We start from the raw sequence: 57671 nt of genomic DNA, 5'->3' as shown, positions 1-57671 counted from the left end.
TACACTAGAAAGGCGTCAGCCCTTACGTGAACTGCCGTCGCCGCATAGGTTGAACAAAGCCTAAATAGGGCAAATGATCACGCCGTGTTCAGCCCCAGTGGGCCGGGCAGGCGGTAGATCAGGCGATTCAATCTAGAAGGGCGGTTACGGCATGGGTCTGCCTGTATACCGGATCGAGTTAAAGGATTCGGCGATGAAAAAGCTGGAGAGCAACATATGGTCCGATTCTTTTGTCAGTGGAACGATGAGTATGGATGGCCGGAGGACGCCGGTTCGCATTCGTTACCGCGGGGGCCATACCCGTGAATATCCGAAAAAATCCTATGAGATTCGGACGGCCAAGGCGACGTACCACTTTAACGCGGAACACGATGATCCGTCCCTGATGAGAAACGCCCTTTCATTTCATTATTTTAATGTGCTTGGCGTCCCCAGCCCCTCGACGAAACACTGCGTGCTTTATATGAATGGAAAGAAGGAAGGGGTGTATTTAAGAATCGAGGCGGTGAAGTCCGCTTTTTTCCACAAAAGGGGGCTCCATGCACGAAGCATCATCTATGCGGTCAATGATAATGCTGACTTTGCAATGCAGGAGAAAAATGCGAAGTCGAGCAGGTTGCTGTCAGGATACGCTTTCATTAAAGGCGGCGAAACGGACAGGAACCGCCTCAGCGACTTCATCCGCAGCATTAACCGGAAAAAAGGGACCGAGCTAAGCGATTATCTTCGGCAGCGACTGGATATGGACAATTACTTGCGCTGGTTATGCGGGGCTGTGCTGACGGGAAATTACGACGGGTTCCTCCAGAACTATACGATATTCGAATCCGGCAAACGCAGTAAGTATGGAATGATCCCTTGGGATTATGAGGGAACATGGGGGAGAAACTGCTATGGTAAAGCTGTGAAATCCGACCTGGTCAGAATTAAGGGATACAACGTGCTGACTGGAAAAGTGCTGGCTTACAAGGCGAACAGACAGAAGTATAAGCGAATCCTTGAGCGGGCGCTGGAATCTACCTTTACCGTGTCCCGCCTGATGCCTGTGGTCAGGAAAATGCACAGCGCTATTGCTCAGGATATCTATGATGACCCTAAATATAAGTGGGATGTCGGTATATTTGATACGGAACCGGATGTCATCAGGGAATATATTGAAGACCGGCGCCGGGATATCAAGAATGAAATGGAGCAGCTTTGAGCGAGCCGTGGCTCCCCCGGCTACATAACACAAGCCCTGGCACGCTTACACGTACCAGGGCTTGCTTCCTAGGGAATGCCCCCGCATCAGATCATTTTCTGATGTAAATGATTTAAATAGCGCCAGCGCGTGATCCAATAATAGACGACCTGGATCGCCAGGAACGTGGCGAAGATGGCCAGCGTATGCGAAGCGACGGAGAAGTCGACCAGCTGCTGCAGGGCCAGAAAGGCGACGCTGCTGTGGATGACCGCCACCAGCATCGGCAGGAAGAACATCAGCAGCAGCTGTCTGGAGACGGTTCGCCCCAATTCCCTCCGGCTTAGGCCCACCTTGGAGATCATCCGGTACTGCTCTTCGTCCCGGGCCAGGTCGGCATAGAGCCGGAAGTAGATGAAGCTCGCAGCAAAGGTGAAGAACACGATCCCGACGAGCCCGCTGACGATCAGCAGCAGGCCGTTTAACTGCCGGGACTCGACCCAGTCGATGACGAGCGCCTGGAAGTTGTAATTCATATTTCCCGACTCATCGACGTCATTATTAATGGTGTCGCGGAGCTCCTGCGCGATACGCAGCGTGTGGTGCCAGTCCGGAACGACAAACTGCACAGAGACGATCTTGAGCAGATTGCCGGCGTTCACCTTCGCATAGTCTGCGTCGGACACGACATACACGTTGGTGGTATTGGGTACGACGATATGCGGCAGCGCTTTGAGCAGATGCAGGGTCATTTCCGAGCCTTCCTTCGTCAGGGTCAGGCTGTCCTGGGTTAATCCATCCAGCTTGAACTCGCCGGTTTGCGTGACCGTCGAGGGCGTTGCGAGTGCTTCCCCTTCACGAAGCGTCTCCTGCTCGTAACCCAGGGCCTGCGCCAGACGGTTGTAATCGTCCAGCTTGATCAGCATGAACCCGTTATCCGAATAAGTCGGGATATAAGATACTTTGCGGTAGTCAAAACCCTCTCTCCGCAACGTGTCTTCAATGAGGCGGACATGCTTCTGCTCCAACGAATTTTTATGGTCCGACTCATTGTATGAATCGTACGTGAACGCATACGGATTCTTCATCGAGGCGAGCCCGGGGTCGCCAATGGCCAGCGCGGTTCCGATCCCGGTAAAAGCGGTAGCGGAAATGACCGCAACCATGAAGAACATCACGGCATTGTCCCGCAACCGGTAGATCAGCTCGGAAATCGTCAGCAGGTTCGTCCGCTTGAGGAAGATACGAGGCCGCTTCTTCATCGCTCTCATGACGTACACGCTGAGCTGGGTGAACAGAAAGTACGTGCCGACGATGACCAGGGCCACGCCGCCAAGCAGCAGAGGGAATGAGAACATCCGGCGCAGCGCGAACAGAAACACGCAGGCGTAGCCGAGCAGAATGAGCAGGGCGGATAGGACGGACAGCAGGACCGATGCCTTCGGTTCGGGCTTGGGTTTATCCTCCGCTTTGATCAGCTCGATAAGCGTGCCCTTCCGGGTCATCACCGAGGTAAAGGAAGCGACCAGCAGGAACAGAAGCAGGTACGCCCCGGCCGTCAGCAGTATGGCTTTTCCCGGCAGGTAAAAGGGCAGCCCGTCGACGATCGCCAGCATCGAGGCGGAGATGAGCAGGATCAGCTTCGAGAACACGGCCCCGACGATGATCCCGGCGATAATAGCTGCAACACCGATTGCGATATTTTCAATAAAAAGCATCCGGTTCAGCTGTTTGCGGGACATGCCGAGCAGGAGTAGAATGCCGAATTCCTTTTTGCGCAGCTTGATAAACGAAGACGCCGAGTACAGCAGGAAAAAGAACGAGAAAATGAACACGATACATTGGGACACCCGCAGCCCCATCGTGCCGAGCATGCTCAGCGTTCCGCTGGAAGACACGATGTTTCCCTTCAGGTCGGGATGAAAGAGCAACAGGGCATAAATGAAGAAAATCATGACCGAAAAGGCGCTGCTCAGAAAATGGGCGACGTACGCCCGCTTGTTCCGGAAGACGTTATTAAAGGCGAACTGGCGAAAATTCATGTCCGTTCCCTCCCAGCAGCGACAGCACGTTGATGATCTTTTGGTAGAACGCCGCGCGGTTATCCCCGTCATGGATTTCGTTGTACAGCTGGCCGTCTTTGATAAAAATGACGCGGTGACAGTAGCTCGCCGCCACCGGATCGTGGGTGACGAGCAGCATCGTGGCCCCGTCCTCCTGATTGCGCTTCTCCAGAATTTCCATCACGTCGCGCGCCGCCTTGGAGTCCAGGTTGCCTGTCGGCTCGTCGGCCAGCAGCAGCTTGGGCCGGTGGATCAGCGCCCGCGCGATCGCGGTTCGCTGGGCCTGCCCCCCGGATATCTCGTAGGTCCGCTTATCCAGGATCGGGGTAATGCCAAGTTTCTCAGCCAGAGCGGCGACCCGCTCGTTCATTTCCTGCACGCCGACACCATCCAGCGTTAACGGCAGTATAATGTTCTCCTTCACCGTCAGCGTATGAAGCAGATTGAACGACTGAAAGACGAAGCCCAGCTCCCGGCGGCGGAACAGTGCCAGCTGATCCTGGGACAGGCGGTACGGATCCTCTCCGCCGATGCGGATTTCGCCCGAGGTCGGGCGGTCGATGGTCGACACGATGTTCAGCAGGGTCGTTTTTCCGCTGCCGGACGGTCCCATGATGCCGACAAACTCGCCTTCCTGAATCGTTAAATCGATATTGGACAGAGCCTCGTAGGAAACCATGCCTTTATAAATTTTGCCTATATTTTTGGCGGATAAAATGTCCGTCATCCGAAGCACTCCTTCTCTTCAACCCGGACACCTGCCCGCGCGCGGGAGAGCGGCGGAACCGGCGGTCCGTTCAATTTCAGACCCCACAAGATCAGTGATGGCGCATCGATGTAAAGGGATGCTTTGCGGGGTTCATCTAGGTCCAGTGTAAGCGATGGAGTCCAAATCTCCTATGGATGGACCTTTCAGCAATCTTACACGGATGTAAGCTTGCGTCACCACCTGCAGGCTTGTCTTGTCCGGACGCGCGGCAAAAAGGCGCCGGAATCAGCGATTCCGCACCTGTACCTGTGAGCGCTCAAAATGGAGACAGACCGCCGTCCCTTCCCCGGGCGCCGATTCGATGCGAATGCCGTGGCCCAGCTTGTCCGCGACCTCTTTTACGAGATACAGCCCCATACCCGTCGATTCCTTGAACCTGCGGCCGTTCTCGCCCGTGTAGAAGGGACGGAAGACCCGCCCGAGGTCCGCCTTCGGAATGCCGACGCCCCGGTCCCGGATTTCCAGTGTCAAGGAATGGTCGTCTTCAGTCCTGGCGGAAACCGTAATTTTGCTGCCGGTGCCGGCGGCATATTTGATGGCGTTGGACAGCAGCTGCTCGAGCATGAACCGCATCCATTTGGCATCGGATTGCACCATAACCCCGTCGTCCACCTGAACTTCCGGATACACATGACTGCGGATAAAATACCGCTTGAGCTCATGCACCGTTTCGTTTACGGCCTGCCGGAGCCCGACGGGCTCCACGCTGAAGTCCTGCTCGAAGGTTTCGAGACGGGACACGTACAGCACCATCTCCAGGCCGCGCCGGATGCGGTCGGTTTCCTCCGATATGCTGAGCAGACGCTCATCGTCTTCACCCTGCGTAATCATTTCGATGACGGATACCGGCGTCTTCATCTGATGCACCCACTGGTTCATGAAGGTCACGTGCTCCTGCTGCTTGCGTTCCCAGGTCTGAAGCAGGTTCTGGTAATGCCGGTACTGCGTCTCCAGCAGGTGGTTGAAGGCTTGGGACACCGGTGCGGTACCGCCTGCGGCGATCGACTCGTTCAAGGCCTCAAATGGACGGGATAAGCGCATGTACAGCAGCCGCTGGCTGAAGAAACGAAAGATGAGATATCCAGCGAAAATAAACAGGCCGAGAAAAATGCCATAGAGCGCCGTGAGCGGATGGTCGTATCCGTCAAACCAGAACACAGCTACAACGGCCAGCATTTCCAGCATCGTGAAGATCAGCAGCGGAATATGATCGCGAATGAAGAGCTTCAACGTCATGCCTCATCCTCCCATGCCATATTGAGACGGTAGCCCGAGCCGCGCACCGTTTCCAGCGCCTCTCCGATGCCCAGCTCCGCCAGCCTTTTGCGGACACGGGTAATATTCACGCTCAAGGTGTTGTCGTCCACGAACGTGTCGTCCCACAGCTTCTCGAGGATCGTTTCCCGGGAGACCAGCCGCGGACTGCGTTCCAGCAGGGTTTCGATCAGAATCGTTTCCTTCCGGGTCAGGGAGATTCGCTTGTCCCCCAGCTTCAGCTCCATCCGTTCGGGATACAGGACAAGCCCGGCTTGTTCGACCGTCCGCTCGCCGCCGGCAGCGTAATCCCCGTAGACCCGCCGGAGCTGGCTGCGGATTTTGGCCATCACGATTTCGTAGTGAAACGGCTTGGTGATATAGTCGTCGCCGCCGTTCTCCAGGGCCATGACCTGGTCCATCTTTTCGTTGCGGGCTGAAATAAAAACGATCGGGCAGGTCGACACCTGACGGATCTGCCTGCACCAGTAGTAGCCGTCGAAGCTCGGCAGGTTGACATCCAGCAGCACGATATGGGGGGAGGCCGCCGTAAACTCATCCAGCACACGGTCGAAATCGTGAATCACGATGGCCTCGTCTCCATATTTTTGGATATGGGACTGAAGCAGACCGGCGATCTTCGGATCGTCCTCGACGATCAATATTTTATACATATCCGAATTCTCCTTATGAAAGCAGTACTCGTGTTCCTATAATCGTTAACTCAGTATCATTATACACGTAAACCGCTGCGGGATTCAGGCGGCCAGGGTTCTGGACGGGAAACGGGGGACAAAAAATAAGGGTCCGGAGGTCCCGTTGAAAAAATATTTTTTCGGAGCAGATAACTTTTTGCCGGCTTCCTCCGTCAGATAATACACAGTCAATATTTTCTATATCAGGAAAAGCAAAAGGAGGCGCGTTTGTGAAAAAAATTTGGTTAACGCTATTGGCCGCCGTGATGATCTTCTCGGTCGCACTCGGCGCCAATCAGGGGCAGGCAGCAGCCGCAGCCAGTCAAATCTCGATTTATATTGACGGCCAGAAGCTGTACTCCCCTCAGGCTCCCATTATGGTGAAAGGCAGGGCCATGCTCCCGATGCGAGCCATTTTTGAGGCGCTCGACGCCACGATCGACTGGAACGCGAAGACGAAAACTGTCACCGCGAAACGGGATCAAACGACGATCGTGCTGAAGATCGGCTCCACGTCCGCGATCGTCAACAACCGGACATTGTCCCTAGATGTACCCGGCCAGATCTACAAGGGCAGCACAATGGTGCCTGTCCGGTTCGTCAGCGAGGCGCTGGGTGAAAAGGTAGACTGGAATGCTTCTAACAAGACGGTAACGATCACGACATCCGGCGGACCGGTTAATGCCGTGGCCTATGTTTCGGCCCGGGTCATTTCCAAAAACGGCGACGGACGCGACGTGGAGGTCAGCTTCCCGAAAGTTTCGCCGGAGTCCGGCGTAAGCGAATACCGGGTGCTGATGGTCAAATCGGGCAATGCTTACAATTTCAATCTTGCTCAGGCGCTTTCGACCAGCAGCTACACCTCGATCCGCCCGGACGGGGATGACGTGTCGATTACCTTGTCGTCCCAGACCCGCGACGTGAACGGCGATTTGCTCCGGTCGGGGCAGTCCTACGCGGCGTTTGTTCTGACCGTGGGCAAACGCGGAAACAGCGCCCTGTCCGGTGTATCCCAGACAATCACGCTGTCTCAGGCTCCGACCCTTCCATCCGTTGGAGCGGTTTCGAACCTCAAAGTATCCGATGCGAGTGACTACGGGGACGGCCGGGACCTGTCCGTCAGCTTTACCAAGGCCCAAACCGAGAACAATATTACGAATTACCGCATCTATGTGGTCAAAACCAAGGATAAGAACAGCTTTGACTTGGCGGCTGCGAACAAGGTGTCGTCCTCAAACTTCACGGTGGTGAACAAGGCTGGAACGACCTTGTCCGGCAATCTTTCTTCTTCGGCAAGGGATACCTCCGGCGAGCTGATCCGGAATGGGGTACCTTACACGGTGTTTGTGATGTCCGTCAGCAATACCGGCAGCTACGCGTCGCAGCTGTCCGCCGCTTCATCGTCCATTACACTGGCGGCCAATGCAGTATCTGCACCGGTTATTACCCGAGTAGATGACATCAGCAATTATGGCGACGGCCGGGATTTGCGCGTGAACTTCAATAAGGTGTCCGACGAGTCCCGCATCGGTTCTTACCGGATTTTCGTCGTGAAGGACAGCAAGGCAGGCAGCTTTAGCCTCTCGGCAGCGAACAATGTTCCGAGTGCTTATTACACGCAGGTGGGCAAAACCGGTTATAACATCAGCCAGGCGCTGTCTTCCGGAGCGCGTGACGTCGACGGATCGTTGATCGCGAACGGCGTTGTATACCGCGTGTTCGTCATGGCCGTGGGAACGGGAAGCTATTCCGGCAGCAATGCGCTGTCCTCGGCGTCTTCTTCCATCGTGCTCTACGGCAACGGTAATGTCGATGCGGCAAGCAATGTGAATGTCAGCGACATTAGCGATTACGGCGATGGACGCGATCTGCGGGTTACCTTTAACCGGGCATCCGACGAGAGCCGCATTTCCAGCTACCGGATCATGGTCGTGAAGTCGAACCAGGCAGGAAACTTCAATCTGTCCTGGGCGAACTCTGTGTCCAGCTCGAATTACACGACGGTAGACAAAACCGGATATAACATTACGAAGGTGCTGTCTTCCGGAGCAAGGGACGTGGACGGCGACTATATCCGCAATGGCACCAGCTACCGGGTGTTCGTTCTGTCGATCGGTTCCGGTGGCTACTACGGCAGCAACGCGCTGTCTTCCTATTCCCCGGCGATTACGCTGGGCACCAACGGCTACGTAGGACCGGCAAGCAACGTGAGCGTATCTGACGTTTCAGACTACGGCGACGGCCGGGATCTGCTTGTGAACTTTAAACGTGCCGACGACGAAAGATATATCGGCCAATACCGGATTCTCGTCGTGAAAAACGGGGATGCCGCACGTTTTGACCTGAATGATGCCAGTGCGGTGCGCAGCTCGAACTACACGGCAGTCACGCCGAATGGTGCCAACATTAGCAAGGCCCTCGCTTCGGGAGCGCGGGATGTGGATGGGGACGCCATCCGGAACGGTATCTCCTATCGGGTATTTATTCTATCGGTAGGAACGGGTAGCTACTCCGGAACGAACGCGCTCTCCTCGTATTCGCCATCCATCACGCTATCGGGCAATGTGAAGGTCGACCCGGCAACGAATGTGAAGGCGGCGGATATCGGCGATAACGGCGATGGACGCGATCTGCAAGTGACTTTCAATCGTGCCAAGGACGAAAGCAACATTAAAGGCTACCGGATTCTCGTTGTACAGGAATCTCAGGCGCAATTTTTTGATCTATCCGATGCTGAAAAAGTGCCAAGTTCGCTCTACACGTCCGTTAGCACGACTGGCTCTAATTTGAGTGTTGTGCTGAACACTGGAGACCGGTCCGTCGATAATAATGCCATCAAAAATGATCTCAGCTATAAAGTGTTCGTTTTGTCCGTAGGGGCGAACGGTACCAATGCGCTGTCTGAACCGTCCGCGCCGATCACGCTAACCACAAAAGCTGCAAGCCCGGCAACGGATGTTAGCGCAGCGGATGTAGGGGACAGCAACAACGGCAGCGACCTGGAGGTTTCCTTTACCAAAGCGGCGGATGAGCGCAATTTGTACGAATACCGCATTTTAGTCGTGCCTGCCGATATGGCCAAAGTACTGAAAGTGTCGGAGGCATCAGATATTAACTATTTCACGAAAGCATCGAAGGGAAGCAATTATAAGCATGCCCTAAGCTCCGATGCCAAGGATATTAATGGCGAATTTATTGCGAATGGGGTCTCCTATAGAGTTTTCGTCCTGTCGGTGATGAGTCCGGACGGCAAGGGCAATGTTCTGTCGACCCCATCCGATGAAATCAAACTGCAGTCCAACCCGACGCTGGTGACCCGCGTCACAGCCTCGGATCTAAAGGATGAAGAGGTCAAAGTTACCTTTGCGAAAGCGGCGGATGAAAGCACCATCGATTATTACAAGGTGTTCGCCGTGCCGGTTGGATCGACCACGTTCATGACGGCGAAATCCGTCAAGGAGGTACCGGACAGCTTCAAGAAAGTTGATAAGGCCAATAAAGGTTCTTACGAGACGGCTTTCCAGGCGGGCGACAAAGATATCTACGGTCAGGAGCTGGATAAGAATGCTAGCTACCTGGTATACGTCCTGTCCGTGTTGAAAGGGGACCAGGCTTCCAAAAGCGTGCTTTCTTCCGAAACAGGTTTTATGTTCGTATCAACTTTTGATGAGAAGGAGACGAAGGGTTACGCCAAAAATCAGCTGGTGAGCGATCAAGGCAGCATTTATCAAGTGTTAAAGGACTCACCGCAAGGAACGCCGGGCAACTCCGGTGACTATAAACTGCTGAAGAAGGCGGAAACCAAGGCAGCCGTCTCCAGCAAAACGAAGGGCTGATACTGGGATTGGCATTAACTTGGCGATCATCGGCCCGCAAATCGCAGCTTCTGGATCATTGATTCCAGGGGCTGTTTTTATTGCTTATGTCTAATTTCCACATGAAAAATCATCCAATTATTAGGGTATTCTTACGGGATTCTTTGCCCGTACAATAAATTTACTCATCATTGGTAACCGCTTACATAAAGTGCTATGTCTTGTAGCAAATCCTCATGTCAGTCACCATCGATTTTCTCGAAAACGCTTTCGAAAGACCAGACCATTTATGATTGAGGAGGGCAATGATGTTCAAGAAGACGTTAAGCTTGGTTCTCGCCGCTTCCATCGCGCTGCCGCTGGCCGGTGCGGGGGGCCTGGTATCCGCTGACAAGGCGAACTATGGTAAAGGACCCAAGGCACCTGACCAAACGTACAGCTGGGACCGGGTCAAGGTTGTCGGCGGAGGTTTTGTTCCGGGGATTGTCTACAACCCGAGCGAAAAGGATCTGATCTACGCACGGACGGATATCGGAGGGGCCTACCGCTGGGACCCGGCCACGAAGACCTGGAAGCAGCTGCTGGATTTTGTCAGTGCAAAAGAATGGAACATGCTTGGCGTGGATACCCTTGCGACGGATCCGGTGGAAACGAACCGTTTGTACGTAGCGGCCGGAACCTACACTAACGACTGGACCGACATGAACGGCGTGCTGCTGCGCTCTACGGATAAAGGGGAGACGTGGCAGCGCACGGAGCTTCCTTTTAAACTCGGGGGCAATATGCCGGGAAGGTCGATGGGCGAGCGGTTGGCGATCGATCCGAATAATAACCGTATCCTCTACATGGGTACCCGCAGCGGTAACGGGCTGTGGCGCAGCACCGATTATGGAGTCACCTGGAGCAAAGTCGACAGCTTCAACGCCGCCGGCAACGTGAAGGACTCAACCAACGATCTGGTCGGCGTCGTGTGGGTGACGTTTGACCCGTCAACGGGAAGCAAAGGGAAAACAACCCAAACGATTTACGTCGGAGTCGCCGATACCGAGCACAGCATCTATCGAAGCACCGACGGCGGTCAAACCTGGGAACCCGTACCGGGGCAGCCTAATCAAGGATTCCTCCCGCACCATGGCGTGCTTTCGAAGAACGGCAGCCTCTACGTGACCTACACCAAGGAAGTGGGTCCGTATAACGGCGGTGAAGGCTCGGTGTGGAAATACGATACGTTAACCGGACAGTGGACCGATATTAGCCCGACCGGTGCAGGTTCGACGGACAGTCCGTACGGCGGCCTTGCCGTCGATGCGCAGCACCCGGATACGATCATGGTCGCCACGATGAACAAATGGTGGCCGGATGAATTCATCTACCGGAGTACGGACGGCGGCAAGACGTGGAAGCCGTTCTGGACGCTGGATTACGCCAAAGACCCGGTAAGGACGAACAATTATACCATTGACTACTCCCTGTCTCCGTGGCTGGATTGGGGCGAAAAAAAGAATCTGCCTGAACAGAATCCGAAGCTCGGCTGGATGATCGGCGACCTGGAGATCGATCCGTTTAATCCGGATCGGATCATGTACGGTACGGGCGCGACGCTGTACGGGTCGGAGAACGTGACTGCCTTGGACAAAGGAGAAAACGTCAATATTTCCGTCATGGCTGACGGGATCGAAGAGACGGCGGTTCTCGGCTTGATCAGCCCGCCGAGCGGGGCCCATCTGCTGAGCGCCATGGGGGATATCGGCGGCTTCCGCCACGACGATTTGACCAAGGCACCGTCCATGATTACGAATCCGTATATCGGGACAAGCACGGATATCGACTATGCCGAACTGAACCCGGACATCGTCGTCCGCGTCGGCAACAGTGACGGGGCGAACCCGAGGATGGGCGTGTCCACGGATAACGGCAAGACATGGAAGCCGGCGGCCAACGCCTGGGCGTCGGCATCCGACGATGCCACGCAGGGCGGCTATGTCGCGGTCGGTGCAGACGGCTCTTCCATCGTCTGGAGCCCGTCCAACTCGGACGCTCCGAAGCCGGTGAGCTATTCGCGCGACCTGGGCGCCACGTGGACGGCCTCGTCCGGGGTTCCGAGCGGCGCGAGAGTAGCCTCGGACCGGGTGAATCCGAATAAGTTTTACGCGATTGCGGACGGTACGTTCTATGTCAGCCAGGACGGAGGTGCCACCTTCGCCAAGGCAGCCTCGGGCCTGCCGACCAACCTGACAAGTAACTTCAAAGCTGTACCTGGCGTGGAAGGAGACATCTGGGTGGCCGCTGCCGCGGATAACAAGAACCAGGACAGCCTTTTTGGATTATGGCATTCCACGGATTCGGGACGTACGTTTACGAAGCTGGGACAGATTCAGGAAGCGGCGGCCATCGGTTTTGGCAAAGCCGCTCCCGGCCAGAAATACATGGCGCTGTATGCCCATGCCACCATCAACAATGTGGACGGCATTTACCGCTCCGATGACGCAGGCAAGACGTGGACACGCATCAATGACGACCAGCACCAGTTCGGTTCGGCCAACGCGGCGATCACTGGGGATCCGAGGGTTTACGGCCGCGTATACTTGGCGACCAACGGCCTCGGCATTGTTCTTGGCGATATCGACGGCAGCCCGGATACGGCAGCCCCGGTCATCACGGTTGACGACAAAGGCAAACCGCAAAACAACCGGAACTACGTGCTCTCCGGCCGCGTTAACGAGGCTCTACTGGATTCCACGATCAGCGTTTCCTTAAATGGCGGAAAGCCATTTACCATAAAAGTCGTGAACGGCAAGTTCAATCATAAGCTGACCTTGGCCAGCGGGAAAAACCGGATTGTGCTAGAAGCAGCCGACCTGGCAGGGAACAAGGCAAGTCTTGAGGTTACGGTCGAGTACAACGCCAAGAAGTAATTTGAAAAAGGGCGCGCAGGGATCCATCTCAAAAGAGGGACCTGCTGCCGTCCATGCGGTGAGGACTGCCCACGATCGGCATCCTGCCTTTGTGAAGCGGTTTAAATGAGGGGCCGACCAGGGACAGCAAATCCGCTGCCCGGGCGGTCCCTTTCTTTTTCAGGAACAGATTAGCGCCGTTGATAGAAATGAATTTAACCTGTATGAAGGCGCTGTTGGGCAGGGGAACGGGGCACCGGTGTCGAAACGATTCAAACAGAATGATAAAATGAAATGATAAGCCAAACGATTGGAGTGAGAAGCCGTGGCCAGCATTAAAGATATCGCCAAAAAAGCCGGCGTATCCATATCAACGGTATCCTACGCGCTGAACGGAAGCTCGAAGGTGACGGATGAGACCTGCGCCCGGATTTTGGCCATCGCCAAAGAACTGAATTATGTACCCAATGCGGCGGCACGAAGCCTGAAGAAAAAGGAGTCGAAAATTATCGGGGCCTTTCTGCCGGATTTTAGCGGCGGTTTCTACGGAGATCTGCTTCAGGGAATGAAGGGCACGCTGATTCAAAAAGGATACGATCTGGTGGTATGCAGCGGCCCCCAGTCGCACCGGCTGCTGGCCGAGAAGCTGTTTGACGGGGCGCTGATCCTCGACCACACGTTCTCGGACGAGCAGCTGCTGAACTTTGCCGAGCTTGGGCATCGGCTGGTGGTGCTGGACCGGGAGCTGAAGCATCCGAATATCAATCACGTCCTTCTTGATAACAAAGCCGGGGCCAGCCTGGCGATGGAGTATCTGATCGACCTGGGACACCGGAAAATTTACGTGGTTACCGGTCCCGAGGGCTCTTACGACTCGAAGCAGCGTATGGCTGCGGTCAGACAAACGGTCGAACGAAGCAGCGACGTGGAGTGCATTGAAATTCCCGGTGACTTTAACCGCACGGGCGGCGAGCGGGCCGGCAAACAGATTGCCGCGGAATTCGCGGGTCCGGTGGCGGTCTTTTGCCTGAATGACGAAATGGCGATCGGCATGTATGACTATATATCCGAAACGGATTTGGAGATGGGCAAGGACATCCACATCATCGGTTTCGATAATATCGAGCTGTCCGAGTACATCCGCCCAAGGCTTGCGACGATCGATTATTCCAAGAAAAAGTGGGGTTCGCTCGCATCCGAGCAGCTGATCAAAATCATTGAAGGCAAGCCGGTCGAAAATGAGCGGATTTATGTAACCTTGGTCAAGGCGGAATCGGTTAAGCCGGTCCAATCAGTCTAATCCCGCCGGACGGCGGCCGTTGAAGTATAAAGAAAGATATTCCTGCTCATCCTGAAGGTAAACCGACAGGGAGGATGCAGGAATGATCAATTTGGAGTCCAGACTCGAAAATGTGGAAGACGAATTCGTCAATATTGACAGCTACCTATGCAAACATGATTTTTCGCTGGCCGGCAACTGGGATTATAAGCACGGCTATCTGGATAAGCGCCTTGACCAGGAAAGAATGGTGTGGCTGCGGATCCCTTTTCATGTAACCAAAGGCAACCTGGACGGCGAATGCGGCGGCTGCCGGGCGACCGTTAAGCTGGGACGTCCTTTCGTATTCAAGTATGTATACAACACGGGAACTGACAAGCATGCCATGCCCCATCTGCTCGGCGCCTTATTCGACCAGTTTCAGGCACCGCTCGATCCTGACGCACATCTGGAGGACGAGTGGGTACAGCGCGCAAGAAGCGTTCTGCAGGAAGTGGAGCTGGGGTACTTACCCTAAGGATTTCGCCGTAAATTAGAGCAGCTTGGTCAAATTCGTTTGGCCGGGCTGCTTTTTGTTTTGTATAGGAAAGCGGAGCGAAAACGGCGGGGATCGCCGGAGCTTACGTGTTTCTTTTTATACAGCCATCGTTTGTTTCATAGAGTACAATAGGAGAACTACAGGGAAGAAAGGAGGTGTCAGTCAATGAAATACATGGAGACGGCGGAACTTCCGGACGAGCTGTACGAGCTGCTGGACGGCAGGGAGCTGATCACGAAGCAGCATGAGGCGATGATGCTGATGACCGTAACGGAGGAGGGCTGGCCGCATACGGCCATGATCAGTGTAGGCGAGATCGTCGCCCTGGACCGGGGGCAGGTCCGGCTGGCCATGTGGAACGGAACCGCGACGACCCGAAACATGATTCGTACGGGAAAAGCAACGCTCGTTCTGGTCTACTCCGGTAAGGCCTTTTACGTAAAGCTTGCGCTGAGACTTCTGCCGGTGCTTCCCGCAGCCAAGCATCCACGGGAGCGTTTTGAGGCGGACATCCTATCCGTCCGAGCGGATGTGGCCGCGTATGCGGACATTAGGTCCGGCATCCAGGTCGACTTTAAGGAGCCCGAAGCTGTGCTCACCCGCTGGTATGAGACGTTAGCCGAGCTGAGGTTGTAGAAAGACAGCCGAATGCCGATAAAGGTGCTTCGGCCATCCCCGGACTGGGCAGATGCCTGGTCTGAGGATGCCGCATAACGCGGTTCAGCTATCATGAGTTTACGTCGATAGGGCTTTTCTTCTGATCTTTCGTGCTTTGTTCGGAATTTATGCAACATGACTTTGAAAGCGCAATCATTCGTATATACAATAACATTACGAAATTCACACTTGGAAAAAGAGGGTGATTCGCATATGAGATCCTGGCTCCTCACGCGCTTTCCCCCGCTACACTCGATTGTCGTGCAGCTCTTCCTCTTCTTTTTCTTCGGGATGACTCTTCCTGTCCTTATAGGAGGTTTTTTGTCCTACCACAAATCGTCCTTGATCGTTGAACAGCAGGTCAGCAAGGTGGCCGCGCTAACGATCGTGCAGGTCAGCGACAAGCTGAACATGTTTTTCAAGAAACTGGATGACTCCTCGATGATGGTATTAAACAGCAAAATCGTCCACAACATTTTGGAGCAAAGGCAGGGCGACAACGCCTATGAAACGACGCTCAAGGTGAAGGACGGTAAAGATATGCTGACCTCGATTATGATCAATTCACCGGAAATTCTCGATATTTATATTTTTGATGTCAAAGGCAAAAACTCGGTGCTCAGCGCAGATTCCCTCATGTCGATCCCAAATCAGTGGGATTCCGACTGGTACAAAGCCATTTTGAAGGCGAACGGCAATACCGTATGGTTTGGACTCTCCGAAACCTCATACCTGAAAAAGACCGGGATGGGCTTCCCGGTGTTCGGTCTCGGCAGGGCCATCCGCAGCTGGGAGACCGGCGAAATTATCGGCGTCATGTTTGTCGAGGTGATGGGGAACGTGCTGATCGATGAGCTGAACCGCGTTCAATTCGGCGATACGGGATATGTCTACATCGTCAACGACCGGAATCAGTATTTCTACCATCCCGACCCGGATGAGTACGGCCAAACGTCGAAGCTGCCGCTGCCGACCCGGAAGACGCAGCTGCGCGAAGGACGGCGCAACACGCTGATGATTCCCGAGCTGCTCGACAACGACTGGCGCGTCGTCGGCGTCGTGCCGCTGGAGGAGATGACAGCTGATTCGGCCAGTATCCGGAACCTGACGGTGTTGATTACCCTCTGCTCGATCGTGCTGGCGATCGGCATGGGCTATTACGTTACACGCAGAATCGGAAATCCGCTCGTCAACTTAAGCCGCTTGATGCGCAAAGGGGAAGCCGGCGACCTGACCATTCGCAGCCGCAGCGTCGGACGCAACGAAATCGGCCAGCTTGGACGCAGCTTCAACAAGATGATCGAACAGATCGAGCTGCTCATCGAGCGGATTGCCAAGGAGGAATCTGAGAAGAAGAAGGCCGAAATCCGGGCGCTTCGGTACCAGATCAATCCGCATTTTCTGTACAACACGCTGAATTCGATCCGCTGGCTGGCCAAGCTGAACCGCACGAACGATGTCGACCAGGCCGTCACCTCGCTCGTCCAGCTGCTCGAGGTCAGTATGGGGCGCAGTGGCGTCTTTATCCAGCTAGGCGAGGAGCTGGACTTGCTGCAGAAATATATGGTCATTCAAGGGTACCGATATGACAACGCCATCACCCTGCTTATCGATTGTCCCGATGAGCTGAAGCAAATCCCGATTCCGCGCATGCTGCTGCAGCCGATCGTGGAGAACGCGGTCTTCCACGGTATCGCGCCCAAAGACGAACCGGGTACGATTGAGATCCGCGCGCGCCAAGAAGGGGAGGAGATCATCGTCAGCATCGCCGACGACGGCGTAGGTATGAGCGAAGAGCGGCTGGCCCACATCTTCGCCGACGATCGTGCCCATCATCACCGGGGGATGACCAACATCGGGCTGCGCCATGTGCACCAAACGATTCGGCTGTATTACGGCAGCGGATACGGGGTCAGCGTGACCAGCGAGCTCATGCAGGGGACAGAGGTCACGATTACTTTTTCAAATTTAAAGGGGGATCAGGATGTACAAAGTGCTGTTGGTTGATGATGAAGCCATCGCAAGAATGGGGATTCGGTCTACTTTTGAGTGGGAAGTCAACGGATTCGAGCTGGTGGGAGAAGCCTCCAACGGCCAGCGGGCGATGAAATGGGTCGAAAGCAAGGAGATCGACATTCTGATTACCGATATTGCCATGCCGGTCATGGATGGGCTTGAGCTGGCGCGCAGGACGAGGGAAATCTGTCCTTGGGTCAAGGTGCTCCTGCTCAGCTGCCACAGCGACTTCGAGTACGTCCGCGAGGGGATTCGGCTGGGTGCCTTTGACTATATTTTAAAGCCGATGCTGAGTGCGGAGTCGCTGAAAACGGTGCTGTATGAAATGCGCCACAGCCTACAGAAGGAGAAGGAGGATCACCGTATTCTGGAGCAGTACAAAGAAAAAAACAGCGCAGATCCGGCGGTTGCCGTGATGCCGCTGCCCCTCCCTGCGGATTGTCCGCCTCCGGATAAATCGCTGCACCAACGGATCGTCCAGCAGGCGGTCGAGTATATTTCGGAGCATTTCACAGAGTCGATCTCTCTGCAGCAGGTTGCCGACAAGGTGTGTGTCAGCCGCAACTACTTCAGTGAAATGTTCAAGCGGGTCACCGGACACAATTTCATCGATTACTTGATTACGCTGCGGGTGAACCGGGCTAAGGAGCTTCTGCAAAATCCAACGCTGAAGGTATATGAGGTCGCGGAGATGTCCGGCTTCAATGACACCAAGCATTTCAGCAAGCAGTTCAAAAAGGTCGTCGGACTGACGCCCGCGGAATTCCAGGGCATGCCGCGAAGATAAGGTGCTTCGCACGATATATAAGCTGAACTAAAGAATAGGATGCAGGGCAAGGGAGTAAAACGATTCCGAAGAAGCGAAGCGGTCGCATTTGGCTTTCGGATTTCTGCCTTATTAGGATCCATCAAAGAAATCCGAAAACAAGAGCGATCGTAGGAACTTTTTGCGTACTTGCCTCCATCATCCATTTGGAATAGTTCAACTTATATAGTCAAAAACACAGGAAAACATGACACGATTTCGGAAATATGTGCCGTTCAAAAGGCGAAGGGCGCCGTTTTATAATAATAACGTAAGCGTTTTCACACCAAGATGCTAATCCGATGACTACTCTTTTGAATGGGGGAGTAAAGAAATGAAGAAGCTCAGAAAGTCCTTGCTAGCGGTGGTATTGTTGGCGTCGGTTGTGCTGCAGGCATGCGGATCGGGTGGCGGCAGCGGCGATAACCAGGGAGCGGTGGCGGAAGACGGCAAAGGCAGCGGGGAGAAGGTCAAAATTAAATGGGCGACCTGGGGGAATCCCGGAGAGCTGACCCGCTTCCAGGAGTTTACGAAGGATTTCAACAAGAGGCATCCCGACATTGAGGCGGAGCTGATTCCGATCCCGGGGGAATACGACCAGAAAATTTTGACACAGCTGACGGGAGGAACCGCCCCTGACGTGTTTTATGCCGGCGATGGCTTCGTCGTGAAACTGATCGAGAATAAGAGCATCGAAGAAATGACGCCGAGAATGACGGCGGCAGACAGCAAAATCAAACCGGAAGACTACTTTGAAGGGTTGTGGGGCGCGGCCAAGCGTGACGACAAAATCTACGGCGTGCCGGTGGACTGCAATCCGATGGTGCTGTGGTATAACAAGAAAGTGCTGAACGACGCGGGAATTACGGAGATGCCGGCGGACCTTCAGGCGAAGGGTCAATGGACCTGGGACGCGTTCAAAGGCATGGTGGAGAAAATCCGCGACTCGAAAAAGTACGGTTACGTGCTGGATAACTCCTGGAACAGCTATTACAGCTGGGTAACGTCCAACGGCGGCAAAGTTTACGACGACAACGGCAAGTTCATCGGCTATGACGATCCGAAGGCGAAGGAAGCGTTCCAGTTCCTGTACGATAACGTGAAGGAGAAAAATATTACATTTGCCGGTACGCTGCCGAAGGGGCAGGGCGGTGACGCCATGTTTATGTCCAACCAAGTCGGATTCGTCGGTGCTGGACGCTGGTATCTGCCGCTGTTCAAGAAAAACTCCAGCCTGGAGTACGATGTCGTGACCTGGCCGACGAACACCGGGAACAAGATTGAACCGGCCGGAATTCCGACGGCATTCCTGGTTATGAACAGCGCATCGAAGCATAAAGACGCCGCCTATACCTTCTACTCCGAATTCCTGAGCTCCGATGGCCAGAAGTTCCGTCTGCAAGGCGGGGGTAATGCCGTTCCGTCCGTTCAAGGTGTGGATGACGTCGTTCTGGAAGGCAATCTGCCGGAGCATGCCCAGCTATTCCTCGATGCCCGTGAGGTGGGTTATTCGCTGACGCCGTTCGAGGCCGGCATCCCAGGATTGAGCACGGATATTACTTCCAAGTTCGAGGCATTGTGGCTCAAGAACGGCGAGTTGGACGCATCTCTCAAAGACATCCAGGAAATGGCCAACAAAAAAATCGACGATTATAAAAACGGCAAATAACGAAAGTCCGGAGGGAAGGAGCGCAGGGCACAGCGCAGCGTTCCTTCCCTCTTTCCATGCCGGCCGGCGGCTGGCGGCCAGCGCTTCATAAGGCGTAAATTGCAAGAGGAAGGTGGATGTTTATGCAGAATCAGACCGCCGATCGAACGGCTTCTGCGCCGGCCTTGCAGCCGGACAACAAACGGAAGACCGCTATGACGAGCAAGACATCGGATGGCATATGGGGCTATGTCTTTATTTTTCCCCAATTGGTCGGACTGCTGCTGTTCTCCTTAATTCCCCTGATTTCGGCTTTCGTGCTCAGCATGATGAAATGGGACGGGATGGGGGAGAAGCAGTTTGTCGGACTGGATAACTTCATCAATACGTTCAAGGATGAGGATTTCCGGATCGCCGTGGTTAACACGCTGTATTATACGGTGCTAACCGTGCCTACGGGTATTATTTTGGCGATGCTCATCGCGGTGGGCCTGAATCGGGTAAAAGGCAAGCTGATCTACAGACTTATTTATTTTATGCCGAACATTACGATGTCCGTGGCGGTCGCCGTCGTCTTTATGTGGCTGTTTAACGCCGATTTCGGGTTGATCAACCTTTATTTGAAGGAGTGGTTCGGGATCGACGGTCCCCGCTGGCTGACCGACACGCGGTTTGTTATGCCGTCGATCGCCATGCTCAGCGTCTGGATGGGGCTTGGCGGGAATATGGTTTTGTTCCTGGCCGGGCTGCAGGGCATATCCGCCAGCTATTACGAAGCGGCACAGATTGACGGCGCCAGCAAGTGGCAGCAGTTTGTCAATATAACCGTTCCGCTGCTGTCTCCGACGACCTTTTTCGTGACGATTATGACGATCATCGGTTCGTTTCAGGTGTTCGACCAGTCGTTCGTCATGACCTCCGGCGGGCCCGCGAAAGCGAGCTATACGATCGTGTTTCACATTTACGATTCGGCGTTCGTGGACTTTACGTTCGGGAAAAGCACGGCGACCGCAGTCATTTTGTTCATCATGATCTTGGCGCTGACGCTGTTCCAAATGAAAATGTCCAAACGCTGGGTCCATTACGAGGACTAGAATCGACCGGATAAGGAGGAGAACGCATGCAGACCAGAGGACTACGTTTGTCCACCGTCCTGCTTCATATTATATTGTTGATCGGCGCGTGCATTATGGCACTGCCGTTTGTATGGATGCTGCTCAGCTCGCTCAAGGATCTGTCCCAAGTTTTTATCGTGCCGCCCAAATGGATTCCCGATCCGTTCGTGTGGTCCAATTTCAAAACCTCGTTAACGGCTTTGCCCTTCGGAAGGGCGTATTTCAACAGCTTCTATATCAACATAATCGTCGTTGCTTCGCAGCTGTTCACCTGCTCGATGGCGGCTTACGCGTTTGCCAAGATCCGCTTTCCTTTCCGGGAGCCCCTCTTCGTCCTGTTTCTGGCGACGATGATGGTGCCGGGGCAAGTCACGATCATTCCCCTGTACTTGATGATGAAAAGCATCGGCTGGCTCGACTCGCATTTGTCGATCATTGTGCCCGCTGCGTTGTTTAACGCCTTCGGCGTGTTTCTGCTGCGCCAGTTTTTCAGAGGCATTCCGAAGGAGATGGAGGAGGCCGCCATCGTGGACGGTGCCAACCGCTGGACGATTTATGCGCGGATTATGCTGCCCCTGGTGAAACCGGCTTTGTCGGCGCTCGGCATTTTCACGTTCCTCGGCATGTGGAACAGCTTCTTCTATCCGCTCATTTTCCTGAACACTCCCGAAAAATTCACCGTTCCGATGATGCTGAACCTGTACCGCGGTATGTACTCCACGGACTGGACGCTCATGATGGCCGGCGCCTCGATTGCGCTGATTCCGGTGCTGATTGTGTATATTATCGGTCAACGGTATATCATCGAGGGCGTGACACTGTCCGGGATCAAGGGTTGACGGGTTGTGCTTATGTTTGGAGATAAGAAAGTATTAACTTCCCGGGCAAAACATCTTTATCTCGCAAGAAAAACTTCCGCTAAACGCGGTATGTCTTCTTATAAAGTACGTCGATAAACGTGTTTGTTAGCAAGTCGCCGCAGCGTGGCCAAATTTCTTTGGCCAGGCTGTTTTTCTTTGTAGATCTAAGCTGCCAAAAAGGCGGGGTGACCGAGCGCCAAGGAAATGGGGATAGCGGTATGGGGGAACGGTTGAAGGGGAGGACGATGCTTCTTGGAAATATAGGCAAGCTGCTCATTTTGCGAGGGAAATATGATACTCTATACTTTAGTTCAATCTATCTAGTGAAGAGAATTTTACGTTATCATGCCATGCATCGGAGCAGGGAACTCAGAGGGGGAACAAGATAGAACTTATGAATAAACGTTCACATACGGATGCGAAGGCAGGCGGCTCTACGGGCGCAGCTGCTTCCGGACAGGGCGCGAACCGGGTCTGGATGATTATTGTGCTGGGGGCGCTGTCGGCCTTCGGTCCGTTTTCGCTTGATATGTATTTGCCGTCTTTGCCGGAAATGGCCAAGTCGATGCACACGACGGCCTCGCTGACCCAGCTCAGCTTGACGTCCTGCCTGATCGGGCTTGCGGTAGGCCAGCTGCTGGCGGGGCCAATCAGCGATGTGAGGGGACGCCGCACGCCGCTGATGATCGGGATGGTGGTGTACGGGGTTTCGTCGCTGCTGTGCGCCTTCAGCCCGTCGATTGAGCTGCTGATTCTGCTCCGGTTTATCCAGGGCATTGCCGGCTCGGCGGGCATTGTCATTTCGAGAGCGGTCGTCCGGGACATGTACTCCGGGAGCGAGCTGACCAAGTTTTTCTCCATGCTGATGCTGGTGAATGGGGCGGCGCCGATTCTGTCGCCGATCCTGGGCGGGCAGCTGCTTCAGGTGACTTCGTGGCGCGGCGTATTTATCGTGCTGACCGCCATCGGGGTCGCCATGCTGCTGGCCGTCATGCTCGGGCTGCCGGAAACGCTGGCGCCCGGCAACCGCTCCGGCGGCGGGACGCTGGGCACGATGAAGACGTTCGGCAAGCTGCTGTGCGACGGCAAGTTCATGGGCCTGGCGCTCAGCTCAGGCTTCATATCAGCCGCCATGTTTGCCTACATTTCCGGCTCGCCGTTCGTGCTGCAGGAAATCTACGGGGTATCCCCGCAAATGTTCAGCGTGATCTTCGCCACGAACGGACTCGGGATCATTATCGCGGGGCAGATCACCGGCCGGTTGGCCGGACGCGTCAGCGAGAAAAAGCTGCTTGTGACCGGCATTACCCTGGCGACGATCGGCGGCGTGCTGCTGCTGATCCTGCTCGCCGCGGGGGCGGGCCTTGCGGCGATCCTGCCGCCGCTGTTCGTGGTCGTATCCTGCGTCGGCATCGTCGGAACCGCAGGTTCCTCGCTGGCTCTGCAGGATTACGGCCGCTCGGCAGGCAGCGCCTCGGCGCTGCTCGGGCTGCTCTCCTACATCTTCGGCGGGATCGTCAGCCCGCTCGTAGGCATCGGGGGCAGCACTTCGGCCCTGCCGATGGGCATCGTCATCGCCTGCGCGGACGTCGGCGCCGTGCTGTGCTACGTGCTGCTGGTGCGCAGGCACACGCGCGTCAGCCAAGCCGGCTCGACGGACGCCTCGGCAGGGCTGTGACGCCGGGGACGCCGTGGGTGGCCCGGCCGGAAGGCGGCCACCTGACCGCTGGGCCTGCAGCCTGCGCAGCGTAGAGGCGGCTGACGCGGTGCGAACTGAAAAAACCTTGAACGGGAACGTGCCGTTCAAGGTTTTTTTGTGTGCTTTGCAGCGGCAGTACTGCCAGGGGAAAAGGAAAAAGGGGCCACCCGCAGACAGGCGTCACGATCATCCGCTCATCCTTTGAGCCCATCTGTCAGGGATGAGCCGGTGTTTTCCCGAAAAACTGCGGCAAATATTCTTTGTTGGCCTCCAGCATCTCATCCAGCATCTTGATAGCTACTTCGACCGACGGCACAAGCGGGTGATGGGCCAGCGCTTGGATCGCCAGCCCGCGGTCACCGGTGACCGCGGCGTCGATGGCGAGCTGCTCATAGGTTTTGACGGCCTGGATCAGGCCGACGGCCATCCGCGGGATGCGCGTCACAGGCAGCGGGAGCGGCCCGTTCTTCGTTACGACGCAGTTGACCTCAATGCTGGCGTCACCGGGCAGGAACGGCAGCGTCCCGCGGTTGGCCACGTTCAGCGTCTGGATGTCATTAGTCCCGTTATAGAGCGACCGCATTAGGTTGACGGCGGCTTCGGAGTAAAAGGCGCCGCCGCGCTGTTCCAGCTGCTTCGGCTTCTCTTTCAGATGCGGGTCGCTGTACAGCTTAAACAGCTCCTCTTCGACCCGCTTCACGACCTCGGCGCGGTTGATGCCCTGATGGAAGGACTCGAGCTGCTCTTCCAGCATCGCGTCCGTCATGTAAAAATATTTTAAATAATATGAGGGCAGGGCACGCAGCGACTGCAGGAACTCGGGATTCCATTCGCGGGCCGGCACGTTCGAAGCGCTGTAGCCGGCGGTATCGGCGAGCAGTTCATCGAGTTTGTCTTCGCCCTCGACATCGACGCGGGTGACCCAGTGAAGATGATTCAGACCCACAAACTCAGCGTAGACCCGGTCAGGAGCGACCTGGTATTTGGCGGAAGTTTGCTTGATCAGGCCGATGGGCGCGTTGCATAACCCGATGCTGCGGACGTTGGAATACTTCAGGATGGCTTCGGTGACCATGCCGGCCGGGTTGGTAAAGTTAAGCAGCCAGGCGTTTGGCGCCAGCTCCTCCATATCCCGGCAAATATCGAGCAGGACCGGGATCGTCCGCAGCGCCTTCATCATGCCGCCGGGACCGGTCGTTTCCTGACCGATGACCCCGTACTTGAGCGGGATCGATTCGTCGCGTCCCCGGGCGTCCAGCATGCCTACGCGCATTTGGGTGCTGACGAAGTCGGCGCCTTCGATCGCTTTGCGGCGGTCGGTGGTCAGATGCACTTCGATCGGCAGTCCGGACTTCTCGACCATCCGTTTCGCCAGGCTGCCGACGATGTTCAGCTTCCGGAGACCTGGCTCGATATCGACGAGCCACAGCTCGCGGACCGGAAGCTCACGGTGATGCAGGATAAACCCTTCGACCAGCTCTGGCGTATATGAGGAGCCCCCGCCGATCACTGCTATTTTCAACCCCTGTTTTGAAGTCATGATCCTTCACTCCTATCGGGTAGTTTGGTGAATATGTTCAAAATCGCGGAACAGCCGCATCTGCTCATAGACCTGTTCCGGAATCGTTAAACCGTCCGCCTCCATAGCCGCCCATACGGCGCCGACGACCGGCTCGGTCGCTAGCGTCACGACCGAAGCGGCCGGTGCAACGGCACGGACGGCCTGCTCAATCGGGCTGCGGATCCATCCGCGGTCACCCCGCGTCAGCAGGCTGCCGGCAAGCACCACATCAAAGGCCTCGTTCTCCATACCGAGCCTGCGAATGACGGCAGCGGCCGATTTGCCGAGCTCTACGCCCTGGCGGTTCAAAATTTCCAGCGCCACCGCATCCTGGCCTGCAGCAGCTGCAAACAGCAGGCGTGCGGCGTCTACGGGCACGCTGCGCTGGTTATCGTAGAAATCGTCGAACATCTCGCCGACGGTATCGTAGCCCAGCAGGGACAACAGCAGTTCCGTCAGCTGCGTCGGCTGCTCGCGTCCGTCCCAGGCGCGGATGACGGAGCGGAACACCTCGATGTTCAAGGCTCCGCCTCCGCCAAAATCGCCGTACATGTAATCGAAACCGCCGCACTGCACGTGCTCGCCTTGCGGATTCCGGCCGGCGGCATTGGTGCCCGTGCCGCAGATGAGGGCGACCCCGTACGGCCGCTTCGTCCCTGCCCGGAGGCCGATGACGGTATCACAGTCGACCGAATAATCCGTGAAGCCCATATTTCGGATCATGGGATGCAGGATCCGGTAATCCGGCTCACGGTCGGCTCCCGCCAGGCCGAAGAAGGTGTGGCGGATGTCCGCAAGCTGCAGCCCGGCGTCGGTGATGGCACCAAAAGCGGCGCTCCGGATGCTCTCGGCGGCCACGGTGGCGTCAATTTGGTGATTTCCGTTGCCGCTCTGGCCTTTGCCGAGCACTTGCCCCTGTTCGTCGGTGAGCAGGGCATAGGTTTTGGTGCCTCCCCCGTCGATTCCCAAATAATAAGCCAATAGTCGTCACTCCTATATGATCAATTCATGCTTTTGCATTACATGATGATCCGGAGCTGGGTAATTAAAGTCAGGCTCGACGCCCAGGAACGGACGACTCCCGGACGATGAGCTCCGGATCGATTTTCAAGTTGGCTCCGCGCTTCATCGTACCGTCGATCCGCTTCAGCAGCATGTCGGCTGCGGCGATGCCGATCCGGTCTGCCGGCTGGCGTACCGTCGTCAGATACGGATGAAGCTGGGAGGATATGGTCTGGTCGTCATAGCCAACGACGGCTACCTGGCCGGGCACCTGAACGCCCGCTTCCATCAGCGCGTTCACCACGCCGAGGGCGATATTGTCGTCGCCGGCGAAGACCGCTTGCGGAAGCTGCCCTTCCTTCAGCCACCGTACGGCCGTTTCATAGCCGAACCCGATTTCAAAGTCTCCGTTTACGATTTCAAAGGGGGCAAGCCCCCGCTCGGACAGCGCCTGCATAAATCCGTCGCGTCTCTCCCGGGTACTTCGGAACATCTCCTGTCCGCACAAATGGGCGATGGACGTATATCCGTTATCGAGCAGATGGCTTGCTGCCGCATAGCCGCCCTTGAAGTTGTCGATCGTCACCGAGAAATTGTCGTTTTCCGGCTTCTGATTGTCGATCAGTACGTATGGAATGCCGCGTTTTTTTAATTCCACGATATAGTTGTCTTCTTCCATGGGGGAGAGCAGAATGAGCCCGTCCACCCGGTCCTCCTGAATCAGGTAATGGCTCTCGTCCGAACCGATGCCCGTCGATACCGAAATGGCCAGGTAGTAGCCGTGAAGCGCTAACACTTCGTTCAGCTCTTTGACAACGGCATCAAAGAAGGAATCCTGCAGGGTCGTTACAATCAGGCCGATGATGCCGGTTTTCCCGCGGGCAAGGCTCCGGGCGGCGGCGTTCGGGTGGTATCCCAGCTCTTTGATCGCATCGAGCACTTTCTGCCGGTTTTTTTCCCGGACGGTTTCGGCCCCGTTCAACACGCGGGATACCGTTACGACGGACAGTCCTGATTTTTTGGCAACGTCAAAAATACTTACTTTCATCTCTCATTTCTCCTTGGGCAGATTTTTCCGTACCTATAAACTTATCCCTAGTATACATGGACGGAAGTCTGTCCGCGAAGCATGGGATGGCATAAACCAGATACCGCCCCAAGAGGACGGCATCCGATCGCCGATACGTCGTAAAAAGGTATAACGAATTGAATTGAATCGGATATCTACATTATAAAATTATGGCCCGCCCCACCGAGGAGGACATTTTTACGATGGAAGGGGAAATTTCTCTATTCATGTTCCACAAACTTTCCGTTTACCGCTTGATGATCTCCTGCAGCTTCTTCTGGATCGTCGGCATGACTTCTTCTACCGTCTTGTGCCCGCTTTCGATCGGCTGCATCTCGTTAATGAACATGTCGTTGATTTGCGAGTAGTTTGTGATCAGGTGGTTATAGGACTCAAAGCCGTATTTAATGGCGCCTTCGTATACGTTCTTAATATCCTGTGGGTCGACGCCCTCAAAATGTTGGTAATAAGCCTCAGCTGCCTGCGTGTTGACCGGCGGATTGCCTCCGCTGAGCTCGATGGATTTCTCCTGCACCTCGGCGGTGACCAGATACTTGATCCATTCAAAAGCTTCCTTCGGATGCTTGGAACCTTTCAGGATCATGAGCGGATCGACGTACAGCGTGCTGCGCACCTTGTCGTTGCCGCCCCAAGGCACGGCCGCTACGCCCACTTTGAACGGAAAATCGTTGGCCCCCGCGAGATTCCACGAACCGCCGACGGACATGCCGATTTTGCCGGCGACGAAGGGATCGCCGTTCTGACCGGCGACGCTTTTGCTCCACTCGGTCGTCGGGGAGACCTTCTCTTTGAAAATCAAACCGAACAGCTTGTTATACGCCGCCATCACTTCCGGCGAATCGAAATGGGTAGCGGAAGGAACGCCGCCGTTGGTCCAGGTGTCTTCCGAATAAGGCTCGGCCCCGAAGTAGAGAGGGCGGTTATCGCGCTCAGCCCAGGTAAAGTCCACGCCGTACTGGGTTTTGGCGATGTCGTCCGAAACAACGGTCAGCTTCTTGGCGTCTTCGACCATTTTGTCGAACGTCCAGCTCTTGTCCTCATAATCGCTCGGCGGATAAGGCACCTTCGCCGCGTCGAACATATCCTTGTTGTAGAGCATCAGCGTGACATACATATTGACCGGAATGCCGTAAGTACGGTCCTTTACCTTGTAGATGCTCATCAGGTTGTCCGGAATGCCGTAATCCCCGGCCTTGAATCCGTCCTCCTGGATGATGTCCGTCATATCCAGCAGCATATCCTTGTTGTAATATTCGGCAAATCCGCCGTAGCCGTAATGGCTGGTGACGTCCGGGGACTTGCCGCCGGCGATCAGTGTCTGCAGCTTGCTGTCAAACTGCTCGTAAGGCGCTTTTTCGACCTTGACCTTAATATTCGTGTGCTTTGCTTCAAAGTCGGGAATCAGCTTCTCGACGAACGTGCGGTCTTCCGAGTCGATCGTGTAGTGGGTAATCGTCACTGTGCCGCCTTTATCGCCCCCTGCGGAGCTCTCGCCTCCGGAAACCACATCGCCCGCCGATTTGCCGCCGCTGCAGCCGGACAGCGCGGCGGCAACCAACATCAGCGTCGTCAGAAGAAGGGCAAAACCTGATCTTTTCCTGTTCTTGTTCATGAACCGATACCTCCATTGCCTTCATGTAATGGGTGCTGCTGCTGTCTGAACTTGTTGAAGTAAAAGCCGGCTTGCTAGTCCTGTGGGGAAGGTGCTTGCAGCATGCCGGTTCGACGGCGCCCCGGTGGCGCTTGAGGATGACTGCCGGGACGACGGGTCTTCCAATAGATCCGTGCATTACTTGATCCCGGTGAGCACGATGCCCTCCACGAACCGCTTCTGGGCTATAGCGAACAGCGTCACGATCGGCAGCATGGCCAGCACGGAGGCGACCATCAGCAGGTGCCACGGCGGAATCCGGAAGCGGGATGACGTCAGGGATGCCATACCGACCGGCAGCGTGAATTTCTCGGTGGAGCTCAGGTACAGCACCGGTGTCAGCAGATCGTTCCAGCTGTAGATGAAGGCGAAGATCGCTACGGTGGCGAGCGCCGGTCCCGAAAGCGGGAGGGCGATTTGGCGCCACATGCGAAACTCGCTGCAGCCATCGATGCGCCCGGCGTCAAACAGCTCTTCAGGGAGCGTCGAGAAGAATTGGCGCAGCAGGAAGATGTTGTACGCTGAGCCGAAGAACGCCGGGACGATCAGCGGCAGGAACGTGTCGATCCAGTTCAGCTTCGAGAAAAGGATGAACTGGGGAATCATGATGGCCGGGTAGGGCAGCATCATCGTGCTCAGCATGAGCAGGAACCACGTGTTGCTCCCCTTGCCGCGGTATCTGGCAAAGCCGTAGGCCGCGAGCGCCGAGGAGAGCAGCGTTCCGATGACGGTAAGAACGCCGATAATCAGGCTGTTCATGTACATCGTGCCGAAGGAGAGTGTATCGAAAATCTCCTTGTAATTGCTCCACTGCCAGCTTTCCGGCAGAAAGGTCGGCGGAAACTTCAGCATTTCCTTCTTCGACTTCAGCGACGTCGATACCATGAAGAACAGGGGCAGCAGCATCAGAAAGGTAGTAACGACCAGCGCGATAAAGCTGACAATGCCTACGGGGTCAGTGCTGCGCCGGCGCTTGGGGGCGGCGTTGTCCGCGTGCGGGCCGGCGGCCGGAAGGGTACTCATCTAGCGTTTGCCTCCTTCGTAGTGAACGTATCGGTTCGACAGCTTCATCACGAGCGCGGTAAAAAGCATGACGACGACGAGCAGCACCCAGGCCAAGGCGGAGGAATAGCCGGCGCGGTACTCTTTAAAGGCGCTGGTGTACAGGTTGTAGACATAGAACCAGGTGGAGTAGTTCGGGCCGCCCTGGGTCATGACAAAAGCCTGGGTAAACACCTGGAAGGAATCGATCATGCCCATAATGAGCTGGAACAGCAGTACAGGCGAAATCATCGGCAGGGTGACATGGAGAAAAACTTTGCAGTGTCCCGCCCCGTCCAGCTTGGCGGCTTCCACGAGACTCGCCGGGACGCCCTGCAGTCCCGCCAGAAAGAGGATCATGCCCGAGCCCGCCGTCCAGAAGGACATAATCATCAAGGCGTATAGAGCCGTGTCCGGGTTCATGAGCCAGGCCGGACCTTTGATGCCGAACCAGGAGAGCATGTAGTTGAACAGTCCGATCTGCGGGTTGAAAATCCAGTACCAGAGCAGCGACATCGCCACGCCGGATACCATGCTCGGGAAATACATCGCGGTCCGGAAAAATCCGCGCAGCGGGATCTTCTGGTTCAGCAGCAGGGCGAATCCAAGGGCCAGCAGCAGCTGGATCGGCACGCTGATGAGCGTATACCTCAGCGTAACGGTGACGGATTTCCAGAACAGATCATTGCCGAACATCTCCGCATAATTGGCCAAGCCGATAAATTGGGGCGGGTGAATGATGTCGTAGTCCGTGAAGCTGTAATAAAGCGAGGACAAGATGGGATACAGGGCAAAAACCAGAAAGCCGATGAGCCAGGGGGAAATAAACAGATACATGTACAGCGTCTGCCGCCTGCTTTCGCGATGGGTCACGGGAGCATCAACCTTTCTCACAGAGTTTATAAAAGTTTAAACGCTTTAACTTATGGGACAAATTAAACCCTAAATTTTTATAAATTATAGCGGGTTATAATCTCAAAAGTTAAAGTGCTTTAACTTTTATCTCCTGCCTTTTGCCATTATCATAGTGGATGGTCTGCAAATAATCAATACTAAATTTCAGACTTGTAAGCGTTACCTGTTATAAAAGGTTACATTCGGAAAGGGAATCTTCATGATTTCAAGCGGAAAATCGGGTTTATGCCGGTTAGCGACGTGACTTTCCGATTAAAAAAAGACATTTTTCACTTTATTAGCTGCCTAATACCACTGTCCTCCGATGTTGCACAGTGAGATGTTATGAAATATAACACTAATATAACAGAAAAATGGGCAGCCTTTCCATGATCCGGGCGGGCTGCGAGGAATCAGGGCTGTGCCGATGTTTTGGGCCGATTCCTATAGTTCGTTTATAATAATGACAAGGTTTGTCACCGACCATATTTGTTTTCGATGGTGTATACCGCCAAATCCAGTAACGGGAGTGCCGACATGTCCAAATCCAAAAGACTGCTCGACCTGATGATGACGATTAACCGGATGCGCCGCTTCAAAGTCAAGGAGCTGGCCGACGAATTCGGGGTGTCCACCCGGACGATCCTAAGGGACCTGCAGGAACTGAGCGAGCTCGGCGTCCCTTTATATTCGGAAGTGGGGCCGCATGGCGGCTACCAGGTACTGAAGGAACGGATCCTGCCCCCGATTGCCTTTACGGAGGAAGAGGCGGTGGCGATTTTTTTCGCCGTGCACGGTCTCCGGCATTATGTCCATATCCCGTTTGAGACGGAGAGCTCGTCCGCGCTCCAGAAATTCTACCACTACATGCCCGGGGATGTGCGCGACCGGATCGACCGGATGAAGAACCGGGTCGACTTTATTACCCCGTCCCGGCGGGCGGGTGCGCCCCATTTGTCCGTACTGCTGGACGGGGCCGTGAACCAGAAGGTGCTGCGGATCGTTTACGAATCCCGCGGCAGCAGCTCGATTCGGCAGATCCAGCCGATCGGCATCTATGCCAGCCAGGGACTGTGGTACTGCCCGGCGTACTGCTTCCAGCGGAAGGACTTCCGCCTGTTCCGCTGCGACCGGATTACGGATGCCGCCGAGGATACAACCGGCCTTGAAGCGGCCGATCTCAGCCATGTGCATCTTGGGAATCGGAAGTCATTTCACGGGGAGGACTCGGCGGAGCTTCGCTGCTATGTGGAGCTGACCCCGGAAGGCGTGGAACGGTGCGAGGGAGAATTATGGCTGGAGTCCAAGCTGCATATCCGCGAGGATGGGACCGGCTGGGTGGACGGGATGATTCCGGAGCATGACCTTTCGTTTTACGCCCAATTTTTTATCGGCTTGGGAACGAATGCGACTGTGAAAGAGCCTCAGGCACTGGTCGGTCTGATCCGCGAAAAACTCGCTGAGCTGCTGTCCCGGTACGAATAATGGTCATTTTTAGGGAAGTAAGGGCTTACCAAAAAAAGAATATTAAATTTTCAGTATTTTTCTGTTAAATGTCATGTATTTTCATGAAAACTGTGCTAACATACCTTTGTTTCAAAGAATACGTTTGAAAGAAAGGTGAATTCTGACTCATGACCGCAACTGTTCAAGAGCCTTCTGCACGGTCAGAAAAACGGCTCAGTCTTGTCCGCCTCACCTGGCCTATATTTCTCGAATTGTTCCTGTTCATGCTGATGGGCAGTGTCGATACATTGATGCTCAGTTCGGTTTCCGACAATGCCGTCTCCGGCGTCGGCGCCGCCAACCAAATTATTTCCATCGCCATCCTCGTGCTGGAGGTGATCGGCAGCGGGGCGGCGATCGTGGTGGCCCAGTACCTGGGCTCCAAGAAGCTTAGCGACGCGGCGCAGGTGACCGGAAATGCAATCACGCTGAACCTGGCCGTAGGGGTGCTCCTAAGCGTTATTTTTCTCGCCTTCGGCGGAATGATGCTGCGCCTGCTTAACGTCACCGGGGAAATTTACGGGTATGCCCAGTCCTACATCCAGATCGTCGGAGGCGGCATTTTCCTGCAGGCGCTCATTAACGCCCTTGCCGCAACGATTCGAACCCACGGGTTCACCAAAGAAACGATGGTCGTGTCGCTTCTGATGAACATCATTCACGTGGCAGGGAACTACGCGCTGATCTTCGGGCATTTCGGCCTTCCGGCGCTGGGCGTACAGGGGGCGGCGATCTCGACGGTATTCAGCCGCCTGGTCTGCCTGCTGATCTTCTTCTGGCTGCTGTACCGGGTCATGGAAGTGCACGTGGAATGGCGTTATTACATCCGTCTGTCGAAGAAATTTGTGCTTAAAATTTTGAATGTCGGCATTCCGTCGGCTCTGGAAAGCATCGTATACCAAATGTGCCAGCTGACCTTCACGCTGTACGTCACCTACCTTGGGGCAGAAGCGATGGCCACCCGGCAGTATGCCGTGAACATCTCGATGTACATCTATTTGTTCAGCATGGCGATCGGCATGGGCACGGCCATTATGGTCGGCCATTACGTCGGTGAAAGACGCAACCAGGACGCCTACACCCGGGTGTTCCAGAGCGTGAAGTGGGCGCTTGCCGCCACGATCGTCATCGACTTGATCATTATCCTGTTCCGCGTTCCGCTGATGGGCTTGTTTACGGACGATGCACTCATTATCAAAATGGGGGCGCAGGTCATTCTGCTCAGTATCGTGCTGGAGACCGGCCGCACCGTCAACATCGTCATCATCAACTCGCTGCGCGCTTCGGGGGACGCCAAGTTCCCGGTCTACATGGGACTGTTGTCTATGGTATGCATGTCTCTGCCGCTGGGATACTTCCTCATATTCAAGCTCCACATGGGCCTTGCCGGCGTGTGGCTTGCCATTGCCGCGGACGAATGGGCCCGTGCCGTCATCATGTATTTCCGCTGGCGGAGCCGGGCGTGGGAGAAGCATGCGCTGATCGAACCGCAGGACGGACCGGAGGCCGTGCCGGCAACAGTGCCGACGACCGGTTAACCGGGGGGTTAAGGAAGCTGGATATAACGGGAGATCGGCGCAGGCAGGTTGCGCGCTCCCGATAATCGCGATATAATGTACCTGATGCAGTTACAGCTGGTTTATCCGAGTGACTGCTTTTCTTTTGACTCTTACTGTGATGGAAAAAGTATCAGTTTACCAATCAAAGAACATCACCCGAAAAGGAGAGGTTTGCATATGAAAATCGAAGTATGGTCGGACTTTGCCTGTCCGTTCTGCTATATCGGCAAGCGCCGTTTTGAGGCTGCCCTCGAGCCGTTCGCGCACAAGGATGACGTCGAGGTTGTGTTCCGAAGTTTCGAGCTGGACCCGGGCGCACCGAAAGACAACGACAAGGACATTCACAGCATCCTGGCCTCCAAGTACGGCATGAGCTGGGAGCAAGCCAAGGCGGCCAACGACAATATGACCGAGCAGGCCAAGACGGTAGGGCTCACGTACAATTTCGATACGCTGGTCCCGACCAATACGTTTGACGCGCATCGTCTGACGCAGTGGGCCGGGGAGTTCGGCAAGAAGTATGAGATGACGGAACGGCTGTTCAAGGCGTACTTCACCGATTCGGAACATTTGGGGGACCGTGCGGTATTGGCGCGCTTGGCCGGCGAAATCGGGCTGGACGCCTCTGCGGCAGCCTCCATGCTGGAGAGCGATGCTTACACGAACGATGTCCGCAAGGACGAGGGGGATGCGGGACGGCTCGGCATCAACGGCGTGCCGTTCTTCGTCATCAACCAGAAATATGGCATTTCCGGTGCCCAGCCGACACAGGTGTTTGCCGAAGCGCTGGACAATATCTGGAAAGAGGAGCATCCGCTGACGCTGCTGGGAAACAGTGCTGACGGAGATGACCTCTCCTGCACGGACGGCTCCTGCCAGGTGCCGACGGATAAAAAGGCGTAAACACTGCGTTTGCCGCAAGTCGCCTGAAATTGAATAAAGGCTGTTAGCAGAAGAAAGGCTGCCTACAACCGGGCTTGCGAGCAATCCGGGAGGCAGCCTTTTTGGCTGTATATTTTATTAAGGATTTTTTACATGAGGATGCGGTTAGACCGGTTAATAGACCGTTTTGGTCAGCTGCTTGAACAGCTGGAAGCCGATCTCGTCCACATGCCGTTTCTGCGGCCTCATCATGGACAGCATTTTCATCGCAAAGCTGCCGTTGTTGGACAGCACGACGACCGCCGTGTTTTTTTCCATGTGAAAGCCCAGGAAGCTGCTTGAGCCGTACGTACCGCCGTTATGCCAGTGAATCCGGTCGTGGTAAATGCCGGTTTTGACCATCCATCCGAGGCTGACGTCCTCGCCGCGGCGTACGCGGTGGCGGGGCTTCTGCCCGTCGCGAAGCGCGGCCGTGATCGGGGCCGAGCCCATGCCGACGTTCGCTTTTGCAAATTGGAGCAGATCATGCGCCGTGGAACGCAAGCCTCCCGCGCCGGCGAGAACGCCCAGATCCCAATGGGGAACCGGCTTGCCGTTGGCCGTATACACCGGGAGGAGACGGGACTGCTGCTCATCGTTCAGTTCAAATAGCGTGTCCTCCATAAATAACGGACCGCAGATCTCTTCCCGCATAAGCTGTTCCAGACTCCGGCCGGTGCAGCGGCTCAAGATAAGCCCAAGCAGGCCTACGCCCAAATTGGAATACTCGAAGCTTCCGCTCGACGAAGGTCTGGTTTTCAGCAGGTCCTGCAGCAGATGCTGCTCGGTATAGTTTTGGTACGGGTTCAGTTTGTCGGTCACGGTCTGCTTGAGACCGGCCGGCAGCCGTGGGAGTCCGGAGGTATGCGTGGCGAGCTGTTCCAGCGTGATGGCGCCGACTTTGGCGTTAGAGGCGATTTCAGGTATGTATTGGCCTACGGTATCCTTGAGCTGCAGTTTGCCCTGACGCTGCAGGATACACAGAAGTGAGGTCGTAAAAACTTTCGTTACGGATGCGATTTCATAGATGGCTGATGCGTAATCGAAGCCCGGAGGTTGTCCCCAGCCGGTGTAAAAATGGTCCCCGTTCTCCAGAATGCCGATGGTGACGCTCAGCGGGTTTCTTTCCCCGTAATGCTCCTGCACCAGGTAGTTGGCCTCTTCAATGATTTCATGGTCAGGAATGATCATGCGCTTATGGCACCTCCTATCTTAATTAGACGCCATGACCCCTGTACAGGTTTCGCTAGAAGGTTTACCAATTAGAGGATTACCCCTTTTTAGCGTGCGTGACGCGCAAAATTCAGAATCAAACGGCGGTTTTTATCGAAAAAATGCAGAAAATCTCCAAAAAACTAACATTTTTGGCTGGACTGACCGATATGGGAGGTAGGGTCTTTTTTTGTTTCTACTCAAAATAAGGGAATTGGAGGGAATTTACATTGCGAATCAGATTAAAAAGGGTACTGGTCATGTCCCTGGTTATGGTGCTGTGCATGGCCTATGCCGGAACGACCTGGGCCGCCACGGCGGATTTGACCAAGCTGGTTTTGTCCAAAAATGAGCTTACCCTTGAAATCGGCGATACGGCGAAAGTAACCGCGACGGGTGTATATTCGGATAATTCAACGGCAGATTTGACGGTAAAGGCGAGCTGGAGCAGCTCGAACAACGTAGTTGCCACCATATATAACGGTACCGTAACCGCGAAGAGCGAAGGTACGACAACGGTAACAGCCGTATTCGGGGACGTATCCGAATCGGTGTCGGTGACCGTGACGAAGAAGGTCAAGGCGCTTACGAAAGATGTGCAGAGCCTGGATTTGAAGCTGGGGGACAAGCCCCAGATCAAGCTGACCGCAACCTATACAGACAACAATACAGAAGAAGTTTCCGGCAAAGCGGACTGGTCGACGGATAACGCCAGCGTGGCGACGGTCGTGAACGGAACGGTGACGCCGGTGGGTCCGGGTACGGCTACGCTGACGGCGGTGTACGGCAAGCAGACCGTAACGATTCCGGTGAGCGTAGAAGTGGTGAAGCGGCTCGATGCGGACCCTGCGCAGGTGTCCATGCTGCTGAGCGAGAAGACGCCGGTGCAAGTGACGCTGAAAGCGACCTATCCGGACGGCACGACCAAGGATAACGTTGCGGCAGACGCTGAATGGACGTCGAGCAACGAAGGCGTGGCGGACGTCATCAAGGGGCAGATTACTCCTTACGGTCCGGGAACCGCGACGATTACGGCGAAGTACGGAACGAAAACGGCAACGATTCAGGTCGATGTCGATAAGACGATCCGCCTGAAGGCGGACAAGCAGGATATTTTCCTTCATGCAGGGGACTCCACCACACAGCCGATCAAGGTTGAAGCGGTGTATCCGGACAAGGATCCGGTGGACATTACAGGAGATGCTGTATGGTCTTCCAGCGACGAGAAGGTCGCTTATGTAAACAAAGGCGTTATCGCGGCCATCGCGCCGGGTGCAGCAATCATTACCGCCAAATACGGGGACAAGAGCGTGGCCATTAATGTCGACGTTGACGTGCCGCGCCACCTCGACCTGGTCGAGAAGGTTGCACTGAGCCTGACAGGTGAGAAGACGAAGCAGCTGGACCTGATCGCTACCTATGCGAATGGGGAAACCGAGAAGGTTCAGAGCAAAGCCGTGTGGAAATCCAGCAATGAGGACGTCGTTTTTGTCAGCGGCGGGAATTTGACGGCTTTCAAAAAAGGGGAATCCAAAGTCAGCGCCACCTACGGCGGAGTGACGGTAACGACATCGGTAGCGGTCGACATGCCGCTCAGCATCTCGCTGCCGGTGAAGAAGCTGTCCCTGAAGGTGGACGCTACCTACCAGGCGAGCATCGTGCTGGATTACGGTGCGGACCGGGCGGCCGAGACGATCTCGTCCAAGGACAAGGTGGAATGGAGCACAAACAAAAAGGATATTGCCGACATCGATGAAAATGGGCTCATCACCGGCGTGGCGACAGGCACCGCGACGATTACGGCCAAGTACGAAGGCAAATCGTACACGATGACCGTGGAAATCGGATTGGTCAGCGACCTGAAAGCGTCGGATACGCTCGTGATCATGTCCGCCGGTGACAAGAAGCAGCTGACCTTGACTGCGAAGGATGCGACGGGTACGGTGGTGGACGTGACCAAGGAAGCGTCCTGGAAGTCGAGCAGCTCCACGGTTGCTGGGGTAGACAATAATGGCCTGGTATCCGGTCTGAAGAGCGGGAAAGCCAACATTACCGCTGAGTACGGCGGACAGAAAGTAACGATCCCGGTGGAAGTCGACGTCATCTCCGCCATTGAGGCGAGCGAGACCGCAGTATCGCTGAAGACGGCAGGCAAAGCCAAGGATAAAACGGCCACCGTCAAGCTGGAAGTGACGTTCAGCGACGGCAGCACCAAGGACGTGACGTCCAAGGCGGAATGGAAAACCGGAAACTATAAAGTGGCATCGGTCAACAACGGTGTCATTACCGCTGCTGCTTACGGCAAAACGACCGTGACGGCCAAGTATGCCAACAAGACGGTTCGGATTCCGGTCGAAGTGGATACGTTGAAATATTTGCAGACTGACAAGGTCAGCGTGACGCTGAACGTCGGCGACAAGCTGACGCTGGCGGCCACGGCGACCTACATGGACGGAACCGATGTGGATGTCTCCAAGCCGGCCCTTTGGAAGTCTTCCAAAATTTTGACGGCCACGGTGAAGGACGGCCAGATCACGGCTAACGGCAAAGGCAAAGCGACGATCACGGTCAGCTTCGGCGGCAAATCGACCAAGGTGGTCGTGACGGTGCAATAGAAATAATCGGATCAAAGCGATCCGAATATGAAGAATCACCCATAGTCCATGTGACTGAGGGTGATTCTTTTTTGCTTGCGCAAGCTGGGGGAGCAATGGCGATTGGGAAGCGTGATCAGCGTGACAGATGCTCGGCCAGATAGCGGCCTGTATATGAGGCCTGAACGGCCGCCACATCTTCCGGCGTACCCTGCGCGACCAACTGCCCTCCGGCATCCCCGCCTTCGGGTCCAAAATCGGCGATCCAGTCGGACGCGGCGATCAGATCGAGATGGTGTTCGATCACCATGACCGTGTTGCCGGCGTCCACGAGCCGGTTTAACAGACGGCACAGATGCCGGACATCACTGGGATGAAGCCCGGTCGTGGGCTCATCCAGCAAGTACAAGGTATGCCCTCTGCTTTTTTTGCCAAGCTCCTTCGCCAGCTTGATCCGCTGGGCTTCTCCGCCCGACAGCGTCGTCGTGGGCTGCCCCAGCTGCAGGTAGCCGAGCCCCACTTCACCCAGCAGGTTCAGCATGTCGGTTATTACCGGCTCCTCAAAGAGGGCGGCATTCTCCAGGACGGTCAGGTTCAGAATGTCCGAAATGCTGAAGCCCTTGTACTGAACGGCCAGCACATTCTCTTTGAACCGTTTTCCCAGGCAAACGGGGCAGCGCACCTCCACATCCGGCAGAAAGTGCATATCCAGCTGCAGGGTGCCCATGCCGCGGCATTTCTCGCACCGGCCGCCCGGTGTGTTAAAGGAGAAGTGCTTGGGACTCAACCGTTGTTTCCGGGCTTCGGGCAGCTCTGCGAATAAGCTGCGGATCGGGGTAAACAGGTCGGTGTAGGTCGCGATATTGGAACGCGATATTTTCCCGACCGGGGCTTGGTCGACGGCGATGACCTTGTCGATAAGCTCCAGGCCGGTGATGCGTTCGTATTGGCCTGGCATATTGCCGGACAATCGAAGTTGGGATTTTGCCGCAGGCTCGAGGATATCGAACAGAAGGGTGGATTTGCCCGAACCTGAAACCCCTGTCACTGTAATCAGGCATCCGAGCGGAAAGCTGACGGTCAACTGCTTCAGGTTATGGGCGGAAGCCTGCTCGATCGTAAGCTTGCTGCCGCTGCCCGCTCTCCGCGTAACCGGAGGGCCGGCGATGTCCACCTCCCGCAAATAACGTCCGGTAGCGGATTCGGGGATTGCTTTCAACTGTTCGAGCGTTCCGGTGCCGACGACGGTCCCGCCTTCTTTTCCGGATCCGGGGCCAATCTCGATCAAATGGTCCGCGGCCTTCATCACCTCGGTATCATGTTCGATGACCAGCACGGTATTTCCCAAATCACGGAGCCGCTTCAGCACCCGGATCAGCTTGTGGGTATCCCGCGGATGGAGACCGGCCGTTGGCTCGTCCAGTACGTACAGTACGCCGGTGAGGCCCGAACCGAGCAGCGAAGCGAGCCGGAGCCGCTGGGCTTCCCCGCCGGACAACGTGCTCGCCTTCCGGTCCAGCGACAAATATTCGAGCCCGACGTCGATCAGCCGCTGGATACGGTCCGCCAACCCGTTGAAAATAGGCTCCCATACGGCCAGGCTTTCGCCTGGCAGCTCCTGTTTCAACTGCTTGAGCCAGGCATAGAGCGGGAGAAGGGGGTAAGAAGCCGCCTCGATGATAGTCGTACCCCTAATGGTAACGAGCCGGCCCTCTCTCCCCAATCGCGATCCATGGCAATCGGGGCAGGACTGGTTCATAAAATACGGGTCCCATTTTTTTGAGCCCGATTCTTCCGGATCCCCGTCATGTTCCCTGTACTTGCGCAGCAAATGGGTGATCAAGCCTTCAAAATTGCCCTTGCCCACGGTTTTGGGAGGCTTAACGCCGGGGAAGTGGCGCTGGAACTGCTCACTGGCTGCGCCGTAGAGCAGCATGTCGCGTGCGATCGCGCCATAATCGCGGATGGGCAGGTGCGGCTCGTACGGGAAACCGTAATGTTTAGATGCCGCTAACAGCACGTCCGTATAGTATTCGCGAACCCAGCCGTCCCAGAGCGTTACGCCTCCTTCCAAGATACTGCGGTCTTCCTGCAAAAGCCGGTCCACGGCAATGTCGGTCACGATGCCGATTCCTGTGCAGGTCGCGCAGGCTCCTTCAGGCTTGTTGAAGGAGAAGTGGGCCATCGTCAGCTTCGGGATCGAGGCATGGCAGTGCGGGCAGGGCATATGCTTAGGCTCCTCAATCGTATCTTCCGATGGTTCAAGAACTTCTTCGGACACCGCTGAACTGTCTTCGAAGACGGGGGGAATGCTTTGACCGCAAGCTGGACATACCCGCACGCCAAGCTTGGCGTACAGCACACGCAGGTACGTATAGATCTCCGTAACGGTCCCGACGGTGGACCGGGGGTTCCTGTTGGCCACATGCTGGCTGACGCTAATGGAAGGGGACAGGCCGCGGATGGAATCCACCCGCGGTTTGCTGATGAAATCCGTCACCATCCCCATGGACTCCATGTACTGCCGTTGGCATTCCTTTTGCAGCGTATCCATCGCGAGAGACGATTTGCCCGACCCGGACAAGCCCGTCAGTACGACCAGCCTGCGTTTGGGAATGCGAAGCGAAATATTCTTCAGATTATGCTCCCGGGCCCCTTCGATTTCAATATATTCATCCACGAATCCATCCCTCTCTTTCATTTTGCGATACGGTACCTTGGATGGTTTTAGAATAATTCATATATACGACAAAAGATGACGTAATTGGAGAGATGGCATAGTAAAAAAGGCCTCACGCCGAAGCGGAAGCCTTTAAATGTTCACGAACGATCCTAATAACTATGCTAGGAACGATTCATGCACGATATTCTTTTTGAAATGGTCTCTGGCCTGTTATCGTCTCCATCGGACAAGACCTTGTAGGGCTATATCTTGTTGGAAGTTGGAAGCAGCCGAACTTCCCGAATCTACTCCAGCCGTTCCACGTCTACGACCGGTACGTTCACAGGCTCGACGGTTTGATCGCCGTCCGGGTACATCTCCTCGGACTCGTTATAGGTTCCGATGACGGTCACGCTGCCCTCGGTGAATTGGAAATTGCCCCTCAGTTTGATATACGACCCTTCCATTTCTGCGAGCGCCTCGCCCTGGCCGCCTTGGACGATATAGATGGTAAAGCGAACCTTTTCTCCCGGATGCGACGGCAGGTCGGTCGCTACGATATCCGTAAAGTCCTGCTGGAAGCCCGTAAACTCATAGGCATCGCCGCGCCGCTCATATATCGCCTCCGGTGGCGTGCCTCCGGCAGCGTCCATCCCACCGGTTACGCTGCCTTCGCCAATCTCCGGATTCGTCACCAGGAGCGACTTGTCCGATTGAACGCTATAGCCGTCCGCGCTGAATTGGAACAGCTGGACCATGCCGTTCTCCCGGACTTCATAAGCGGCATACAGCGCCTTCCGGGTCGTTAAGTCCGCTTCGACGAGAATGACCGGCGTGCTGCCCGTGCTGAGCGACGGTTCGATGGAGACTTTCCGGATGGCGGCTCCCTGCGGGAAATCATGGCTGCTGTAACCCTGCACCGTCTCATCGCTGTTCATCCGGGTGAAATAGACGGTGTTGCTGCCGTCCGCCCCGATGGCATAGGCTTTGCCGCCGAAGCGATCCGCTCCTCCGCTGACGAAGTCGTAGGAGGGGGAGGGATCGGCGCTCTGCAGTAGGCGGACCGGATCGTGAACCGTCCAAGCCAGCTGGGCCGCCTTGATCTTGTCTTCCGTATCCTCGTAGCCGGATAAGGCCTGGTAAATCGCGATCGCCTCTTCATACTTATGGTTCTTCACTTTGCGGTCTGCGCCCTTCAGCCAGGTGCCGATTTGCCTGGTTATGTAATCCTGGACAGCGGACTGCTTCATGCCGGCGCCGGCCATGTAGGCGGTGTACATCTTGGCGTGGGCGGCAAAGTTTGCCGCCTGGTCTCCCTGCACGTCCTTTGTGAGAAGGGTACGGGTGAGGGAGTCGGCCTTTTCTTTTACCCAATTCACCTTAAAGCTGCGGCTCTTGTATTCGGTCATCATGGACAGCGACCAGTCCAGCATGTTCTGATACTGCCCGGCACCCGCCATGCGGGCCATCAGGGCCTCGTCATACGATTGAAATTTTCCGCTTAACTGCTTGCTTTTGGCTTCCGCGCCGCCGTAAAATTCCGCCGGAATGTCCAGCAGATTCCATTTAAAGGTGTTGTCGTTAACGTCCCCCTGGGCCAACTGATCCTTCGCCTGCTGGTAAAAGAGGGATTGGAACTGCTTGAAGTCCTTGGTCAGATCGTCCGAAATGCCGTACATGGCGGAGATCTTCGGATAGTAGGCGGCCAGCGGCTGGCTCGCAGCCATATACTCCTTCTTGGCGGCAACCAAGTCGGCGTACACATTCATAAGCCCGTCAAAATCCCGGTTTCTGGCAGCAGTTTCCGCGCGTTGATCCAAACGGGACAGCGACTGCCTCATGGAGGTGATCGGCTCAAGCTCTTTCAGCCGGGAGGCGATCAGATCTTCCTTGTAGCGTATGGACCGGTTTGCGGACGCTTTTTGGTACCATTTCTCTGCATTGATCAGATCTTTCCGGACGTAGTACTGACCCGCTGTGGCGACCCAATCGATTTTCCGGTTCATGTCATAACCCTTGACTCCGATCAGGACCAAAACTGCGGCGCAGAGCAAAATATACAAATTACGCAGGGTTAGCGCGTTTTTCATCGTCATATCTTTATGGCCTCTTTATTCCCATTTTTGAAAATCCGGGTCCCAGCGGTACTTTTCATTATAAATGGCGGAAACCTCGTCGCGGAGACCGTCCCAGGACTGGTCCGGATTGCGCCGCACGATCTGGTACAGCCGTAAAAACCGCTCCCGCGGCAGGCCGCGCGCGTAGCGCCGGATGAAATCTGGATACATATCCACGTACTTCTTCATCCGTACCGCGGCACCGGCCGCCGCCGTCATAATGCTGGCGCCCTGCTTCATTTGCAGGATATAACGCTCATGTATGAGCAGATAACGAATGGCGCTGGCTTTGATCAACTCGCGTTTGACCTTGGCGATTTCGCCGATATAAGCGGCCAGATCGGAATCGAAATCCTCGATCAGCAGCGGTTCCAGCTCGAGATCCATATCTTTGCGCAGCACGAACGACTGGAGCAGCACGATTTGCTGCAGCCGGATCCGGTCATTATGCACGATGGTGGCAATCTCCCGCAGAATCTCGTAACCGATCTGCTCGTCATCTTTAATGGCGGCTGAGGCGGTGGACAGATTCAAATAGATGCCTTCCAGGATCACACGCTGGCTGCCGTGCAGCAGCTTGTCCAGCTGGCGGCGCGTCTCGGACGGCAGCATGCGCCGCTGGAGCAGCCACAGGAGCACCGTCAGCAGGATGCCCCCGCCCAGGCAAACGGCGATCTGCAGGAACGTTTGGCTCAGCAGCACTGCAACCAGCGTCAGCAGAAGGGCGGCAAGCCTTTCCGTCTGCATCGACCGCTTGGCGTTAATCGCTGCCTGGTCCATGACTGGAATCAGCGAGTGACGGCCGCAGTTGGCGCAAGTGTCTTCCCACAGGACGGTAAAATGATGGCAATGTTTGCAAACTCTTAACTTTTGATAGGCATATCTCGTTCTATAATAAGGGCGCAGACGTACCGGCTTCTTCTTAACCATGGCGGTCTCCCGGGTTGGCGATGGTGAGCAGCGTTTCGTCCAGCTCTTCCGGCAGCGGCGCGGTCTTCTGGCGTCTGAAATAATTGACGGATTTGATCAAAACAAAAAGAAACAAAACGGCGAGACATCCGTAAGCAATCATATCAATATTCCTTTCTATCGGATGGATAATTATGCAAGTTGATAGTTAGGTCCTAATGCCTACAATCCGCGGAGCTCCTGTAAACATTGAACTTTGGCAGGTATAATTATATCATAATGTTATAGATTGGGATATTTTAGCGCTCGGCATGGAAGTTTCTACTGAATATGGAATGAAACTAGAAACGTCGCTTCACGTTTTTTTATCGTTTCTTAAGGAATATTTAAGACTTTTTGCCTAGAGTTAATAGTGGCATTCTTGCGGCTAGGAAAGGTCGAATTTTGCGGAATACTGGCCTCGAATATTGGAAACTGAAGACTAACGTTATGAAGGAGAAACCCTATGCATTTAAAAAATAAATGGACAATGTGCCTGCTGGCCGGGGTGCTGCTGTTTGTGTCATGGTGCGGCTTTCTGCCGCCGGTATCGGCTGCCGGGCAGCCGTCATCCCAGATTGACGCTGTACTGGTGATGGATGCCAGTAATTCGATGAAGGCTAGCGATCCGAACCGGATCAGCAGCGAGGCGATGAAGATGTTCATCGACATGCTGTCCACCCAAGGGGACAAGGTCGGAATCGTCTCCTATACGGACAAGATCCAGCGGGAGAAGGCGCTGCTTGAAATCCAGTCCGCGGCGGACAAGGAAGATTTGAAGCAGTTCATCGACCAGCTTGACCGCGGCGCCTATACCGACATTTCGGTCGGCGTGGATGAAGCGGTGAAGGTGCTGAAACAGGGCATGGACAAGAGCCACGAGCCGATGATCGTCGTCCTGGCGGACGGCAACAATGAGCTCGACCCGAAATCGGGCAAGACGGAGCAGCAGGCCGACCAGCAGCTGAGCGCCGCCGTGCAGGAGGCGAAGCAGGCAGGCATCCCCATCTATACGATCGGGCTGAATGCCGACGGCAAGCTGAACAAGGCCGCCCTGGCGGATCTGGCCAGCAAGACCGGGGCCAAGTCCTTTTCCACCAGCTCGGCGGATGATCTGCCGCAAATTTTGAGCGAAATTTTCGCCAGCCACCAGAAGCTGAAGATCGTTCCGGTGCAGTCGATCACCGCGAACGGCAGCTATCAGGAAGTGACCATCAGCGTTCCGAACGCGAACGTGCTGGAAGCGAACATTTCGATGATGTCCGGAAGCCCGGTCGACGTGAAATTGACCGATCCTGCCGGAACGGCTCAGACCATTCCTTCGGCGAACGTGCTGAGCTCCAAGTCGAAGACGTACTCCCTGATCAAGCTGCTGAAGCCTAAGCAGGGCGACTGGAAGCTTCAGGTGAAGGGCGTTCCGAAGGACAAAATCGACATCAATCTCGTCTTTAACTATGATTTGGACCTGACGATGGATCCGCTGCCGTCCAAATCGGTGAAGCCGGGTGACACGATAGAGATCAAGTCGTATCTGGTCAGCAGCGGCCAGAAGCTTCAGGATCAGGCGCTGTATGGCAGCATGGCCGCCAAGCTTCTGGTGAAGGACCTCGATACGGGCAAGACCGAGGAAGTTAAGCTGACGAACCAAGGGGACCATTTCGAGGGTTCTTACCAAATTCCCTCCAAGCACCAGTACGAACTGAAGGTGCGTGCGGAAGACCAAAGCTTCTACCGCGAAACCCAGCCGGTGACCGTCAGCGCCAAGCCGGCGGCTGCGGGCACGGGGGCCGGGACGGCTGCTTCAGGAGCGTCCAAGGATAAACCGTTCCCTACCATGCTCGTCGTGATCGGGGTTATTGCCCTTCTGATCATCGCTGCCGCGGCGTATTTCATTTTAAATGCCGTGAAGAAGGCGAATCGGGGCTTTGTCGGGCAGATGGTCATCGAGATCCGTGACGAGAATACCGGGGAGAAGACATACCCGCAGTATAAGAAGCTGACCTCATTCCGGGGCAAATTCAACCTGCACCAGCTGCTGCAGCTGGCGCCGGAACTGAAGGAAACCGACAAAATCATGTTTACGCCGGGCAAGAACGACCGCCTGGTGCTGAAAAATGCCTCGCCTTGCACGATTGAGCGGTCCGGCCGCGTGCTGGATGCTTCCGCCGGCGTGGAGCTGAAGAGCGGAGACCGCCTGAGCGTGTCTCTGCAGCAGATTGACAAAACGATACAATTTGAATATTTGGTGTAACGGGTTATTCATATCCGTGCGCCTTTTCCAGGAGGGGAATTTATGAAACCGGTCGTAAGAGAACATATACAGCAGCTGGACGTGTCGCTGGGAGGCGGTATCGTCAGCGAAAAAATCCGGGTGGACACGATTGACAACCCGATTCTGATCATCGGCCTCGGAGGCACCGGCATCGATGCGCTGCTCCGCCTGAAATACCAGATCAACCGGCGCTTTAAGCTGCCGGAAGATCCGCTATCCAAGAAGAAGATGGACAAGCCGGATAACGTCGAGTTCCTGGCTTTTGAAACGAACGAGCAGGACCGGAACAAGCGCTACAAAGGCGTCGGCCTGGATCCGATTAACGAATTCGTGCTGCTGTCGAACGCCGAGATCGGCGGACTGCTGCAGAACCGCAGTATTTTGGAGCCGTACATTACGGACTGGCTGTCGCCCGAGCTCAGCATCACCGACGGCATGAACGGCGCGGCGGGCGTCCGCCAGGCGGGACGCTTGCTGCTCTTCACGAAGATCAACCAGGTCGTGCAGGCCATCGACAAGAAGATCAAGACGCTCTCTGTAGGCACCAACAAGAAGCTGATGGTGTTCCTGCTGACCGGCCTCTCCGGCGGTACCGGAAGCGGCTGCTTCCTGGACATCGCCTATATCGTCCGCGGCATTATCGAGCGCGACCATGGCTCCGCCGGGATCGACCGGGTCAACACGCTCGGTTATCTGTTCACGCCGGATATCAACCTGGCGAACAAGAGCCTTAGCGAACATACGCGTGAGTACATCAAGAAGAACGGTTATGCAGCCCTCAAAGAGCTCGACTACTGGATGAACGTGGACGCGCGCGGGGAACGGTTCAAGCAGCAGTACGGCAATATTTTGACCGTCAACTCGCCGCTGCCGCCGTTTAACCTGTGCCATCTGATTTCGGCGACCAACACGGAAGGCAAGCTGCTGGAAAATGCCTACGATTACTGCATGAACGTCACCGCCGAGAACATTACGAACTTCATGGCGAGCGAGGAAAAGCAATCGGGCGAAGAGTTCGCCATTCACGACTATATCAGCAACATCCGCACGAACATCGCCCAAATGAACAAGGCGTATCCGGCCAACTACGATTACAACATCATCGGCGCCTCGTCGGCCGTGCTTCCGATTGAGGAAATGACGACGTTCCTGGCGTACCGCCTGTTCGGCAAAATGGAAACGATGTTCGAAAAAGCGCCGAATCAGGAAGACGTCGAGAAGTTCGCCCGCAAGCTCGGCGTCGATCTCGACACGATGGTGAAGACGTTCGAATCACGCGTGCCGGAGCCGCTGCCCGGCTACCAGAACAGCGAGCGCTTGAGCTACACGAACGTTGTTAAAAATCAGGTCATCAACATGGACACCGAGCTGGAGCAAAATTTCCTGGCGCGGGCCCGTGAGGAATATATCAAGGCGAAGAAGCAGCTGCCGGGGGAAATCGTGGCGCAGTTCAGCGACCAGATCCGCCGCATGTTCCTGCACCCGCAGCAAGGGCCGTTCTACGTGTCCCGCCTGATCTACACGGAGAAGGGATTCAGCCTGCTCAAAATGCTGCTCTCCTATATTGAGACGCTGCGCGAGAACCTGACCCGCATTCCGCGGGACATCGAGGTGGCCCGGGAGCAGGCGGATGAGCGTCTGGGCGATGCAAAGAGCGCCTTCGTATCCAAAGAAAAGAAGAAAAATGTCTACATCGAGGCCAAGATCAACGAATACTGGCTGATGGCGGATGTAGAGCGTACCGAGCAGATGATCGAGTTCTACGAGGATCTGTACGATCTGCTGAACAAGGAAAACAACCGCATTTATAACGTATATACTGAAATTTTGAACGCGCTGAACTCCATTTTCGCCAAAAACGGAGACATTCTCCTGAACGGGGAGGAGCAGCAGGATCACAAGGGCAACAAAACTTACTACTGGAATCTGGTCAGCGTGCCCGACATCTCGAAGGTCATTAACCGCATGATGGAGCAGAAGGATGTTGACGATCTGATCCGCGACTTTGCACAGGAGCTGCTGGACCATTCCAATCGCTGGATTCGCGAGCAGGAGATCGACGTGGTCAGCTCCATTTCGGAGTTTCTGACCGACAAGTTCGGCGACCTCATTACCCGCTCGATGGAAGACTTCCTGATCATGAAGTTCGGGCAGGAGGAGTCGATCGAGAAATTTGTGGAGCGGAACATCGCCAGCAAGCTGGACGAAGAGGCCGTGCCGGTCTTCCACTTGAGCAACAGCGCAGGCAATCTGTACTTCCCGTCCTGGGGCTTTGTCTCCGTGCCGGTGCAGGCGCCGAGCATCCTGAAGGGGATCCGCAATTATCAGAACAATTCGGTGGGCAAATCGCATTTTACCGTCAAAGAGAGCGAAGTGAAGAACCGGATCTTCTGGCTGAACACGAAAAATGGCGTGCCGCTGTTTGTGTATACGCCGCTTAAGGTGTACGAAGAAAGCTACGAACGCACGATTCTGGACAAAGAAGGCATCGGCCGCCACCTGGTGCAGACCGATCGTGTGAACTGGACGTACCTGCCTTCGCCGATCCCGGAAAAATCGTGGGGCGAGACCTACGTAAACCCGCGGGTGCAGAGCTATAACGCCCGTGTCCGCACCGAATTCGACCAGGCGCTGCAGCTGAAGGTGGTTCAGCTGAAGGATGCCGACCAGAACACCAGCAACCGCTACGCGGTGGTGTTTACGAAGCCGTTTGACGTGGAGTCTGCGCTGCGCACCTACGACATGCAGCTGAATGCCGCCAAGCCGAATCTTGGCGAAGTGAAGCGGGCGCTGACCGAGCTGAAGCGTTACTTGAGCGAGGGATTGGAGCGGGAAGGATCGAAGGATATCTTCGGCTCAATCAATGAGGATCTGGCCAAGGAGAATCTGATCCGTTCGCCGGAGCTTATCACCCGGGTACGGGCCGAATTGGCCAAGTATACAGCCATTGCCGCCAAGGCTGCCGAGCTGGAAGACATCATCAGCCAGCATCAGGATGAGGAGAAGTGGCTGGACCAGTTTATCGAAGCGATGTACACCGGCACGATCTGCAAGAAGGGCGCCTTGTACGTCTACGACCGCGACCCGGAAGAAGAAGCGTGGCAGCCGTTCGCCAATCTGCTGAAAAGCGTCAATTACGTCGAATACGAAGTGTTCAAGCATTTCCGCGGGCTGGATGAGAAAAGCCGCAGCACCCTGCTGCGCAAATCGTCCCGCCGGGATGCCGAGCTGACCGCTTCGGAGGATATCAACCCGCTGCTCACCAAGCTGGAGGAGCTGTCGGCGACCTTCCTGGAAGCCCGCGACCGTCTCGAATACGAGAAGGTGGAGCTGGCGGACGGGGAAGACCGCTATCAGTTCTACAGACAGATTTCTTCCAAGCTGAACGATATCCGCAGAAGGCTGAAGTAAGCGATGAACGGCATTTTAGAGCGGTTTGCATCCAGCTATGCCGCGGCCCAGGAGAGCCTGACGGGTAAGGGAGACGACCAGAGCAGCATCCATTACCCGGCGGTGCTTCTGTTTATCGGCGACAAGACGGCGGACGCCATCGCCCCGATCATGAAGATTCACCGGCAAAAATGGGATAACAGCGCCGGAGTGACGTATTTCCATGTCGGCACGGCGTCCGGCAGCGACAGGGGGGCCGCCGCTTCGGACGAGACCCACGGCCCTTTGGCGTCCATGGCCGCGGGCGAAAGTCATGCGAATGGAAGGTTTGAAGCCAAAGGGTACGGGTTCGGCGAAGTGCGCTCCGAAGGCGGCGGCTCCTTGCTGAGCCGGTTTCTGTTGGACGACTCCGCTGTGCCGGGTGATCCCAAAACGATACGCAAAGAGCTGCACCGGGCGTTCTACCGGAACGAAAAGCAGTTGTTCGAGCTGAATAAGGCGATCCGCCGGCTGGAGTCTCATATTGCGGGCTACGGCCGGATGTATTCCTCGTTCGACCGGATCCATCTCTCTGTCATTACGCGGGTCGACGACCCGCTTAATGTGTTCATACCGGAAATTTCGCTGTTGGCCCAGTCGATCTTCAGCCAGTCCTTCAAGTCGGTTCAGATGGACCTGTACGCGCTGATCAGCGAACGGGAGCAGCTGGAGTCGTTCGGTTACGCCAGCTCGGCAGGGATGGCCTTTCTGCGGGAGCTCGACATGATGCAGCGCCCCGCGTACACGTTCTCCGCGCCGCTGCACGTAACGGAGGATGGACTGTCCATTCCGGTAACGCATCCGGCTTCACCGCTCTTCGATCTGGTGTACGTGCTGTCGGACAAAAACGAGCGCGGCATCGCCGATCCTGGCGGCATGCAGGACAACTATGAGATCATCTGTCACCTCGGCCTGCTGAAGAACCGAAAGCAGAAAGAACATCAGGTCGACGGTCAGACGGGAAGCTATAACAATACCTCCTTCAAAAATAACATCATGACGGAGTCCGGCCGGCAGGGCTATGTCTCCGCCGGTTTCTCCAGGGTCAAGCGGCCGAACCAGCCGATTGCCCTGACGGTGCTGTACCATTTCTACAGTCAGCTGCTGCTGCGGATGAAGGCCGGAAGGGAACTCGGCATCAAGGAACGCCTGGCGTTCTTCGGGCTGGATCCGGCGGCGGTTTCGTCGAATGCGGACCATGTGGTGCCGGACGGCAGCCGGATCGAGGAAATGAACGGCATGATGACCCGGCCGGTCGGCTTCGCTTCGCTGAAAGGCATGTCCGTACGCGAAGCGGAGGAGGCGCTGTTCGGTGACGGGTGCAAGCGGTATTTTCAAGCCAACTATGAGCAGGAGGCAAGCGAAACGCTGGGCCGCCTGGACGGGGCGGAAGAGCTGGATTCCGTCATCCGGCAGCAGATGGCGGAGCATCCGGAGATCAGCGTGTTCCACATTGCGGCATGGACCGGCGAGAAAGACGGGGCAGGCGGTGTGCTGGAGGCGCTGCGGGCCCGGATCCGCGATATGGCCGGCCAGCTGGAGGCTGACCGGGCCGAGCTCGACCGGTATTACGGCGAGCAGGTGGGGAACCTGCCTTTTCCAAAACGGCCGCTGATGGACAAACATAATGTGCGGAGCTTTATCCGCTATTTTCTGGAGACCATCTATCAGCGCAAGCTGGAATTGCTGCTCCTGGAGACCGAGCTGAAGCTGTACCGCCGCTACGAGGCGGAGCTGGAGCGTCTGCACGGCCACTACAAACGGCAGGCGCAGCGGCTGGAGCAGCTGGAGGGTGAGCTGCATGCCTCTGCGCAGCAGAGCATTCGGGCTGCAGACGATTATATCGGGCAGAACATTATGGAGTATTACGGACTCGTGACGGAAGACATCATGCGCGACCTGGAGGCGAAGAGGGGGCCGCTTATCTTTTTCGAGGACCGTTATGTCGGGAACCTGTCCGCATTGGCAGCTGCGGGGACCGACAGACTGCTGGAGAGGCTTATTGCTGTCGTGGAGCGTGATTTGCTGACGGCGGAGCCTTTTGATCAGACCTTTGAGGACGAATTGCTGCGCCGGGCCAACGTAACGATCGATTACAGCAACAAGCAGGTGCTGTCGAAGGAAGACCTGTTCAAGATGCTGTACCGAACCCTTGAGGAGCATGCAGTCATTAACGTGCGGCTGTTCGACTATACGCAGGAGCACCGCTATGAGGAAAAGTATTTCTTTGGCGATGCCAGCAGCGAATTCGTCCGGTATGCCCTAGGGGCAGACGAGACCTCGCGCATCTACAAGCTCGGGGTCGTGCACGAGAAGCGCAGCAGCGGCGTCGAGAAGCTGAACCTGATGGGCGGATTCCATCTGGAGGACTTGATGTATTACCGCAACGGCAAAACCTATTATGAGACGTACGTCCAGAACGGCTACGAATTTCACGGTGTGGACCCCGGGCAGCTGCCGGAGCTGCGGTAAGGGCCCGGGCGCCACTTAAGAAAGGAAGCATGGTATCATGCAGCGTAAAATCAATCTGCTTCTGCTGCTCCTCAGCCTGATTGGCGGCGCGGCCGGCTACGTCATCGGAGAGGTCGTGCTGCACGTGTGGGGCAGCGATCTTCCGCGAATCGTGGCCATTGGATTATATGTGGGAATCCTGGCTCTCTGCATCGGCACCGGGTGCCTGATCGCGGAGATGATGTCACCACGCCTGAATGGGCCGTCCTGGAGACAGCGGTATATGGGGACTTCCTGGAAGCTGCTCGTGCCGGCCACACTGGTGCTGGTCTTCGTGCTGGGATTGGTTTTGGAGTTCGTCTATGAAGTCAATCCCGGCCATGCGAAACCGGTCAAGGACATTGCTCTGGTCATCGACAACTCCGGAAGCATGGGGGAGACTGACCCGGACAATGACCGCTACACGGCAGCCAAAAACCTGATCAACCGGATGGACAGTGACAACCGGGTGGCGGTGATGGTCTTTAACGACCAGACGACCCTGCTGCAGCCGTTTATGAAGGTCAAAAATAAGGATGCCAAACATAAGGTCATCTCCGAAATCGACGGGCTTGAAGCAACCGACGGGGGAACGAACATCAGCCTGGCGCTGGCGGATACGATGAAGCATATCGAGGAAACGAATGACGCCAGCCGGAACACGATGGTTATCCTGCTGTCGGACGGCATCAGCGATGTCGACCTGAACAGCGCCCTTGCGGCGTACAAGCAGCGCCAAATCGCCGTCAACACGATCGGGCTCAGCCTGGTTCAGGCGGATGGGGCGCAGCTGCTGCAGGATATTGCCCGGGAGACGGGCGGGCAGTATTACGACGTGTCCAATGCGGGCGACCTGTCGCCGGTCTTCCAGCAAATCTATGAAGACGTAGGCGACCGGACGCTTCTGACTGAGCGGACCGGCCCAACGCAGGACAGCGTCTATTACCGGATGCTGCACATCGCTTTCATCGCCATCATCGGCGGGGCGATCGGCTTGTCCCTCGGCCTGATCTTCGACAACCGGTATTTGGCCCGCAGCTTTGGTATTGGCGGCGTGGTGTCCGGCTTGATCGCCGGAGCCGTGCTCGAATTTGGCCTGTCGGGCTACACCGTTGGCGACGAGATGGTCCGCCTGCTGTCGTGCCTGATCCTGGCCGGCGTGCTCGCCTTGTTCACCGGTGTCATTCCGGTGAAGGAGAACGGCAAGCTGGCGGCCGGTCTTCAGCGTCCGGGCCAGGCCGGACGGACGCAGTCCGGCTTCGACCGGCGCCAGAAAGACAACACGAGCAGAGGATTCTAATCAGGGAGGCGCATGACATATGCGGTTTATCGATGCACAGCCGGGCGACCCGGTCATCCGCGGCTTGTCCCACCAGCTGGACGAGGATCGCTGTACCCTCCGTTGGCAGTGGCCGGAGGGGATTCAGGCCGTGTACATCGGCAGAGCTTTTGACATTCTTGCGGAGGACGCGGGAGAGGGCGGAGCTTCGGCTCCGTCCGATTCTCCTTCCGACAAGCTGAGGTTGTATACCCGAAACGAATACAAAGCGAACAACGGTTATCACGACCGGATCGAGGGCGTCGGACGCGTCATCTACACCGTCTATGCTTCGGTAACGGAACAAGGCGATGCCGTCCTGTTTCGCCAGCCTGACGGGGCCAATCGTGCCGTCTTCAGCACAGGCAAAGCCCGCGTGACCGTCTCCATCCGCGAGAAGGGCGGATGGCTGCAGAAGTTCAAGACCGTGGAAATCCGGGTGACGACCGAGGTCCCGATCCCGAAGGAGGCGCTCTGCTATGTCAAGAAGCAGGGAAGCTACCCCGCCCACAAGGAAGACGGAACGGTGTATCCGTTCGTCATGGATTTCGCGGCGGGGAAAAACGTGCTGCCCGCCATCGAGGTGGGCAAAAACGATTACGTGCGCCTGTTTTTTACGGACGGGAAGAAGTACGGGCAGCTCTTCGAGTTGGTGCAGGGACGCTAGGGTCGCTCCGGTCGCTCCGGTCGCTCCATATATGCCCCTTCGGCTTCTGTTGGGTCGCTCCATATATGCCCCTCCGGCTTCTGTTGAAATCGTGTTATTTTGATGAGATGGGAAGGGAATAACACGATTTCAAAGGAAGCACGTAAACTCTCCGGTCCATATATTCCGCTTGGCAGAGGGCAATTTGTGGGTAGACTCAGGATGCTCCATATCGACATGGCAGGGAGCGTTTGTGGGCGGACTCAGGGTGCTCTATGTTCGCTTGGCTGTAGCAGGCTAGGAGCAGAACTCAAAGGAGTAAACGGAAGCTGGATAGCTCGAAGATGGCAGGTACAAGCCGATTCAGGGATCCGGTGCAGGCCGTACCGTGCTACCTTGTGGGCAGGAATGTGCGATAAAATATAGAGATTAAACATATGAACTATTAAACTAGTGAAATTAAGGGTTAGAGTGAGCGGATTAAATTTAAGGGTGGATTGCTAGCTTTGAGGGACGAATTACAGGACAAAAAGTGCTCAAGCTTGCGGAATTGACCTGTAAAGTTGCAGAATGGAGTTTGAAGGTTCGAGGTAGAGTTAAACGTTAGATCTGCAGAACAAATAGATTAGCAGAAATAATAGATGACCAGAACGAATAGATTAGCAGGACGTATACACTAAGGGAGCAGAGCTTTGAGGGAAGTGGATAGAGAGAAGTGCTTAGAGAATAACAGCTTAGAGGGAACGAGCCTAGAGCTTAAGAGTGAGCGTACTCCATAGGGCATAAGCAGTGCGAGGCCCAGGGTTAAAAATGCTGCCGGAGATGACCTAGCGGAGAGGACGGAATCATTCTGGAGAAGCGGCAGCGGTCGCCTTTGCCTCGGAATTTCAACCTTTATAGGGTTAACCAAATCAGGAAATTTGGAGGCAACAGCGATCGGAAGAATGATCCGGCATCGGAGCGGGCTTTAGCTTCTCTGCCACGGCTCGAGGAATATATTCTCGATGTTTTGCTTCCGCAAAACGAGAGATATCAGCGTCTCTTCGAGTCAGCTCACGAAAAGTCATCAGCGCCTCTTCGAGTCGGCTCATGAAAGGACATCAGCTCCTCTTCGAGCCAGCTCACGATAAGGCAGCAGCGCCTCTTACGAGTCAGCTTACGATAAGGTCATCAGCGCCTCTTACGAGTCAGCTTACGATAAGGTCATCAGCGGCTCTCTCGAGCCAACTCACAATGAGATTACTAGCGGCTCTACGAGCCAGCTATTGAACATAGAAGTACGGGAAAGGGGGAACGACAGCATCATGGGCATTTTTGACAGGTTCAAGAGGAAGCCGGAGCCGGAGCCCCGGCCATTGTTTTACGATATCGTATGTCCGTACTGCTTCAGCAAATTTTCGCCGGAGGAGGTCGTGTTCCGCGCTGCCCACCATCGGGAAGACGATGAGGATTACGCACTTCGTGAGGATGAAGAGCTGAACCGCTACCGGGAACGCTTCGGTCTGGATTCGGTGTACGACATGGAGGCGATCCTCTATCCGCGGGATATTCCCGAGGAGCATCAGATCTACTCCGATCACGTGCTGATCGGGCTGAACGACCGCTACGGGGTGGTCACGCGCAGACGGCTGTGCCCGAAGTGCCATAACGAACTTCCGGTAACGGCGGGCAAAGTGCCGAGCAATATCATCTCGATCATCGGCGCCTCGCAGGTCGGCAAGTCGGTGTATATGACCTCGCTGATCCATACGCTTCAGCATATGACGGCAGACCATTTCAATGCGGCCTGTATGCCGCTGAATGCGGAGATCAGCCGCAAGTTCCGCACGATGTACGAGGAGCCGCTGTTTGAACGCGGAGACCTGCTCGCTTCCACGCAGAAGGAGAAGATGCAGGAGCCGTTTATTTTCCAATTCGTGTTCAAGGACGAGACCAAGCCGCCGCTCACGCTGGTGTTCTTCGATGTGGCCGGCGAGGGCATGGTCGACGAGGATTACCTCGGCCTGCACGGGCAGCACATCAAAAACTCCGCGGGCATCCTGTTCATGGTCGATCCGCTGCAGATCCGTTCCATTCGGGAGAAAATACGCCTGAATTTAGGCGACCAGTCTGGCGAATGGGTGTCGCAGTACGATGAGCCGCGGGACGTGGTATTGACCCTGTTCGGCGACTTTATCGCCTACGAGGACAAGGGCAAAACCGACATACCAACAGCGGTGGTCCTGACCAAGAGCGATATGCTCCACTCGTTGAAGGACGAGGACGGCGAGTACGTGAAGCCGAACAGCAACATTTTCAATAACATGGTACACCGCAAATATTTGAATCTGACCGAGTTCGAAAATATCGACGGAGAAATCCGCCGCTTTATCGAAAAGGTCGATCGGCCGTTTAAAGGGACGATGGACGTGTACTTTTCCAATACGGCTTATTTCGCGGTGTCTGCGCTGGGCAGCAATCCGGTGGGGCAGAAGCTGCAGAGCGTGGTCAGCCCGATCCGGGTGGATGAGCCCTTTATCTGGCTGCTGTACAAGCTGAAATACATCGAGGGGAGAGAAGACTAGTGCCTGATTTCACTCCCAAAAAGGTTCAGCAGCAAATGTATACCCGCGAACGGCGCGGGATTTTCCGCTCTACCGAAGGGTTTGATACGATCGCCAGATCGCTGGGGCTGGAGCATGGTTTTATTAAAAAGGTGCTGCATCCGTTCTGCCAATACGACGCCCCGGCGGAGCTGACCGCTCGGAGCGAGAAGGAAGCGGCCGCTTATCCGGACGCCCTGCATCTGTTTCGGGCCGAGACCGGGGAAACGGTTCTAGGGCGAAGCGTGTACCAGCCGGCGGATTTTACCGGGCTGCGCAGCGCCTTTTTTACCCATAACTATTTACTCCCACCGGGCTGGATGGAGCAGACGGGCACAGATTACCGCAGGCTGCTGAACGCCCAGTTTACCGATCATTATGACATTGAGCTGGGCCCGGACCTCCCCGAACTGGGGGATTTGCCGGTGGCGAAAGACGGGCAGAATCTGGCGGCGGCCGAGGTCATGGCGCTCCTGGATGAGCTGCATATTGACGAGAAGGTGTTCAAACAGCTGCTGTTTGCAGCCATGTCGTCGGTATCGGGTAAAAAGAAGGTATACATCGTCCTGGACGTTCCGGTGGAGCAGTTGTCCGTCAAGGCGCGCGAACTGCTGCATGTGCTGTATAGCAGCCTGCCTTACGCGCTGCGTAGCGAGCTTGGTTTTCTGACGTATGCCAAAGAGCCGCAGAGCAAAAAGGGCATCCATTTGACCTTCGTGGAAAAAGGGGGCCTGCGCCTCGGCGACCGCAGCGTGGAAAAGGATTACTTGTTTGAGCTGGCGGCGGGCCGCGTCATCAACGTGGATTTGGACTGGTCCAAGCAGCCGTATCTGGATTTTGCCTGGGCGAATCTGCGGAATCCGGAGCGGGCGGAGGATTTTTATGCTTT

General features: G+C 55.6%; 38 protein-coding genes (1 of these 38 cut by a window edge). 23 read left to right on the top strand and 15 right to left on the bottom strand.

Annotated features, from left to right (window positions below; all coding sequences use genetic code 11):
- Positions 1–151: 151 nt before the first annotated feature.
- Entirely contained in the window at positions 152–1201 is a 1050-nt protein-coding gene (locus ABIE48_RS30010; protein WP_192716095.1) for a CotH kinase family protein, read from the top strand.
- Between the two features lie 86 nt (positions 1202–1287).
- On the opposite strand, the gene ABIE48_RS30005 is transcribed toward ABIE48_RS30010, so the two are convergent.
- The 4 genes from ABIE48_RS30005 to ABIE48_RS29990 form a co-directional block, all read right to left on the bottom strand.
- Positions 1288–3222 carry an ABC transporter permease gene (locus tag ABIE48_RS30005; RefSeq protein WP_192716094.1) on the bottom strand — a complete coding sequence of 645 codons (1935 nt, stop codon included), beginning with the start codon at positions 3220–3222 and terminating at the stop codon, positions 1288–1290.
- Positions 3197–3970 (bottom strand): ABC transporter ATP-binding protein, encoded by a 774-nt coding sequence (locus ABIE48_RS30000; protein ID WP_076173030.1) that lies wholly within the window; start codon positions 3968–3970, stop codon positions 3197–3199. The genes ABIE48_RS30005 and ABIE48_RS30000 overlap by 26 nt, the downstream gene beginning before the upstream one ends.
- Before the next feature lie 267 nt (positions 3971–4237).
- The gene (locus ABIE48_RS29995) at positions 4238–5242 is read right to left on the bottom strand and encodes a sensor histidine kinase (protein WP_192716202.1); all 1005 of its coding nucleotides are present in this window, start codon (positions 5240–5242) and stop codon (positions 4238–4240) included.
- 2 nt (positions 5243–5244) lie between these two features.
- Entirely contained in the window at positions 5245–5940 is a 696-nt protein-coding gene (locus tag ABIE48_RS29990; RefSeq protein ID WP_192716093.1) for a response regulator transcription factor, read from the bottom strand.
- A gap of 251 nt (positions 5941–6191) precedes the next feature.
- Between ABIE48_RS29990 and ABIE48_RS29985 the strand changes: the two genes are divergently transcribed.
- The 11 genes from ABIE48_RS29985 to ABIE48_RS29935 all read left to right on the top strand — a co-directional run bounded on the left by ABIE48_RS29985 (position 6192) and on the right by ABIE48_RS29935 (position 23266).
- Positions 6192–9797: a copper amine oxidase N-terminal domain-containing protein gene (locus ABIE48_RS29985; protein ID WP_192716092.1), complete on the top strand. Its 3606-nt coding sequence runs from the start codon at positions 6192–6194 to the stop codon at positions 9795–9797.
- 287 nt (positions 9798–10084) lie between these two features.
- Positions 10085–12691: a xyloglucanase gene (locus ABIE48_RS29980; RefSeq protein ID WP_192716091.1), complete on the top strand. Its 2607-nt coding sequence runs from the start codon at positions 10085–10087 to the stop codon at positions 12689–12691.
- 304 nt (positions 12692–12995) lie between these two features.
- Positions 12996–13970: a LacI family DNA-binding transcriptional regulator gene (locus tag ABIE48_RS29975; RefSeq protein WP_145027164.1), complete on the top strand. Its 975-nt coding sequence runs from the start codon at positions 12996–12998 to the stop codon at positions 13968–13970.
- An 82-nt stretch (positions 13971–14052) separates the two neighbouring features.
- Positions 14053–14466, top strand: coding sequence for a YugN-like family protein (locus tag ABIE48_RS29970; RefSeq protein ID WP_076173024.1), 414 nt, complete (start codon positions 14053–14055; stop codon positions 14464–14466).
- Positions 14467–14661: 195 nt separating this feature from the next.
- Entirely contained in the window at positions 14662–15123 is a 462-nt protein-coding gene (locus ABIE48_RS29965) for a pyridoxamine 5'-phosphate oxidase family protein (protein ID WP_192716201.1), read from the top strand.
- A 342-nt stretch (positions 15124–15465) separates the two neighbouring features.
- Positions 15466–17151, top strand: coding sequence for a sensor histidine kinase (locus tag ABIE48_RS29960; RefSeq protein WP_354520246.1), 1686 nt, complete (start codon positions 15466–15468; stop codon positions 17149–17151).
- Positions 17129–17947, top strand: coding sequence for a response regulator transcription factor (locus ABIE48_RS29955; RefSeq protein ID WP_076173022.1), 819 nt, complete (start codon positions 17129–17131; stop codon positions 17945–17947). Before ABIE48_RS29960 ends, ABIE48_RS29955 begins: the two co-directional genes overlap by 23 nt.
- A gap of 352 nt (positions 17948–18299) precedes the next feature.
- Entirely contained in the window at positions 18300–19634 is a 1335-nt protein-coding gene (locus ABIE48_RS29950) for an ABC transporter substrate-binding protein (protein ID WP_192716089.1), read from the top strand.
- A gap of 194 nt (positions 19635–19828) precedes the next feature.
- Positions 19829–20707, top strand: a complete 879-nt coding sequence (locus ABIE48_RS29945; protein WP_145027462.1) for a carbohydrate ABC transporter permease — start codon at positions 19829–19831, stop codon at positions 20705–20707.
- A 26-nt stretch (positions 20708–20733) separates the two neighbouring features.
- Entirely contained in the window at positions 20734–21567 is an 834-nt protein-coding gene (locus ABIE48_RS29940) for a carbohydrate ABC transporter permease (RefSeq protein ID WP_076173020.1), read from the top strand.
- Between the two features lie 499 nt (positions 21568–22066).
- Positions 22067–23266 (top strand): multidrug effflux MFS transporter, encoded by a 1200-nt coding sequence (locus ABIE48_RS29935; protein ID WP_354520741.1) that lies wholly within the window; start codon positions 22067–22069, stop codon positions 23264–23266.
- 235 nt (positions 23267–23501) lie between these two features.
- Here ABIE48_RS29935 and ABIE48_RS29930 read toward each other — a convergent pair whose 3' ends face one another.
- From ABIE48_RS29930 to ABIE48_RS29905, 6 genes are all read right to left on the bottom strand, one after another.
- On the bottom strand, positions 23502–24827 hold the full coding sequence (locus ABIE48_RS29930; RefSeq protein ID WP_192716087.1) for a 6-phospho-beta-glucosidase: 1326 nt from the start codon (positions 24825–24827) through the stop codon (positions 23502–23504).
- A gap of 12 nt (positions 24828–24839) precedes the next feature.
- Positions 24840–25829, bottom strand: a complete 990-nt coding sequence (locus tag ABIE48_RS29925) for an N-acetylglucosamine kinase (RefSeq protein ID WP_192716086.1) — start codon at positions 25827–25829, stop codon at positions 24840–24842.
- A gap of 70 nt (positions 25830–25899) precedes the next feature.
- Positions 25900–26898: a LacI family DNA-binding transcriptional regulator gene (locus tag ABIE48_RS29920; protein WP_152399536.1), complete on the bottom strand. Its 999-nt coding sequence runs from the start codon at positions 26896–26898 to the stop codon at positions 25900–25902.
- Positions 26899–27166: 268 nt separating this feature from the next.
- The gene (locus ABIE48_RS29915) at positions 27167–28552 is read right to left on the bottom strand and encodes an ABC transporter substrate-binding protein (RefSeq protein ID WP_192716085.1); all 1386 of its coding nucleotides are present in this window, start codon (positions 28550–28552) and stop codon (positions 27167–27169) included.
- Between the two features lie 177 nt (positions 28553–28729).
- Complete coding sequence (locus ABIE48_RS29910) at positions 28730–29614, bottom strand: carbohydrate ABC transporter permease (RefSeq protein WP_089549270.1); 885 nt, start codon at positions 29612–29614, stop codon at positions 28730–28732.
- On the bottom strand, positions 29615–30505 hold the full coding sequence (locus ABIE48_RS29905) for a carbohydrate ABC transporter permease (RefSeq protein ID WP_354520241.1): 891 nt from the start codon (positions 30503–30505) through the stop codon (positions 29615–29617).
- Between the two features lie 558 nt (positions 30506–31063).
- Between ABIE48_RS29905 and ABIE48_RS29900 the strand changes: the two genes are divergently transcribed.
- The 3 genes from ABIE48_RS29900 to ABIE48_RS29890 all read left to right on the top strand — a co-directional run bounded on the left by ABIE48_RS29900 (position 31064) and on the right by ABIE48_RS29890 (position 34494).
- Complete coding sequence (locus tag ABIE48_RS29900) at positions 31064–32011, top strand: helix-turn-helix transcriptional regulator (RefSeq protein ID WP_192716084.1); 948 nt, start codon at positions 31064–31066, stop codon at positions 32009–32011.
- A gap of 149 nt (positions 32012–32160) precedes the next feature.
- Positions 32161–33570, top strand: coding sequence for an MATE family efflux transporter (locus ABIE48_RS29895; protein WP_089549268.1), 1410 nt, complete (start codon positions 32161–32163; stop codon positions 33568–33570).
- 198 nt (positions 33571–33768) lie between these two features.
- Positions 33769–34494, top strand: coding sequence for a DsbA family oxidoreductase (locus tag ABIE48_RS29890; RefSeq protein WP_145027147.1), 726 nt, complete (start codon positions 33769–33771; stop codon positions 34492–34494).
- 153 nt (positions 34495–34647) lie between these two features.
- Here the strand turns inward: ABIE48_RS29890 and ABIE48_RS29885 are convergent, their stop codons facing one another.
- Complete coding sequence (locus ABIE48_RS29885) at positions 34648–35703, bottom strand: serine hydrolase domain-containing protein (protein WP_076173009.1); 1056 nt, start codon at positions 35701–35703, stop codon at positions 34648–34650.
- 251 nt (positions 35704–35954) lie between these two features.
- Here ABIE48_RS29885 and ABIE48_RS29880 point away from each other — a divergent pair, with 251 nt between their 5' ends.
- Positions 35955–38339 carry an Ig-like domain-containing protein gene (locus tag ABIE48_RS29880; protein WP_354520238.1) on the top strand — a complete coding sequence of 795 codons (2385 nt, stop codon included), beginning with the start codon at positions 35955–35957 and terminating at the stop codon, positions 38337–38339.
- 115 nt (positions 38340–38454) lie between these two features.
- Here the strand turns inward: ABIE48_RS29880 and uvrA are convergent, their stop codons facing one another.
- The 4 genes from uvrA to ABIE48_RS29860 all read right to left on the bottom strand — a co-directional run bounded on the left by uvrA (position 38455) and on the right by ABIE48_RS29860 (position 44169).
- The gene (gene uvrA, locus ABIE48_RS29875) at positions 38455–40998 is read right to left on the bottom strand and encodes an excinuclease ABC subunit UvrA (protein ID WP_192716083.1); all 2544 of its coding nucleotides are present in this window, start codon (positions 40996–40998) and stop codon (positions 38455–38457) included.
- 287 nt (positions 40999–41285) lie between these two features.
- Positions 41286–43076: a hypothetical protein gene (locus tag ABIE48_RS29870; RefSeq protein ID WP_192716082.1), complete on the bottom strand. Its 1791-nt coding sequence runs from the start codon at positions 43074–43076 to the stop codon at positions 41286–41288.
- Positions 43077–43091: 15 nt separating this feature from the next.
- Positions 43092–44027: a hypothetical protein gene (locus ABIE48_RS29865; protein ID WP_192716081.1), complete on the bottom strand. Its 936-nt coding sequence runs from the start codon at positions 44025–44027 to the stop codon at positions 43092–43094.
- Positions 44020–44169, bottom strand: a complete 150-nt coding sequence (locus ABIE48_RS29860) for a hypothetical protein (protein ID WP_163880163.1) — start codon at positions 44167–44169, stop codon at positions 44020–44022. The genes ABIE48_RS29865 and ABIE48_RS29860 overlap by 8 nt, the downstream gene beginning before the upstream one ends.
- A gap of 342 nt (positions 44170–44511) precedes the next feature.
- Here ABIE48_RS29860 and ABIE48_RS29855 point away from each other — a divergent pair, with 342 nt between their 5' ends.
- The 7 genes from ABIE48_RS29855 to ABIE48_RS29825 form a co-directional block, all read left to right on the top strand.
- Complete coding sequence (locus tag ABIE48_RS29855) at positions 44512–46296, top strand: vWA domain-containing protein (RefSeq protein WP_192716080.1); 1785 nt, start codon at positions 44512–44514, stop codon at positions 46294–46296.
- A 42-nt stretch (positions 46297–46338) separates the two neighbouring features.
- Positions 46339–49728 carry a tubulin-like doman-containing protein gene (locus ABIE48_RS29850; protein WP_192716079.1) on the top strand — a complete coding sequence of 1130 codons (3390 nt, stop codon included), beginning with the start codon at positions 46339–46341 and terminating at the stop codon, positions 49726–49728.
- 3 nt (positions 49729–49731) lie between these two features.
- Entirely contained in the window at positions 49732–52218 is a 2487-nt protein-coding gene (locus ABIE48_RS29845) for a transcription initiation factor TFIID (protein WP_192716078.1), read from the top strand.
- Between the two features lie 37 nt (positions 52219–52255).
- Entirely contained in the window at positions 52256–53536 is a 1281-nt protein-coding gene (locus ABIE48_RS29840) for a vWA domain-containing protein (protein WP_192716077.1), read from the top strand.
- Positions 53537–53555: 19 nt separating this feature from the next.
- Positions 53556–54221 (top strand): beta-mannanase, encoded by a 666-nt coding sequence (locus tag ABIE48_RS29835; protein ID WP_145027130.1) that lies wholly within the window; start codon positions 53556–53558, stop codon positions 54219–54221.
- Between the two features lie 1283 nt (positions 54222–55504).
- The gene (locus tag ABIE48_RS29830) at positions 55505–56764 is read left to right on the top strand and encodes a hypothetical protein (RefSeq protein ID WP_192716198.1); all 1260 of its coding nucleotides are present in this window, start codon (positions 55505–55507) and stop codon (positions 56762–56764) included.
- Positions 56764–57671, top strand: the start of a protein-coding gene (locus ABIE48_RS29825) for a GAP1-N2 domain-containing protein (RefSeq protein ID WP_192716076.1). It continues 2356 nt past the right edge of the window; only the first 908 of its 3264 coding nucleotides appear in the window; it begins with the start codon at positions 56764–56766; the stop codon falls past the right edge of the window. Before ABIE48_RS29830 ends, ABIE48_RS29825 begins: the two co-directional genes overlap by 1 nt.

The organism is Paenibacillus sp. OAE614 (genome assembly GCF_040546645.1).
Classification (GTDB): domain Bacteria; phylum Bacillota; class Bacilli; order Paenibacillales; family Paenibacillaceae; genus Paenibacillus_AQ; species Paenibacillus_AQ favisporus.
The sequence above is the reverse complement of the archived record's forward strand: the minus strand, read 5'-3'. Positions and strand labels throughout refer to the sequence as shown.

Coding starts and splice junctions, on each gene's coding strand:
- ABIE48_RS30010 (WP_192716095.1), top strand. CDS start 152: ATGGGTCTGCCTGTATACCGGATCGAGTTAAAGGATTCGGCGATGAAA.
- ABIE48_RS30005 (WP_192716094.1), bottom strand. CDS start 3,222: ATGAATTTTCGCCAGTTCGCCTTTAATAACGTCTTCCGGAACAAGCGG.
- ABIE48_RS30000 (WP_076173030.1), bottom strand. CDS start 3,970: ATGACGGACATTTTATCCGCCAAAAATATAGGCAAAATTTATAAAGGC.
- ABIE48_RS29990 (WP_192716093.1), bottom strand. CDS start 5,940: ATGTATAAAATATTGATCGTCGAGGACGATCCGAAGATCGCCGGTCTG.
- ABIE48_RS29980 (WP_192716091.1), top strand. CDS start 10,085: ATGTTCAAGAAGACGTTAAGCTTGGTTCTCGCCGCTTCCATCGCGCTG.
- ABIE48_RS29970 (WP_076173024.1), top strand. CDS start 14,053: ATGATCAATTTGGAGTCCAGACTCGAAAATGTGGAAGACGAATTCGTC.
- ABIE48_RS29965 (WP_192716201.1), top strand. CDS start 14,662: ATGGAGACGGCGGAACTTCCGGACGAGCTGTACGAGCTGCTGGACGGC.
- ABIE48_RS29955 (WP_076173022.1), top strand. CDS start 17,129: ATGTACAAAGTGCTGTTGGTTGATGATGAAGCCATCGCAAGAATGGGG.
- ABIE48_RS29950 (WP_192716089.1), top strand. CDS start 18,300: ATGAAGAAGCTCAGAAAGTCCTTGCTAGCGGTGGTATTGTTGGCGTCG.
- ABIE48_RS29945 (WP_145027462.1), top strand. CDS start 19,829: ATGACGAGCAAGACATCGGATGGCATATGGGGCTATGTCTTTATTTTT.
- ABIE48_RS29940 (WP_076173020.1), top strand. CDS start 20,734: ATGCAGACCAGAGGACTACGTTTGTCCACCGTCCTGCTTCATATTATA.
- ABIE48_RS29935 (WP_354520741.1), top strand. CDS start 22,067: ATGATTATTGTGCTGGGGGCGCTGTCGGCCTTCGGTCCGTTTTCGCTT.
- ABIE48_RS29930 (WP_192716087.1), bottom strand. CDS start 24,827: ATGACTTCAAAACAGGGGTTGAAAATAGCAGTGATCGGCGGGGGCTCC.
- ABIE48_RS29920 (WP_152399536.1), bottom strand. CDS start 26,898: ATGAAAGTAAGTATTTTTGACGTTGCCAAAAAATCAGGACTGTCCGTC.
- ABIE48_RS29915 (WP_192716085.1), bottom strand. CDS start 28,552: ATGAACAAGAACAGGAAAAGATCAGGTTTTGCCCTTCTTCTGACGACG.
- ABIE48_RS29910 (WP_089549270.1), bottom strand. CDS start 29,614: ATGAGTACCCTTCCGGCCGCCGGCCCGCACGCGGACAACGCCGCCCCC.
- ABIE48_RS29900 (WP_192716084.1), top strand. CDS start 31,064: ATGTCCAAATCCAAAAGACTGCTCGACCTGATGATGACGATTAACCGG.
- ABIE48_RS29895 (WP_089549268.1), top strand. CDS start 32,161: ATGACCGCAACTGTTCAAGAGCCTTCTGCACGGTCAGAAAAACGGCTC.
- ABIE48_RS29890 (WP_145027147.1), top strand. CDS start 33,769: ATGAAAATCGAAGTATGGTCGGACTTTGCCTGTCCGTTCTGCTATATC.
- ABIE48_RS29885 (WP_076173009.1), bottom strand. CDS start 35,703: ATGATCATTCCTGACCATGAAATCATTGAAGAGGCCAACTACCTGGTG.
- ABIE48_RS29870 (WP_192716082.1), bottom strand. CDS start 43,076: ATGACGATGAAAAACGCGCTAACCCTGCGTAATTTGTATATTTTGCTC.
- ABIE48_RS29865 (WP_192716081.1), bottom strand. CDS start 44,027: ATGGTTAAGAAGAAGCCGGTACGTCTGCGCCCTTATTATAGAACGAGA.
- ABIE48_RS29860 (WP_163880163.1), bottom strand. CDS start 44,169: ATGATTGCTTACGGATGTCTCGCCGTTTTGTTTCTTTTTGTTTTGATC.
- ABIE48_RS29855 (WP_192716080.1), top strand. CDS start 44,512: ATGCATTTAAAAAATAAATGGACAATGTGCCTGCTGGCCGGGGTGCTG.
- ABIE48_RS29850 (WP_192716079.1), top strand. CDS start 46,339: ATGAAACCGGTCGTAAGAGAACATATACAGCAGCTGGACGTGTCGCTG.
- ABIE48_RS29845 (WP_192716078.1), top strand. CDS start 49,732: ATGAACGGCATTTTAGAGCGGTTTGCATCCAGCTATGCCGCGGCCCAG.
- ABIE48_RS29840 (WP_192716077.1), top strand. CDS start 52,256: ATGCAGCGTAAAATCAATCTGCTTCTGCTGCTCCTCAGCCTGATTGGC.
- ABIE48_RS29835 (WP_145027130.1), top strand. CDS start 53,556: ATGCGGTTTATCGATGCACAGCCGGGCGACCCGGTCATCCGCGGCTTG.
- ABIE48_RS29830 (WP_192716198.1), top strand. CDS start 55,505: ATGGGCATTTTTGACAGGTTCAAGAGGAAGCCGGAGCCGGAGCCCCGG.